The sequence below is a fragment of the Chondromyces apiculatus DSM 436 genome (assembly GCF_000601485.1).
GTDB classification, from domain to species: Bacteria; Myxococcota_A; Polyangia; order Polyangiales; family Polyangiaceae; genus Chondromyces; species Chondromyces apiculatus.
Genome location: NZ_ASRX01000001.1, coordinates 1 through 57,671, shown reverse-complemented (window position 1 = coordinate 57,671; position 57,671 = coordinate 1). Strand labels below are relative to the sequence as shown.

At 68.9% G+C, this 57,671-nt stretch carries 46 protein-coding genes (1 of these 46 running past the window's edge); 18 read left to right on the top strand and 28 right to left on the bottom strand.

The features are described from left to right. The 4 genes in view from CAP_RS00225 to CAP_RS00210 are tightly spaced (at most 30 nt apart) and all read right to left on the bottom strand, a layout consistent with a single transcriptional unit that may run on beyond the window. Nucleotides 1-484, bottom strand: partial view of a beta-ketoacyl synthase N-terminal-like domain-containing protein gene (locus CAP_RS00225; RefSeq protein ID WP_044234632.1) — the 5' end (the start) only. The gene continues 1,493 nt to the left of window position 1, outside the view; 484 of the gene's 1,977 nt are visible here — the first part of the coding sequence; the start codon lies at nt 482-484; its stop codon lies beyond the left edge, outside the window. Next, on the bottom strand, nt 481-1,380 hold the full coding sequence (locus CAP_RS00220; RefSeq protein ID WP_052373868.1) for a hypothetical protein: 900 nt from the start codon (nt 1,378-1,380) through the stop codon (nt 481-483). The genes CAP_RS00225 and CAP_RS00220 overlap by 4 nt, the downstream gene beginning before the upstream one ends. Beyond that, nucleotides 1,377-3,611 carry a beta-ketoacyl-[acyl-carrier-protein] synthase family protein gene (locus tag CAP_RS00215; RefSeq protein WP_044234631.1) on the bottom strand — a complete coding sequence of 745 codons (2,235 nt, stop codon included), beginning with the start codon at nt 3,609-3,611 and terminating at the stop codon, nt 1,377-1,379. The genes CAP_RS00220 and CAP_RS00215 overlap by 4 nt, the downstream gene beginning before the upstream one ends. 30 nt (nt 3,612-3,641) lie before the next feature. Beyond that, nucleotides 3,642-3,908 carry a phosphopantetheine-binding protein gene (locus CAP_RS00210; protein ID WP_044234731.1) on the bottom strand — a complete coding sequence of 89 codons (267 nt, stop codon included), beginning with the start codon at nt 3,906-3,908 and terminating at the stop codon, nt 3,642-3,644. An 86-nt stretch (nt 3,909-3,994) separates the two neighbouring features. Between CAP_RS00210 and CAP_RS00205 the strand changes: the two genes are divergently transcribed. From CAP_RS00205 to CAP_RS00190, 4 genes are all read left to right on the top strand, one after another. Beyond that, nucleotides 3,995-4,786, top strand: a complete 792-nt coding sequence (locus CAP_RS00205; RefSeq protein ID WP_044234630.1) for an enoyl-CoA hydratase/isomerase family protein — start codon at nt 3,995-3,997, stop codon at nt 4,784-4,786. A 49-nt stretch (nt 4,787-4,835) separates the two neighbouring features. Next, on the top strand, nt 4,836-5,210 hold the full coding sequence (locus CAP_RS00200; protein WP_044234628.1) for an Mpo1-like protein: 375 nt from the start codon (nt 4,836-4,838) through the stop codon (nt 5,208-5,210). A gap of 172 nt (nt 5,211-5,382) precedes the next feature. Beyond that, a complete protein-coding gene (locus CAP_RS00195; protein ID WP_044234627.1) occupies nt 5,383-6,231 on the top strand; it encodes an RNA polymerase sigma factor in 849 nt (282 codons plus the stop codon). Between the two features lie 131 nt (nt 6,232-6,362). Then, nucleotides 6,363-7,400: an AAA family ATPase gene (locus CAP_RS00190; RefSeq protein WP_081864403.1), complete on the top strand. Its 1,038-nt coding sequence runs from the start codon at nt 6,363-6,365 to the stop codon at nt 7,398-7,400. A gap of 5 nt (nt 7,401-7,405) precedes the next feature. On the opposite strand, the gene sixA is transcribed toward CAP_RS00190, so the two are convergent. Further along, the gene (gene sixA, locus CAP_RS00185; protein WP_081864402.1) at nt 7,406-8,029 is read right to left on the bottom strand and encodes a phosphohistidine phosphatase SixA; all 624 of its coding nucleotides are present in this window, start codon (nt 8,027-8,029) and stop codon (nt 7,406-7,408) included. A gap of 56 nt (nt 8,030-8,085) precedes the next feature. Beyond that, a complete protein-coding gene (locus CAP_RS00180) occupies nt 8,086-10,008 on the bottom strand; it encodes a MopE-related protein (RefSeq protein ID WP_197040924.1) in 1,923 nt (640 codons plus the stop codon). A 253-nt stretch (nt 10,009-10,261) separates the two neighbouring features. On the opposite strand from CAP_RS00180, the gene CAP_RS53205 reads away from it, so the two are divergent. The 4 genes from CAP_RS53205 to CAP_RS00165 all read left to right on the top strand — a co-directional run bounded on the left by CAP_RS53205 (nt 10,262) and on the right by CAP_RS00165 (nt 13,339). After that, on the top strand, nt 10,262-10,459 hold the full coding sequence (locus CAP_RS53205; RefSeq protein WP_231511002.1) for a hypothetical protein: 198 nt from the start codon (nt 10,262-10,264) through the stop codon (nt 10,457-10,459). Between the two features lie 25 nt (nt 10,460-10,484). Continuing rightward, nucleotides 10,485-11,483: a lysylphosphatidylglycerol synthase transmembrane domain-containing protein gene (locus CAP_RS00175; RefSeq protein ID WP_156040350.1), complete on the top strand. Its 999-nt coding sequence runs from the start codon at nt 10,485-10,487 to the stop codon at nt 11,481-11,483. Nucleotides 11,484-11,701: 218 nt separating this feature from the next. Beyond that, nucleotides 11,702-12,262: an SMI1/KNR4 family protein gene (locus tag CAP_RS00170; protein ID WP_044234727.1), complete on the top strand. Its 561-nt coding sequence runs from the start codon at nt 11,702-11,704 to the stop codon at nt 12,260-12,262. Between the two features lie 48 nt (nt 12,263-12,310). Beyond that, nucleotides 12,311-13,339 (top strand): RluA family pseudouridine synthase, encoded by a 1,029-nt coding sequence (locus tag CAP_RS00165; RefSeq protein WP_231511001.1) that lies wholly within the window; start codon nt 12,311-12,313, stop codon nt 13,337-13,339. Here the strand turns inward: CAP_RS00165 and CAP_RS00160 are convergent. From CAP_RS00160 to CAP_RS00150, 3 genes are all read right to left on the bottom strand, one after another. Next, nucleotides 13,302-13,565, bottom strand: a complete 264-nt coding sequence (locus CAP_RS00160; RefSeq protein WP_044234622.1) for a hypothetical protein — start codon at nt 13,563-13,565, stop codon at nt 13,302-13,304. The two genes, CAP_RS00165 and CAP_RS00160, sit on opposite strands and share 38 nt — an antisense overlap. Before the next feature lie 88 nt (nt 13,566-13,653). After that, complete coding sequence (locus CAP_RS00155; RefSeq protein WP_063748613.1) at nt 13,654-15,099, bottom strand: ArnT family glycosyltransferase; 1,446 nt, start codon at nt 15,097-15,099, stop codon at nt 13,654-13,656. After that, a complete protein-coding gene (locus CAP_RS00150; RefSeq protein ID WP_044234621.1) occupies nt 15,096-15,758 on the bottom strand; it encodes a Maf family protein in 663 nt (220 codons plus the stop codon). Before CAP_RS00150 ends, CAP_RS00155 begins: the two co-directional genes overlap by 4 nt. Before the next feature lie 149 nt (nt 15,759-15,907). Between CAP_RS00150 and CAP_RS00145 the strand changes: the two genes are divergently transcribed. After that, the gene (locus tag CAP_RS00145; RefSeq protein ID WP_081864401.1) at nt 15,908-17,974 is read left to right on the top strand and encodes an OmpA family protein; all 2,067 of its coding nucleotides are present in this window, start codon (nt 15,908-15,910) and stop codon (nt 17,972-17,974) included. Then, entirely contained in the window at nt 17,971-18,954 is a 984-nt protein-coding gene (locus CAP_RS00140; RefSeq protein WP_081864400.1) for a PPC domain-containing DNA-binding protein, read from the top strand. The genes CAP_RS00145 and CAP_RS00140 overlap by 4 nt, the downstream gene beginning before the upstream one ends. Before the next feature lie 66 nt (nt 18,955-19,020). Here CAP_RS00140 and CAP_RS00135 read toward each other — a convergent pair whose 3' ends face one another. From CAP_RS00135 to CAP_RS00090, 10 genes are all read right to left on the bottom strand, one after another. Continuing rightward, a complete protein-coding gene (locus tag CAP_RS00135) occupies nt 19,021-19,617 on the bottom strand; it encodes a polysaccharide biosynthesis/export family protein (protein WP_231510998.1) in 597 nt (198 codons plus the stop codon). Further along, entirely contained in the window at nt 19,614-20,966 is a 1,353-nt protein-coding gene (locus tag CAP_RS00130) for a hypothetical protein (protein ID WP_044234618.1), read from the bottom strand. Before CAP_RS00130 ends, CAP_RS00135 begins: the two co-directional genes overlap by 4 nt. Nucleotides 20,967-21,005: 39 nt before the next feature. Beyond that, nucleotides 21,006-21,590: a hypothetical protein gene (locus CAP_RS00125; protein ID WP_044234616.1), complete on the bottom strand. Its 585-nt coding sequence runs from the start codon at nt 21,588-21,590 to the stop codon at nt 21,006-21,008. Nucleotides 21,591-21,744: 154 nt separating this feature from the next. After that, nucleotides 21,745-23,214, bottom strand: coding sequence for an AgmX/PglI C-terminal domain-containing protein (locus tag CAP_RS00120; protein ID WP_231510997.1), 1,470 nt, complete (start codon nt 23,212-23,214; stop codon nt 21,745-21,747). Nucleotides 23,215-23,324: 110 nt separating this feature from the next. Next, nucleotides 23,325-23,924, bottom strand: coding sequence for a hypothetical protein (locus tag CAP_RS00115; protein WP_044234612.1), 600 nt, complete (start codon nt 23,922-23,924; stop codon nt 23,325-23,327). Continuing rightward, complete coding sequence (locus CAP_RS00110; protein ID WP_231510996.1) at nt 23,911-24,096, bottom strand: hypothetical protein; 186 nt, start codon at nt 24,094-24,096, stop codon at nt 23,911-23,913. Before CAP_RS00110 ends, CAP_RS00115 begins: the two co-directional genes overlap by 14 nt. Before the next feature lie 80 nt (nt 24,097-24,176). Then, a complete protein-coding gene (locus CAP_RS00105) occupies nt 24,177-25,442 on the bottom strand; it encodes a tetratricopeptide repeat protein (protein WP_231510995.1) in 1,266 nt (421 codons plus the stop codon). Nucleotides 25,443-25,651: 209 nt separating this feature from the next. After that, nucleotides 25,652-29,941, bottom strand: a complete 4,290-nt coding sequence (locus CAP_RS00100; protein ID WP_156040349.1) for a tetratricopeptide repeat protein — start codon at nt 29,939-29,941, stop codon at nt 25,652-25,654. Next, nucleotides 29,938-32,448: a tetratricopeptide repeat protein gene (locus CAP_RS00095; RefSeq protein WP_044234606.1), complete on the bottom strand. Its 2,511-nt coding sequence runs from the start codon at nt 32,446-32,448 to the stop codon at nt 29,938-29,940. Before CAP_RS00095 ends, CAP_RS00100 begins: the two co-directional genes overlap by 4 nt. 10 nt (nt 32,449-32,458) lie before the next feature. After that, complete coding sequence (locus CAP_RS00090; RefSeq protein ID WP_231510994.1) at nt 32,459-33,067, bottom strand: hypothetical protein; 609 nt, start codon at nt 33,065-33,067, stop codon at nt 32,459-32,461. A 772-nt stretch (nt 33,068-33,839) separates the two neighbouring features. Between CAP_RS00090 and CAP_RS00085 the strand changes: the two genes are divergently transcribed. Further along, nucleotides 33,840-34,460: an RNA polymerase sigma factor gene (locus CAP_RS00085; RefSeq protein WP_044234603.1), complete on the top strand. Its 621-nt coding sequence runs from the start codon at nt 33,840-33,842 to the stop codon at nt 34,458-34,460. A 20-nt stretch (nt 34,461-34,480) separates the two neighbouring features. Continuing rightward, nucleotides 34,481-35,578, top strand: coding sequence for an anti-sigma factor family protein (locus CAP_RS00080; RefSeq protein WP_044234601.1), 1,098 nt, complete (start codon nt 34,481-34,483; stop codon nt 35,576-35,578). Between the two features lie 172 nt (nt 35,579-35,750). Here the strand turns inward: CAP_RS00080 and CAP_RS43350 are convergent, their stop codons facing one another. Continuing rightward, a complete protein-coding gene (locus tag CAP_RS43350; protein ID WP_052373867.1) occupies nt 35,751-36,137 on the bottom strand; it encodes a TIGR02266 family protein in 387 nt (128 codons plus the stop codon). A gap of 124 nt (nt 36,138-36,261) precedes the next feature. Next, the gene (locus CAP_RS00070) at nt 36,262-38,988 is read right to left on the bottom strand and encodes a glycosyltransferase family 39 protein (protein WP_231510993.1); all 2,727 of its coding nucleotides are present in this window, start codon (nt 38,986-38,988) and stop codon (nt 36,262-36,264) included. A gap of 35 nt (nt 38,989-39,023) precedes the next feature. Between CAP_RS00070 and era the strand changes: the two genes are divergently transcribed. Together era and der are read left to right on the top strand one after the other, a co-directional pair. Then, a complete protein-coding gene (gene era / locus CAP_RS54795; protein WP_081864398.1) occupies nt 39,024-40,964 on the top strand; it encodes a GTPase Era in 1,941 nt (646 codons plus the stop codon). Continuing rightward, on the top strand, nt 40,961-42,412 hold the full coding sequence (gene der / locus CAP_RS00060) for a ribosome biogenesis GTPase Der (protein ID WP_081864397.1): 1,452 nt from the start codon (nt 40,961-40,963) through the stop codon (nt 42,410-42,412). Before era ends, der begins: the two co-directional genes overlap by 4 nt. Before the next feature lie 51 nt (nt 42,413-42,463). On the opposite strand, the gene CAP_RS00055 is transcribed toward der, so the two are convergent. From CAP_RS00055 to CAP_RS00045, 3 genes are all read right to left on the bottom strand, one after another. Beyond that, nucleotides 42,464-44,413, bottom strand: a complete 1,950-nt coding sequence (locus tag CAP_RS00055) for a hypothetical protein (RefSeq protein ID WP_156040348.1) — start codon at nt 44,411-44,413, stop codon at nt 42,464-42,466. Nucleotides 44,414-44,542: 129 nt separating this feature from the next. Next, nucleotides 44,543-45,691 (bottom strand): ArsA family ATPase, encoded by a 1,149-nt coding sequence (locus CAP_RS00050; protein WP_044234596.1) that lies wholly within the window; start codon nt 45,689-45,691, stop codon nt 44,543-44,545. A gap of 220 nt (nt 45,692-45,911) precedes the next feature. After that, complete coding sequence (locus tag CAP_RS00045; RefSeq protein WP_231510991.1) at nt 45,912-46,370, bottom strand: hypothetical protein; 459 nt, start codon at nt 46,368-46,370, stop codon at nt 45,912-45,914. 56 nt (nt 46,371-46,426) lie between these two features. Here CAP_RS00045 and CAP_RS00040 point away from each other — a divergent pair, with 56 nt between their 5' ends. Continuing rightward, nucleotides 46,427-47,152 carry a tyrosine-protein phosphatase gene (locus CAP_RS00040; protein WP_044234594.1) on the top strand — a complete coding sequence of 242 codons (726 nt, stop codon included), beginning with the start codon at nt 46,427-46,429 and terminating at the stop codon, nt 47,150-47,152. Nucleotide 47,153: 1 nt separating this feature from the next. Here the strand turns inward: CAP_RS00040 and CAP_RS43345 are convergent, their stop codons facing one another. Next, entirely contained in the window at nt 47,154-48,815 is a 1,662-nt protein-coding gene (locus CAP_RS43345) for a serine/threonine-protein kinase (protein ID WP_269324125.1), read from the bottom strand. Nucleotides 48,816-49,036: 221 nt separating this feature from the next. Here CAP_RS43345 and CAP_RS43340 point away from each other — a divergent pair, with 221 nt between their 5' ends. Then, on the top strand, nt 49,037-50,833 hold the full coding sequence (locus tag CAP_RS43340) for a serine/threonine-protein kinase (RefSeq protein WP_052373864.1): 1,797 nt from the start codon (nt 49,037-49,039) through the stop codon (nt 50,831-50,833). Nucleotides 50,834-50,850: 17 nt separating this feature from the next. On the opposite strand, the gene CAP_RS00025 is transcribed toward CAP_RS43340, so the two are convergent. The 3 genes from CAP_RS00025 to CAP_RS00015 all read right to left on the bottom strand — a co-directional run bounded on the left by CAP_RS00025 (nt 50,851) and on the right by CAP_RS00015 (nt 54,884). After that, a complete protein-coding gene (locus tag CAP_RS00025) occupies nt 50,851-51,429 on the bottom strand; it encodes a DUF420 domain-containing protein (RefSeq protein WP_044234592.1) in 579 nt (192 codons plus the stop codon). 7 nt (nt 51,430-51,436) lie between these two features. Beyond that, on the bottom strand, nt 51,437-52,810 hold the full coding sequence (gene gorA / locus CAP_RS00020) for a glutathione-disulfide reductase (protein ID WP_044234590.1): 1,374 nt from the start codon (nt 52,808-52,810) through the stop codon (nt 51,437-51,439). 70 nt (nt 52,811-52,880) lie between these two features. Then, a complete protein-coding gene (locus tag CAP_RS00015) occupies nt 52,881-54,884 on the bottom strand; it encodes a hypothetical protein (protein ID WP_044234588.1) in 2,004 nt (667 codons plus the stop codon). A 151-nt stretch (nt 54,885-55,035) separates the two neighbouring features. Between CAP_RS00015 and CAP_RS00010 the strand changes: the two genes are divergently transcribed. Beyond that, nucleotides 55,036-56,052, top strand: a complete 1,017-nt coding sequence (locus CAP_RS00010) for a zinc-binding alcohol dehydrogenase family protein (RefSeq protein ID WP_044234586.1) — start codon at nt 55,036-55,038, stop codon at nt 56,050-56,052. Between the two features lie 358 nt (nt 56,053-56,410). After that, nucleotides 56,411-57,667, top strand: coding sequence for a DapH/DapD/GlmU-related protein (locus CAP_RS43335; RefSeq protein ID WP_052373863.1), 1,257 nt, complete (start codon nt 56,411-56,413; stop codon nt 57,665-57,667). Nucleotides 57,668-57,671 lie beyond the last annotated feature (4 nt).

Genomic DNA, 57,671 nt, shown 5'->3' with positions numbered 1-57,671 from the left:
ACGAGGCGCAGGCGGCGAGGATCTGTGTCTTGCGGGGGACGTGGTCGAGGCCGAGCGCGGCGAGGGCGGCGTTGAAGGGGGCGAAGTAGGGGGCGCCCCGGGCGAGGGGGGCGAGTTCGTCGTCAGGGGCGCCACGTTCGAGCGCGGCGAAGTAGCGCTCGGAGGTGAGCATGCCGCCGCTGGAGGTACCGAGGACGATGCCGAGGCGCTCGGCGCGGAAGCCGGGCCGGACAAGGTCGAGGGAGGCGAGGGTCTGAGCGAGGGCGGCGAGGAGGAGGTCCGTGGCGCGGTCGGAGCTCGGGGGGGTGCCGAGGTCGGCAGGGGCGCGGCCGGAGGAGGGGCGTTGCAAGCCCGCGGCGGCGAGCGCTGGGTCCTCGGCAAGGGCGACGCGGGGGGGTTCGCCGGCGAGGGGGCCAGCGTAGGCGTCGCGCCCGAGGCCGAGCGCGGAGATGGCTCCGACAGCGATGGCGCAGGCGTCGCTCATGGGGCGGTGGGCTGTGCGTCGGGGTCCTCGAAGGCCCGCGGGTTGGGCGCGGTGCGCGCTTCGTCCTCGCAGTGGATGGTGGCGAGCAGGCCGGTGGAGGACTGGCCGTAGCGCACAGTGCCGCAGCCCATGCGGTCGGCGATCACGATCTCCTCGTCGCGGAGGTGCTGCGCTCCCACCTTCCGGAAGGTGCTTCGCCGCGCGGCGATGGCGCCGCCCTGGCGGGCGAGGAGTTCGATCGTGGCGTCGCCGTCACGGAGGACGTAGACGTCGGTCGCTCCGGCGCGCTCGTACCAGACCAGATCGCCCGAGGCAGGGCGGAGGAGCCACCAGCGGAGGAAGTCCACGGGGAGGCCGCGCGGTCGTTCGGTCTCCGCGGTGGCGTCGCCGCGGAGGAGGAGGTCGAGCGCAGGGAGCGCGAAGCGGTAGGCGTTGCCGCGCGTCCAGAGATCGAGCGCCGTGGTGCCGCCAGGTCCGAGCAGGATCATGCGCAGGGCGCCGGGCGTTTGGCCCGCGCTGTCGGGGTCGAGCATGGGATTGATGGCGACGGCGCCGCGGGCTTCGAGCACACGCCCGGAGCGCGGCTCGCGGAGCATGAAGCGCACGCGGAGGGTGCGCGCGGAGAGACCCTGTGCCTCGGCGCGGAGAGCGTGGAGGCGTTCCCGGGCGGAGCGCCATGCGTCCGCCGACGGAGGGGTGGTGACGTCGGCGCGGCCGAGGTGAGCGCCTTCTGGCAGGAGCGCGGAGAACTCGTCTTCGAGGGCCGTGCGCGGAGGAAGGTTCGTGGAGCAGGCCGTGAGGCCGCCGAGAGACACGAGGGCGGCGAGGAGGAGGGGCGGGAGCGCCGCCCGGGAGCGGGAGCGCCACGCAGCCGACGGGGATCGCGTGGAGTTCACGCGCGACCAGGTGCGACGAGCAGGATGGCGTACCCGCGATCCGGAGCGCCACCCAGGACGAGCGCGCTGGAGAGGTCTCCGCGCATGATCGCTGCAACGGCCGCGGCTGCCGCGAAGCCGCCAGCGCCCTCATGATCGCCCACACGCGGCGCCATGACGCGGCGGGGGATGTCCGCCCAGCGGGAGCCTGCGAGGCAGAGAGCATTCCTGGGCTCTTCGCGGCCGAGGAACACGCAGGACGACGCGCCGTCAGGCGGCGGGGCGTCGCTCAGGGCGTGGACGCCGTCACCGCGCCACGCGCTCCACCACGCGACGCGCGCGAGAGGCCGGGCGCCACGCTCGTGGGCGCGCTCTTCATTTTCGAAGACGAGCACGGAGGCGCCCTCACCGCGTACACCGCGGTCGACGATGCCCGAGCACACCGGCCCCAGGCAGCGTTCGATCATGGGGCTCGCCTCCTCGACGCTGCCAGCGGCCATGATGGTGGCGTCACCCGCGACGATGAGCTCGATGGCGGTGCTCATGGCCGACTCGGCGGTGGCGCCGAGATCGGTGGTGGCGAACACGGGGCCGCGCAGCCCCAGGTAGATCGAGGCGTGCCCCACGGGGGACGAGGGCACGAGGTTCGGGAAGTCGGCAGGGCTCGCGTACTTGGCGCCCTTGTCGTAGATGCGGCGCATGTACGCCGTGGAGGCGTCCACGCTGCCGAACGAGGCGCCGACGATGGCGCCGATCTCCGCGCCGCTTCTCAGGGCGGGCTCGGCGCGCGCGGCTTCGCCGAGGCCGGCGTCGTCGAGGGCAGTCTGGATGGCCACTGTCGTGAGGCGCCCTGCGCGGTCGAGCCGGCGGGCCCGCGCGAGATCGAGGTGGTCACCAGGTTTGAAGTCGATGCCTTGCTCAAGGGGCGCGCTCCCTGGGCCGAGGTAAGCGTCCGAGCCGTGCGATCCGAGGACGCCGAGAGGGCCGACCGTCGCCGCGGCGGTGACCACGACGGAGCGACGCACGGGAGCGGCACCGGGAGGCGGCGGGAACTGTTCGGGCTGGGCGACGATGAGAACGGTATCGGTCCCGCCGAAGCCAAAGGAGTTCGACATGGCCGCGCGGAGGTTTGCCTCACGCGCCCTGGTGACGTGCACGAGCTCGCAGGCAGGATCGACCTCTTCGAGGCCCACGGTGGGCGGGATGATGCCACGCGCCACCGCCATGCTGGTGATGGCAGCCTCGATCGCGCCAGCCGCGCCGAGGGTGTGCCCGATCTGGCCCTTCGAGGAGGAGACCGGCACCCGGTCGATGTCGGCGCCGAGGCAACGGCGCAGGGCCGCAGATTCCATGGCGTCGTTCAGGGGCGTCGCGGTGCCGTGCGCGTTGACGTAGTCGATGTCGGCCGGGGTGAGGCCAGCGCGGCGGAGGGCGTCGTGCATCACCCGCGAGGCGGCTGTGCCTTCCCGCTCCGGGTTGGTGATGTGGTGAGCCTCGGCGCCGATGGCGCCACCGCGCAGCTCCACGATCGGCTCGGCACCACGGGCGCGGGCCTCGTGCTCGGGCTCGAGGAGGAGGAATGCGGCACCCTCCCCGAGGTTCAGGCCGACGCGGCGTCGGTCGAAGGGACGACACGGGCCAGGATCGAGCGCGCCGAGGGCGCCGAAGCCGGTATAGGTCAGGCGGCAAAGGCCATCCGCGCCACCCGCGAGGACCCGCCGGGACAGGCCGGCGCGAATCCACGCGGCACCGAGAAGGATGGCGTTTGCCCCGCTCGAACAGGCGCTGCAGATGCTCCTGACCCGGCGGAACGGACCGAGGGCGGCGCGGACATGGTCCGCCGTCGACGAAAGGGGATGCGAGAGCATCCGCTTCAGGGGGGTGATCGCGGCCGGATCGCGCGAGAGCCAGGCGAGGAGCTCCTCGGTCTCGAACATGCCCGCGGTGGTGCCTCCAACCGCGAGGTCGATGTCGGCATGACGCGGTTCGAGACCTGCCTGCTCCAGCGCTTCACGCGCGGCGAGCACGGCCATGGCGTCCGTGCGTGACCACCCCTCGTCTTCGCCTGGAGGCGCCACGTCTGCCGCGCGCAGCCCCGCGACCTCCGCGGCGATGCGAGCCCGAGCTTCGGGGATCTCGAACGAGGAGAGTTGCGCGAAGGCGCGGTCACCCGCGACGAGGCGCTCCATGGTGGCCGCTGCGCCGCGCGCGAGGGGCGAGACCACCCCGATGCCCGTCACCCAGATACGCACCGCCGCCTGGCTCTCCTCGGGCTCCCCGGCTCAGGCCGATGCCTTCGATTTCACGATGTGCTCCACCAGGGTATTCACCGAGGCGAAGATGGGGCGCGCCTCGTCACCTTCCGGAATGCGAACCCCGAAGCGCTCTTCGATGGACATCGCGAGCTGCAGTGCGTCGAGAGAGTCGAGCCCGAGGCCCTCACCGAACAGCGGCGAAGCATCCTCGATGTCTTCCGGCTTCTTCCCTTCCAGGTTCAGCTCCGAGACCATGAGCTCCTTGAGCTGCTGCCGCACTTCCTGGTCACTCATGAGCACTTGCCCCGCGAGGTATCACAGTTTCCCGCCACCTCGCCAGGGGGCAGCACTTTTTCCTTCACTTTGGTAAAGAGTCGGTCATGGCCCTCGTCGACTACGCTGCCTCAGAGGGTGTCGCGCTGCTCACGCTGAGCGATCCACCGGCCAACACTTACACGCACGAGATGATGAAGGAGCTCGATGCGGCCATCCTCAAGGCGCGCTTCGACGCCGATGTGCACGTGCTCGTCATCACGGGGCAGGGGGAGAAATTCTTCTGCGCTGGCGCGAACATCGGCATGCTGCGGGAGGCCGATCCGACCTTCAAATATTACTTCTGCCTGCATGCCAACGAGACGCTCAGCCGGCTCGAGCACACACCCAAGCTCTGCATCGCTGCCCTGAACGGTCACACGGTCGGCGGAGGACTGGAGATCGCGCTGGCCTGTGACCTCCGCATCGGGCGGCGCGGGGCCGGCAAAATCGGGCTTCCGGAGGTGGCGCTGGGGGTCCTTCCGGGAACTGGAGGCACCCAGAGGCTCGCGCGTGCGGTGGGCGGTTCGCGCGCCATCCAGATGATGTGCGAAGGGAAGACGTTCGACTTCGACGCAGCGCAGGGCTACGGCCTCCTCAACGAGGTATGGGACACGCCTTCACACCAGGATTTCATGAAGCGCGTCCTCGAGTACGCTCGCGGGTTCGCGCCGCCTGGTCGCGCCGCGCTCGCAGTGGGACGGATCAAGCGCGCTGTCCAGACCGGTCTGGAAGTGGGCCTGGAGCAGGGGCTGGCCCTCGAGCGCGAGCTGCAGGCCGAACTCTTCGCCTCGGAGGATGCGCGCGAAGGACTTGCTGCGTACGTGGAGAAACGAAAGCCGAGCTTTCAGGGGAAATGATTGAATCTTGTGGTTCGCCACGGGGGCGCGCCGAAGGAAAACCTCGACGATGATTACTGACCAACCGATCCACTCTTTCAAGGAATTCTGGCCCGTGTACGTCCGGGAGCACGCCAAGAAAGAAACACGGCTGATGCACTTCGTCGGGACGACCGCGGCGGTAGGATGCCTCGCAGCCGGATTGCTGCTCAGGAAGCGGAGCCTTCTGGCGCTCGTGCCCCTCGTCGGTTACGGGCCCGCCTGGGTCTCGCATTTCTTCGTGGAAGGGAATCGGCCGGCGTCGTTCAAGTATCCCGGATGGTCGCTCCAGGCCGATTTCGTGATGTGGTCGAAGATCGTGCAGGGAAAGATGGACGAAGAGGTGGACAACATCCTCTCCACGACCACCTACGAAGAGGTAGGCACGGGCGCCTCCCCGGGCTGACGCATCACGCCGCTCGCAAACGCTTGCCGCTGGTCAGTCTCCCATGACGTGTGGGACACCATGACTCACGAACGACGAACGGGGCGAACGGAGCGGCGGATGGAAATGAGGAGAGGGGTGGGTAGGGGAAGACAGAGGGGGAGCGACGTGGTAACTGAACGTTCGTTCAACCATGGCTTGCCGACCTCTCGAACAACAGCGGCAACTGCTCATCCCGGAGTTCGATACCGTCTACAGCGCCAGTGTCGCATTCGTCAGACAGAGCCTCCGGTGGCTGGGCGTCGCAGAGCAAGACCTGGATGACGTCCTCCAGGAGGTCATGCTCGCTGCCTATCGCGCGCTCCCTCGGTTCGATCCGGAGCGCGCTCCCTCGCGAGAACAGCTACGCCCCGAAGGCACTCCAGCAACAGCGGGCAGTGGTCCTCGCACGTCCATCTCGCGGGGGCAGCACGACCCCTTGAAGTGCTGGCTCTTCGGAATTGCTCGGCGCCAGGCCAGCCATTACCGCGAACGTGCCCATCGACGTCGTGAGGTCACTGCAGGCGCGGGCGCCAGCTGGCCCCTCGTACAGCCAGACGCAGGTCCGAACTCGGAGCAGATCGTCGCGCTGGAGCAACGGACCCGGCTCGTCTCGGCCCTCCTGGAGCGGCTGAGCGCAGAGCGGCGGGTCATCCTGGTCATGGCTGATCTGCTGGAGATTCCTCCTTCCGAGATCGCGCTTGAGCTGCAGATCAATGAGGCGACGGTACGCTCTCGGCTTCGCCTCGCCCGTCAGGATTTTCGCATGGCCGTGAAGCGGTTGAACGCGGAGCAGCGCCGTGCCCTCTCTCCCGCGGACCTCCTCACAGCGTCGGAGCGGCGCGTCGGGCTGTCGCCCGATACCCTGCTGCGGGAAGCGCGCGTCATCCCCGATGTACCCGAGGGGCTGCGCGTTGCGCTCTGGAGCGCACTCCGGCGACAGATCGTAGACGGGCAGGCGCTCTTGAAAGCTCAAGAGCGGGAGATGGTAGCTCTCGCGTGAGTGCCCCCCGGGAGCCCGCTCGAAGTTTCAGGGCGGGGGGGTGGGGGGGCACGGCGGACGCGAGGGCCAGGGACCATGGGTGATTGCTGCGCTTGTCGTGAGGTCGCTCGCGAGGTACGAGCCCTGCAAGCATGAGCGATCAGGCATCCCAGAGTTCCGGCGCAGGTGTTCCTGGCGAGATGGGCGACCTGTCAGACGCCGAGCTTCTCGAGCGCACGGCTGACGCAGCAAAGCGTCTCCGGCAAGCTGTGGCAGAAGCCGTGGTGGGGCAAGACGACGTGGTCGACTCGATGCTCACCACGCTGGCTGCGCGGGGTCATGCCCTCCTCGTCGGCGTCCCGGGGCTGGCGAAGACGTTGCTGGTCGCTTCCCTCGCGAAAGCTCTGGATCTGAGCTTCGGGCGCGTTCAGTTCACGCCGGATCTCCTACCCGCCGACATCACGGGGACCGATGTGCTGCACGAGCAGCATGGAACACGGAGCCTCCGATTTCAGCCGGGCCCGATCTTCCACAACCTCGTCCTCGCCGACGAGGTGAACAGGACACCGCCGAAGACCCAGGCGGCGCTGCTCGAAGCGATGCAGGAGCGCAAGGTGACCGTGGGGACGACGACGCACCCGCTCCCTGACCCTTTTCAGGTCTTCGCCACACGAAACCCGATCGAGCAGGAAGGCACATATCCCCTCCCCGAAGCGCAGCTCGATCGCTTTCTGCTCGAGATCCACGTGGGCTACCCGAGTGAGAACGACGAGCGCGAAGTGGCGAGGCGCACGACGTCGGGTAAGTCGCCGGAGATCAAGCCCGTGCTCCACGCCTGGGAGGTAAGGGCCATCGGTCAGTTCGTGCCCCGGATCCCTGTGACAGACGAGGCGGTCGATCTGGCTGTACGCACGGTGCGGGCGACCAGGCCTGGTGCAGAGAAGGTCGCTCCCGAGGTGCGCGATTACGTGCGATACGGGGCAGGTCCACGCGGGAGCCAGGCTCTGGTGCTCGCTGCGAAGGCGCGTGCGGCGCTGCGCGGCGAAGCGGCCGCCGACGTCGACGATGTGCGAGCGCTGATCGTGCCAGCGCTTCGCCACCGGATCGTGCTGTCTTATCGGGCGGAAGCCGATGGGGTGCGTGACGTGGACGTGCTCAGGGCCGTCGAGCGCGCCTCGGCGCAAAGGTAGATCGTTCAGTCTTGTGCCTCGGTCGTGCGCGCCTCGGAGGGCGCGCTGGCTTTCGTCTCCCCTTTCTTGCGCTTGGGCTTTCGGGGAGCCGACGGAGAGGGCTCGCTGACCCGGCCCACCAGCGACATCTCCTTGGGGTCGAAGACGAAGCGAAGGGTCGCTGACCCTCGGCCATCCCAGCTCAGCGCGGCGACCCCGCTCTTCCGCAGCTTGGGCTGGGGTTCGCCATCCGTGCTTTGAGCACTGCCCGACCACGTGGCTTCGCCGACGAGAGAGGTGACCAGCGCAGAAAGCATGGGCTCGTGACCGACGAGGACCAGAGGGTCCGGGTCGCGGTAGCCCGACAGAAGGCGCAGAAGGTCCGCCGGGTCGCGCCCAGGGGAGAGTTCGGATGCCACCGAGACATCGCCAGTGAGCGCTGCTGCCTCGGCGAGGATCTCTGCCGTTTGCACGGCGCGAACCAGTGGACTCGTCCAGATGACGGCAGGGCGGCGACTCTTGCGCTTGGCGAGCCAGCGGGCGACTTGTCTCGTGGTCTTCCGCCCTTTGGCCGTCAGCCAGCGCCCGCTGTCGCCAAGGCCCGGAGCGTCATCCGCAGCTTGCCCATGGCGCACGATCAAGATTTCCATGGAGGCACAACGTAGCCCAGGCAGCGCTCAGAGGGGAGGCCGGAAGGGGCGTGCCGTCAGAACTCGCACTGGCCGGTCACCCCGCTGCAGAACGATCCGGCTGCGACGAAGGGGCAGACTTCACCGAAATAAGAACCGCAGGGGATCCCGCACGCGTGTGCGGTGTGCGTGTAGCAGATCTGCCCTCCAGGGCAGTCTGCATTGGACACGCAACGACAGTTGAAGTCGTCGGGGATGCCGTTGCCGTTCTCGTCCGCGCCGTTGCAGCACTCGGTCACGTAGTAGTCGCTCGCGCTGCAGTCGTCGTCGCCGCAATCCGTGGTCCCGTCACAGTCGTTGTCGATGCCATCCGTGCATGCGGCGACCCCGAACTCCGGCCCAGGTGCAGCGCCGTTGGCGCAGTTGAGGCAAGCCCCCGTGGTGACGCAGTCCGGATCGGCGCAGTCGACGTAGACATCGCCATCGTTGTCAATGCCGTCATCACAGATCTCGGGAGGGTTCGGCGTGATCTGGACGTTGAGCGCGAAGGGCCCTTCGTTCGCGCCGCCGCTCTGGTCGATGGTGTAGCCGTCCAGGAAGACGTAGTAAGTGCCCGGGTAGAGGATGTTGAACAGGAGCCTCGCGGCCCAGTTGCTCCCGGCGCTGTCGTCGTCGCAGCCGATCTCCGCGCCGGAGTTGCACGCGCCGGTGCGCACGTAGAGCGTCGAGTCGAAGCTCGTGCCGATGGAGTCGAGTTCGACACGGGAGGGCGTGGTGAGGATGAAGTAGAACACCGCCTCTCCCGCGTCGCCGCCGCACACACCCTTCGTCTCGCTGATGTGGCCCGTGGTGTCGCCCGTGTACGTCCCGCTCCCCGGAATCAGCTTGGGAGAGAGGCAGTTCGCTTGCTGGAGGACGCAGAACGGGTTGTTGGCGCAGTCCGGGTCCTGGCAGTCGATCAGCGTGTCGTTGTCGTCGTCGAGGCCGTTGTTGCACTGCTCCGGGAGCGGCGCGCAGTTTGGCGCGAAGAAGCAGGCGGTGTCGGCGCAGTCGATCCTGCCATCACAGTTGTTGTCGATGCCGTCGTTGCAGATCTCGGGCACGCAGTTCTGGCAGGAGAGAGACGAGAAGCACTGCGCATCGGCGCAATCCACGAGGCCGTCGCAGTCGTTGTCCACACCGTCCGCGCAGACCTCGGGGACGCCAGGAGGGACGCATGTACAGGGGAAGAAGCCAGCGCAGTCTGGATCGGCGCAGTCGATGCGCAGGTCGCAGTCGTCGTCGGTCTGGTTTCCGCAGTTCTCGGTCTGAGCCTGGCACTGGCACGACGGGTCCGAGAAGCAGTCCGAGTCCGAGCAGTCGAACGCCTGGTCGCAGTCGTCGTCGAAGCCGTTCCCGCACTTGCCCGCTTCGCTTGCGGAGCAACCGCACGTCTGGGTCCCCGCGCAATCGCTGTCGAAGCAATCGACGATGGTGTCGCAGTCATCATCCACGCCGTTGCCGCAGTTCTCGCCCATCGGGGAAGGTGTGCATCCACAGAGGGGCGCGCTGTCGCAGGCAGGGTCGAAGCAGTCCGCCACGCCGTCGCAGTTGTTGTCTGCGGCGTCCGTGCAGATCTCGGCTGCACCAGGGAAGACCGAAGGGTTGAAGTCGTTGCAGTCTCCGCCGCCGCACGTCAGGGGAGCGTGACCATCGCCGTCGTCATCCCGGGGGCGGTACTGGCAGGAGCCTTCAGCGCAGGTGTCCGTCGTGCATGCGTCACGGTCGTCGCAGTCCGTCGGTCCGCCACAAGGGGCGCCGCCGCCCTCCCCGCCTGCGCCCCCGCCTCCGTCCCCGCCTCCGCTCAAGGTGCTCGTCGTGTCCGTTGCAGTGGAACCACCACCGCCTGCGTTCAGGTCGAGCGCGTTCAGCCCGGTGCGACCGCATGCCCCCATGGCGAGGCTGAGGCCCATGATCGCCCCAAGGCCCAGCACCGCGATCCGCATCGAAGAGCCCAGCATGATCCCACCTTGTGCGTTCCGGAGCGTCATCTCACCCGACCCCTCGCCGGCTTCACTCGCGATGGTACGCCGACCCTGGCCAACCCGAGCAGGACCACTACGGGTCATGCTCGTCAGGAGATATTGCCGGGAAAAAAGCACTTCAGGGCAAATTCCGGACCGCCTCTCGCTCTTCCTGTGGAATCAGCGGAGCCCCTCACAGTGCGAGCGACAAGTTGCCCGGCGTTGCAGCACCGTGTAACCACCCGACGGCGTGAGATTGCTGCAGCTCCAGCAGGAACGGCCCCCTGAAGGGCTCCAGCGAGGCCGCTACCCCGCGCCTCCCTGGTCCATCGCCGCGCTGGGAGCTGCCGTGCTGCTCGGGGCACTGCTCTTTCTGGGCTTCCGAGCGCGTCGCGCGTTGAAGCGCTCCGAGGGCCGGGACGAGAGCGGCTCTCCGAAGCGGTCATGATGATGAGCGGAGCCGAAGGGACCCCGTGAGCAAGCTTGGACGCCGCCTTGTGGTGGTGATGTTGCTGGGGATCGCGGTCTACGGGGTGATCATCCTCTCGCGAGGGCTCACCCAGATCAGCGTGAGCCTCCAGACCTATGCGTGGTGGACCTTCGCTGCAGCGTGCGGGCTCGCCTTCACGAACTACCTGCTCCGATTCCTGAAGTGGGAGTACTACCTCGCGCACCTCGACGTGCGCGGGATTCCCAAGGGAGAGAGCTTGCTGACCTTCCTGTCCGGCTTCGTGCTGACAGTGACGCCAGGCAAGGTCGGTGAGGTCTTCAAGTCGGTCATCCTCCAGCAGACGAGGGGTATCCCCATCGCGCGTACGGCGCCGATTGTCGTTGCCGAGCGCGTCACCGATCTCATCGGGGTGATCGTGATCATCACCGTAGGAAGCATCAGCTTCCCTGGCGGCGCGCTCTGGGCGACCCTCGGCGCGATCGTGGTCGGAGTGCTCCTGATGGTCGTCGCGTCCACCAAGGTGTCGGACGGGCTACTCCGCGCCTTGACGCTTTTGCCCGGACCTCTGGGGCGGCTCGCGGCACGCATCGGACCCAAGATCGCCGTGGCGCTGCACGGGCTGCGGGGGCTCACCGCACCTTCGAAACTCATCTGGCCGACCATCCTGTCCATCGGCGCATGGGGGCTAGAGGGGCTCGGACTGTGGGTGATCCTCGGCGGATTCTCGGTTCGGCCCCCGCTGTCGCTGACGGCCTTCTTCTATGCCACGGCGACCCTTGCCGGCGCGCTGGTCCCCCTTCCTGGAGGTCTCGGCGTGACGGACAAGCTGCTCGAGGAGCAGATGGCGCACCTGGGCGGTGTACCGAGCGCAACTGCGACCGCGGCCATGCTGCTCATCCGGTTCGCGACGCTGTGGTTTGCGGTCGCGGTGGGCTTCGTGGCGCTCGGCGCGCTCAGGCTGCGGTATCCCCAGATGAATGCCGATGCCGCCCCCCCGAACGACGGGGGAGCCAAGCCTTGACGAGATCTTCGCTGATGAGGCTTCTTCGTGGAACAAAGGAGCACGCCAGAAAAGACGCTTTCCTCAGGGGTTGATATAGAGTGCCGCCGGAGCGGGATGGCCCCGCTCGATCAGGATGCGCGATCGCCGCGCGCCCGCAGCCACACCAACATCGCTGCAACACCACGGCCCGTTATCCCATGGCAACGATCGAACGAGGCGTCGAGCTAGTGCGGCGCGTGATCACGCACCTGAAGACGCGCCCCCAGAGCCACGGAGTCTCCGGGGCAAACCCGGCGGACCTCGACGCGCTCGAGTCACGGCTGATGGTCGAGTTGCCGCCGACGCTCAGGGCGTTCCTGGAGTTCGACTTCACGTTCGACAGCCTGGGCAAGCGGTTCAAAGGCAGGCATCGCTTCGGGATGACCCCGGCAGCGCCGGCGCCGAAGATGACCTCGGTCCGCAAGCTGGCGGAGGCGATGGTCGAACTCGGGTGGACCGACTCCAAGATCCGTCAGAAGGTCGTCCGACTGCCGAACCTCCCCGGACACCCCTGGAACGCGCTCTACCTGGGCGAGGCGCGGCGCGATGGCGAGCTGTTGATCCTCGGCCTCGACAACGAGGAAACGAGCGTCCGCGTCTTCCCTCGCTACACCGCTTTCGATCTTTACCTGGCGCACCAGGTCGGCCTCGTGAAGCTCACCGAGGGACAGCGCCTCGAAGATCTCGAATCGTACATCGCGATCAACCAAGATCTGCAGACCCGAGACGAAGATGACGAGGGAGACTCCGACTACTGAGCGTCGGCATCATGCGCGTCGATACGCCACGATGAGGGATCGAGGCACGTGACGAGCGAGAGACATGACCTCGGAGAGACGCTGGTCTTCGAGGTGACCACGGAAACGCCTCGAGAGCGCCTCGACAAGCTCCTCGTCCACCTGCTCGCAACCCTCGGACGCACAGCCTCGCGCGCCACGGTCCAGCGCTGGATCGACGAAGGGCGTGTGCTCGTGAATGGCTCGGTCTCACGCGGCTCCGCTGCAGTGCCCGCCGGGGCTCGCGTGGAGGTCCATCCGCCTGCCCCCGCCCGGAGCCCTGCCGCCGCTGACAAGAGCGTGGTCGTCCCGGTCGTCTTCGAAGACGAGCACCTTCTCGTGATCGACAAGCCGGCCGGGATGGTGGTGCATCCGGCGAGAGGCCATGAAGCAGGGACGATGATCAACGGCCTGCTCGCGCGGCCCAGCTCCTCTCTGGCGGCAGCAGATCCACGGGATCCGGTAGGGCACCTGCGCCCCGGCATCGTGCACCGCCTCGACAAGGGGACGAGTGGCGTGCTCGTCGTCGCGAAGGATGCGCCCACGCGCGAGGCGCTGAAGGAACTCTTCGCCAGCCACGCCGTAGACCGAGAGTATCTGGCCATCGTGGTCGGGGAGGCTCGTGACGCGACCTACGACACGCTGCACGGCAGGCACCCGACTGACCGCCTCCGGTTCTCGTCACACGTGCACACCGGGCGTCGCGCCGTCACCCACGCGCGGGTGCTGGAGCGGTTCGGGGCTCTGGCCACGCTGGTCGCGTGTACCCTGGAGACCGGAAGAACCCACCAGATCCGCATCCACCTCGCAGAGCGCGGCGGCACGCCCGTCCTCGCGGACCCGCTCTATGGAAAGCGCCCCCGTCACCCGCAGGTTCGTACGGCGGCAGAAGAGCTGGGGCGCCAGGCCCTTCATGCCAGGATGCTCGGGTTCGTTCACCCTCGCACAGGCGTGACGATGCGCTGGGAAAGCCCGCTGCCGGCAGACATGGAGCGCGCGCTCAACCGGCTGCGGGCGCTCGCTACCACATCTTCGATTTCACGTGGCTCTTCGACTTGATGAGGATGTCCACGATCGCACGGTCGTAGAAGTTCTTCTGGTAGAGATCGGGGAGCACGCGGCTCTTGTAGAGCGCTCGCCCTTCCTCGATCTCCTCCGAGAGAACGTTGAAGAGATCGTCCTGCTGGACTCCCTGAACGATCTTCTCCTCGTTGTAGAGCGAGAGGTCGCTCGCGATGGCACGCGCCAGGCGGCGCGCCGCCTCTTCGGTATCGATCAGGGGCATTCGTCTGCTCCAGAGTGGGTCTCGTCAGCCCGGGAACCGCTCGTTCGGTGCTCGGGAACCCTAGGATGCAGCACTCCGCGGCGGGCTGTCAAAGTTGCTCCTCTTTGCTCGGCCCCGGCGTGGCTGTTCCAGCCACTTCGGCGCCCGGCTTCGAGGGTGAATCCGGCCAAAAACGGTGTACCCCGAGGGCCGCCAGGCCAGAGAGGAGGGGAAAGGTGACGAGCGCATAACGGCCGGCACCGAAGAAGGCGGCGTGCGTGAGGAGGGTGGTGCCCAGGACCGAGAGCGCGCAGAGGGTGAGCACCGGGGCTCCGAGCAAGGCACGTCCGTGGAGCAGGAAGAGCCCCAGCAGCACGACGTAACCAATCCAGGCGTGCACGTGGAAGGCCGCGAGGAGCCCGACGATGAAGAGCACGAGCCGGGCAGCGGAGAGCACGCGGCGTCCCGTCAGCGCTGGCGCTGCGCGCCATGCTCCGACCAGACACAGGATGAGCACGAGCCGCTCGTAGATGGTCTCGACGGCTCCGAGCGCGACCTTCTGGCGGTGATCGAAGGCCGCAGGGTTCGCGTCGTGCAGGTACCAGCCTGCGGCGCCGCAGTAATCGAAGGTGGCGGCGAGCTTGCGCGGGATCAGGGCGAGCCAGGCTGCAGGTCGTGATGCGATCTGCTGGCGTGCTGCGCGGCCAAAGCAGGCGTCCTTGCCAGCCTCGTCGAAGACGTGGCGGCAGCCGTCCGGCACCTCCAGGGGAGCCCACGCGCCGTTTCCTTCATGGTTGGCGCCGATGAGCAGGTTCCAACCGCCGTTCACGCTGACCAGGGCGCAGCTACCCATGCGTACGCAGTTGCGGGCCGTCCAGGGTGCGCAGACGGCCAGCGCCACGGAGGTGACGGCGACCGCGGCGAGCCTTGAGCGCCGACCACGCGCGGCAATCCAGCCGAACACCGGTGCGAGCAGAAGCGACTGGGGTCGCACGAGCGTGGCTGCCCCCAGGATCAGACCCAAGACCACGAGCGACGTCAGTGAACGCGATGTGGTTTTGCGCTCCGCGGCCCGAGCCGTTGCCCAGCCCCCGCAGGCGAGCAGAGCCCCCGTCACAGCCTCCGTCATCAGGGCAGGCGTGTATGCAACGAGCCCCGGATGAAGCGCGACCAGCCCACCCGCGAGCGCGGCGAGCCGGCGGCTGGTCGCGCGTACAGCCAGGCGGTGCACGGCGAGCGCGGCGAGCGCTCCCATGAAGGCGTTGAGCACCATCGCACCGGCGGGGTGAGGCCCGAAGAGCGCATACACCGCCGCGAGCGCTCCTGGATAGCCGACGGGGTAGTGCGCTGCGTAGGTCACCACTCCATCTGGCCAGCTCCAGGTGTAACCGAGCCCCGTGGCCAGGCGGGTCGCCAGGCGGTGATAGTAGGCGCCGTCTGCAGCGGGCGCGAAGCGACCCGCGGCCCATGCGACCACCATGAGCCGCGCCACCAGCGCGAGCGCGAAGATGGCGGCGGCATCACGTCGCCACCTCGTCGCGGAGGCAGGGTTCATACGCCAGGCAGGGGCGAAGACGCGCCGTCATCCATCGCCGGGAGGAGCGGGAACGCGGACAGCAGCCCGGTGCGACGCAGCGCGGCGATCACCTCGCATGCTGGGAGGCCGACCACGTTCGTGTAGGAGCCCTCGATCCGGGCGACAGCAAACGCACCGAGGCCCTGGATCGCGTAGGCGCCCGCCTTGTCCAGCCCCTCACCCGTGGCCGCGTAGCGCACGATCTCGTCATCCTCAAGCCTGCGGAAGAACACCTGGGTCTTCACCGTCTCCGCGTGCACTGCGCGCTCGTCGCTGCCGCTGCCGCCAGCCGTCACCGCGAACCTCGTCCACACCTCGTGGTCGCGACCTGACAGGGCTCGGAGCATGGCTTGCGCCCCGACCAGGTCGCGTGGTTTGCCGAGGACGCGCCCGTCGAGGACCACTTCGGTGTCCGCCACCAGGAGCGCGCCCGCATCGGCGGCTTCCTGCCGCTCCTGAGCGGCCTTGAGCTTCGCCAGGACGATCCGGGCCTGGTAGTCCTCCGCACGTTCTTCTTCGGCCTTGATCTCCGAGACTTCGGCAGCCGCCACCCGGAACGGGAGACCCAGGCTTGCCAGGATGTCGCGCCTGCGCGGAGACGACGATCCGAGGAGAAGAGGGTGCGCGTGGTCAATCATGGCGCGATGTCGCTCCTGCGCTCGCGGGAGCCCGGCGCGTCCGAGCCAGCGCGGCGGCCCCTAGCTACCACGGCCTGGGCGAGGCCGAGCGGTGATCCTCGCAATTGCTCTGTTGACCCTGTGTGGGGCAGTAGTAAGGGTCCTGCTGGATGCGCTCGAATCCGCCGAGGCAGCCGGTAGGACCGCGAGTGCGGTCGCTCCTCGCCTCCGGGCTCCTCGCCGTGTGCGCCACCGAGACGCCTGCGCAGGCGGCCGATTGCGCGCCTGCGGGTGACCTCTCCCCCTGCATCGATGCCGACAACCTGTGGCTCCGCCCAGGTGGCGGTCCGTTCTTCTCGATCGCCAGCACCGGCACGGCACCTCCCGGCAAGGCATCCTTCGGGCTCGCGCTCAGCTACCAGTCTCGCCCTCTCGGGCTCGTCGTCCCTGGGCCGAGCGCAGAGGGCACCACCGTCAACGTGCTCGACAACGTGCTCAACGCGACTTTTCTGTGGTCGCTCGGCCTCACGGATCGACTGGAGCTGACGCTCGCCGCCCCGCTCACACTCTACCAGGATGGCTCGGGCCTCGCCGGCGTGCTCAACACGGAGGAGGAGTTGCAGCGCAGCGCCATCCGCGATGCGCGCGTGGGTCTGGCCTTCGCCATCCTCCCCCGAGCGCGGGTCGGGGCGTCAGGGGCCTTCGCGCTCGCAGCCCGCCTCGACCTCGGCTTGCCGAGCGGTGACGAGACGGTCTTCGCGGGTTCCTCCATGGCCACAGCAACGCCCAGCGTCGTCGCGGATCTCCAGCTAGGTCGCTTTGCAGTTGCAGCCGAGGCAGGCGCTCGTCTCCGCGAGGCCACCAACCTGGCCGGCAGCGTGGTGGGATCGCAGCTCCTCGGGGCGCTCGGCGTGTCCTACGAAGTGATCCCAGAGCGCTGGCTCACCGTGAGCACGGAGGCATTCGCGCTGTATACCCTCGCAGAGCAGCCCTCCTCTCCTCTCGTTCCTGCAGAGTGGATCCTCTCCGCGCGGACTGCGCCGTTCCTCGCGGGCGACGTCTCCTTGTCGTTGGGTGGCGGAGGCGCCATCCCACTCGCCGAGGAGTCTGCCGTGACGGCGCCGCGCTTCCGGTTCACGCTCGCCGCCCGGTATGCCCCCTCTGGACGCGACACTGACGGGGATGGCGTGCTCGATCGTGATGACGCCTGCGTCACCCTGCCGGAGGATCGCGATGGCTTCCAGGACAAGGATGGCTGTCCCGATCCCGACAACGACGGCGATGGCATTCCCGATGCTCAGGATCGCTGCCGTGACGCCGCGGAGACCGTCGATGGGTACCGCGACGAAGATGGCTGCCCCGATCCAGATGACGATGGTGACGGCGTCCCGGATGCCGAGGATCGCTGCCGCAACGAGCCCGAGGACAAGGACGGCTATCAGGACAAGGACGGCTGCCCCGATCCCGACAACGACGGCGATGGCATCCCGGATGAGCGGGACGTTTGCCCCAACGGCGCCGAGGACATCGACGGGTTCAAGGACGAGGACGGGTGCCCCGATCCGGACAATGATCTCGACCAGGTCCTCGACGAGAGCGATCTCTGCCCGGACGCGAAGGAAGACCGTGACGGCTTCCAGGACGACGATGGATGTCCGGAACCGGACAATGACGAGGACGGCATCCTCGATCAGGATGACGCTTGTCCCTCCACGCCGGAGACGATCGATGGCAAGGCCGACGACGATGGCTGCCCGGAGCCTGGTGGGAAACCCGCCGTGCGCTGGCAAAACGAGCAGCCCATCGTGGATGGTCTCGCGCGCTTCACGCCGGGTGGTGCAAAGATGCCGGCCACGCTCGAGGCACAGTTCCGCATGGCCGCTCAGCTCATGCGGGGTCGCATGCCGCTCGCGTCAGTCATCGTCGAAGCCTATCCGGATCGCTCCGGTGACGGCTCGACGCGCGGCATGGAGGTCGCCGCCGCCCGCGCGGATGCCGTGAAACGAATCCTCACGGCAGCAGGGATCCCGGCGGAGGTGATCACCCCTGCTGCCGGTGATCCAACACTGAAGCGCCCTGCTGGCGCTCCGCAGATCGAGATCACGGTGACCCGCTCCCCCCGCTCCAGCGCGCGCCGAACCAGGACCGCGCCAGCGAAGGAGGCGCCCACACCTGGGCAACAGCCTCCTACTCCCAACTCACCCCTTCCCAAGCCTGCCGAGGTACCGCATCGATGAACGTCATCGAGGCCCGTCGCCCCCGTCATCTGATCATCCGAGTCGACCGAGGAGATGAACTCCCCACTGTGCTGGCCCAGGCCCTCGACGAGATCGAGGCGAAAGCTGGCTGGATAGAAGGCACTGGAACGCTCGAAGCGGCCGAGATCGCACCGGCGGATCCATCTGCACGCGGCCGGCTCTCCCCCCGCCGCATCGAGGGTCCCAGTGAGGTTGTATCGCTCACGGGCAGCATCGCCTCCCAGGGAGGGGTGAGCAACGTCCGCCTCTGGGTGACGCTCGCACGCGAAACCGAGTTCGGGCTGCAGCTCGCCGCGGGGGAGCTGCTCTGGGGCCGCGCCCTGGCTCTCGAACTCCTGGTCACGGCGTTCGACGACGTGATCCTGGCGCGCATCCCCGACGAGCGCTCTGGCCAGACTGTCCTGGCGGCGCAGGCTGGTGCGCTCTCCGCACCAGGCGCCCCAGCGATGCCGGTGCACGCAGCTCAGAGCCCCGCTTCATCGGGCGCCACGACCCCGAATCCGCTCCCCACCGCGAGCATGTCTCCCGCGACGTCCTCCACCACATTTGCCCAGCCGGCCCCAGCTCAGGCCGCGACAGGTCAGACGTTCCAAGGCGGTTCGCCCGTCCCGGCCGACGCACCGCGCACCATGACGCTGGAGTCGCCACGCCCTTCAGCCGCGGAGCCCTCGCGCGCGCCAGCAACGGACCTGGCAGCAGCGCCTGGTCATACGGCGCCACAGCGACCCGCGCGGCAAGCCACGCAGCACGAAGAGGCTTACCCGGAGATCGGGGACCTGGTCACCCATTTCCACTTTGGTGAGTGCGAGGTCATCGGGTCCGACGGAGAGCGGATCCGGCTCCGACAGGAGCGGGACGGCCGTGTTCGCGAGGTGGCGTTGACCATGCTCAAGATCGAAGCCCCCGTGCTCGATCCCGTCACCGGCAAGCATCGCTTCAAGCTCGCCCGCAAGCACTGATGTCGCCTTCGCCTCCCCCGCACTGCGGAAGGAGGCGAATGGGGACGCGAGTCTCCTCGTGGAGGCTCAGAACACCCGCTGCTTCACATCGATCGAGTCGCCTGCCTGCAGCAGCACGTCCGGGATCCGGTTGGCGGAGATGTCGTCGGCGGACACCGTGTCAGCCACCGTTCGCCCGTCTTTCACCTTCCTCCGGATGATGATCTTGTCGCGGTTGGCGATGCTACTGAACCCTCCAGCCAGTGAGATCGCCCGGAGCAAGGTCATCCTGGGCTCCAGGGGGAAGGAGCCAGGCTTCTGCACCTGGCCGAGCACCTCGATCCGCTTCGAGTTGTACGCTTTCACGCTCACAGACACGCTCGGATCGGTGAAGTACTGCTCCTCCATCAGCCGTGCGCGGACCAGCGCCGCGACATCCTGAGGTTCGAGGCCCGCCACCTTGATCCGCTTGATGTACGGCACGTCCACGGTCCCGTCGGGCGCGACCGTGAACTCCGTCGGCAGCTTGTCCTCCCCGACCACGCGGAGCTCGAACACGTCTCCCGAATCGATGGTGGTCGCCTCGATCGGCGCTGGCAAGTTGGCGGCGTGTGGAGGCGAAGCGCTGCACGCCCCTACCGCGATCGCGAGGACGAGCATCACGCAGTGGACGAGCACCGTCACATGAACCAGCGTACGCCCAGGTATGCCTCGAACTGTTGCCACTGCAGCGAGTTCTCCCCTTCAGGCACGGTCAGCGTGGTCTGGCTGAGGTTGGCGTTGTAGCGCAAGGTGGCGTTGAACCCGATGGAGTCCCTGAGTCGGTACTCGCCGAACGCGGTCGCATCCACCCGGACATCGGTCCACGCCGACTCTGCTGCGTACGAGCCGTTGGAAGGGATGTTCGGGTAGATGATGGCCCCCACCCCTCCTTCGACATCCAGAAGGAAGCGCCCACCGAAGAAGTAGGTCAGCTTCGCGTACACACGATCCCGCTCGAAGTAGGTTCCGATCAGGCTGTCCTGATAATCGCGAATGAACCCGGCTGAGATCGAGGGGATCACAAGGCTCGACGCAGCGGGGTCGGAAGACGGGCTCGGCGTCAGGTAGTACTTCACCTCAAGTTGCCCGATCACACTGTCGAAGTCGCTCCCATCGACGGGCGCGGTGTAGAAGCTCGCGCCCCAGCCGACGAGAGCCAGCACTTTCAGGGATGGCGTGAGCAGACCGCTCAACCCGGCCTGAACGCGCAGCGGGTGTCCAGACTTGCCGCCATCGGGATAGCTCAGAAATCCGAACGAGGCGTCGTAGATGGCTGCCGTGCGCGGGAGGAACCGCCAGCGCCCCCTGGTCCCGAACATGTGGGTCAGGTTGGTCAGATCCTGGTAGCCGCCAGATTCGAAGATCGTCCCGTCGAAGTGATAACCAAGCCGCCAGTCGAGGAGACCACCACCCGGAGTCCAGATGAGCTCACCGCCTGCAGCGGCATTGATCCTGTTGAAGCTGTCCTGCGTGAGGCCTTGATCGGTGGGAGCGATGGTTCGGCCGAGCGACGCCTCCAGGTTCCCGGACCAGGGCCTTTGCGGCAGAATCGCCAGGCGCAAGTCCAGTAGACCACCGACGTTGCGCTGCTCGCTCATCAGGTCTTTGCCCTCATCTGGGCCGGAGACCGGAATGAATTCGTTGTAGGTCGCCGCAATTCCTGCGTGAAAGGCGAAATCGGGCGGCGGGGCATCCGGGGAGGCCTGAAGGCGCTGCGGTCCGAGTGTCGACAGCGAGAATGACGGCGTGACCCGCAATCGAAGCGAACCGACGGGATCCTCGACGTCAGCACGGCGGAAGAAGTTGCTGTCGAAGCCGAATTCGGCGGCTGCACCAGGGTGCAACTCGAAGTCGCCGACCCGGATCCCGATCCCCTCGGTGTACTGGCGGTCGGCGAGCCAGGGCTGGTCCTGCGCTCCTGCGGTCGATGAAACCACTGACAGGGAGAAGAGCGCAGAGATCGACGCAGCGATTGATGCGCTAAATTTCATCACCTGTTCAGTCGCCGTCTCGTGCCTGAACGTGGATGCCTATTTGAAGCAACTGCTGCAGGAAGGCGGTTCGACGATGATTTCGGTGGCTGGTTTCTCGGTGGGATCTTCCTGAGGGAGGTTCGGATCGACAGAGGAGGAGACGGCACTATCTCCGATGTAGCCAGCTTCTTTGCCGATGCACTGGTTGGCTTCTGCCGAGAGTTGCTCCGTACGCTGGCGAAGCACCGTCAGGATGGTGAACTCGTGGGTCGCCAGATCGGCATCGCTACGGTTGACCGCAAGCTCGAGACCTTGCCTGCGCTCTCGGGCCGAGCGCAGGGCGACGTCGACCTGGTTCAGCTTGTCGTTCAGGCACAGCGTCTTCACCACATCGCGCTCGTTGCGAGCGGTCTCGAGCTGCCGACGCACCGTGAGGCGCGAGCTTTCCATGCGGATCAGGAAGGTTTCACTCTCGGCGAGCTGAGCTCCAGGCGGCAGTGCAGCCTGACGCGCTGCCCCTTCCGCCAGTTCGGGCGGAGGCGGCGGCGCGATGTTCTGTGCCTGGGCAACAGCGATTCCGTGCCCGATGACCAGCGCGATCACCGCCGCTGCGGAGAAGCTGAGAAGTTGATCTCGCCTCATCCCATCCTCCGAGAACCCCGGACCACGTGCGGAGTATAGAATCCGCCTTCCAGGGTTGTCAAAATGCAACCAGCGCGCCAGCCTGAGCAGAAACCGGTCCTGCCACGCAGAGGACGCCCATTGATTGGTTGCGTGAAGAGGCCGCGACGTTCGACTACTGGCTCACGAAGGTGACGGGAATGACGATCGTCGCGCCGCCCCCTTCTGGAGGCGAGAACTGTGCGCTCATGACGCGTGCAACGACGCAGGAGATGACCGTTCCCGAGAGCCCGCCCCCGGAAGGCGTCGCCGAGAGCACCTCGCCGTTGGGTCCGATCTTCGCGGTGACGCGCACCGACCCCTTCATGGTCGGATCTTCCTGAAGCCCGCGGTTGTAGCAGCGCCTGAATCCTGCGCTCATCCCGGCCACGACGGAGGAGGCGTTCGCCACGTTGCCGCCGGACACTGCCGCGCCACCCACGTTGGCGCTGCCCACGGGCCCTTTCACTTTCTGCGTCGAGCCCGCCGTCGCCGGACCTCCGCTCGACGTGTCCCCGATCCCCGCGAGCCCGCTGCCGCCGATCGCTCCGGGGCGCACGGTCCCGCTCCCTCCCCCACCCAGGTTCAAGCCGGCGATCCCACCCCGGCCCACGCCGGAGCTGCTCGAAGCAGCTCCATCGAGGAGGCCGAGCGAGACGTCGCCGGAAGCGAGCACACCAGCAGTGGCATTGCCGCTCGCGTTCAGCGCGCCGAGCATCTGCATCTCGAGCTGCTGGAGCTCGTTCACGATCGCCGTGGCGCGCGCATCGCTCACCTTACCGGGAGCAGCCCCCTTCGACGGACCTGCTGCCTTGGGCGCTTCTGCTGCTGCCTGGGCCGTCTGCGCAGTGTCGGTCTCGGTCTCCTTCGGCTGCTCGACAGGGGGAGGCGGCAGTTGCTTCACGGACTCGATGAGCGCGGCGACGCTGTTCTCGTCGTCGATGACCGGGTCCATCCAGTCCGAGTAGATGGATCCCACCGCTCCGAAGTGCAGCAGGAACGAGAAGGCGGCGATGATGGTGGTCGTCCAGTCAATCTGGTCGCCCAGCCCCGCCTTGACCGAAGACGGGAGCTGAGGGCGCGCTTGTACTGGAGGCGGGGTGACGAACTGAAACAGAAAGGTGGTGTCACCAACGACGATCTTGCCGCGCGCCTCCTCGGTGAGGGGGACCTGGTAGGCCTGGGTATTTCCGCTCTGAACGCGCTTCGCTGCTCCCTTGAGGCCCTCCAGGTCCGCGACGCCGCTCTTCAACGCGACACGGCCGCTCATCCCTTCGAGGAACGTCAGGTGGTACTCGCTCCCCACGATCTCGAAGAGCTTGAAGCTCGGCGGGATGGCACGGCTCGGGACCACGAACATGCTCTTCTCGCTGGGCCCGATGGTGACGTGGGTGCGCTCCTTGATGATCCGCTCCTCGATCATCTTGCCGCCCAGCACGAGGCCGATGCGGAGCACCTTCGGTCCCGGAGCAGGCGGCGTGGCGGCCCGCATCGTCGCGGTCATCTGCCCAGGGCTGCGAGAGGACGGTGGCGAGAGCTGCTGCTGGGTCATGCCGCGGGTCTCCAGAATGCCGGGCGCGGGCGCCCGCCGAGCGAGAGGGTACACGGACGGCGTAGGAGGGTCCAGGCAACCGCCCCATGCTCCAGGGACCAGAACCGAGGCATGGCTCGTCCCGTGGCGATGATGCCCGGGGTGTGCGCTGGGCCCCTGCTCGGCTAGCTGCGGCGCGTGCGCTGCCGACGACCCGGAGAAGCTGCTCTCTCGGGTGCCTCCCCCGAGTCGCCCATCACGACGGCGACCAGGTCATCGAGTGAGCGTCGCTGCCGCTCCGCTTCGGCGCGCGCAGAAGCTCCGAGGGTGGCCGCGAGGATTGCGCCTGTCGCGGCGAGCCCGAGCACGGCAGCGATCATGGCAGGTGGCCCACCGACCAGGTACATCAACGTGGCCAGGAGCAGCCCCCCCAGAGCGCCGAGCCGCGTGCCCACTGCGGACCACGCAGCCCCCACATCGAGGACCCGTGCTGCCTCCGCCAGGAGCTCGTTCACTGCGGCAATTCGCGCATCGTCACCACGCACCTCCATGACCGTGAGCGCGAAGCGATGCGCGAAGCTACCTCGTGGCGCACACTGTGACAGCGCGACCAGCCGCTCTTCACGAGGCAACTTCCGGAGCGATCGCGCTGTCGCCTCCACGTCGCCCCCGCTGAGCCTCCGGACCTTGTCGCGGTAGCGCCACGCTCCGGCCGCACAGGCCAGCGCCAGCGCCAGCGCCAGCGCGACGAGCAGCGTCGCGATCGACCCGCTAGAAGGGCTCACGGTAGATCGCTTGCTCGATGCGATCGAGGAACGGCTGCCGCAGCTCGGCCAGCGTGAGCTTCGGCTGGATCCGGCTCACGTCGACGGCCGCAATGGGCTTCTGGATACGCCCCGTGATCGTCACCTCGGTCAGGGTGATCACCCCCCGCGGCTTGCCTCGCTCTTGCGCCATGGCGTCACTGCTGCTGCAGACCGCTGCAACGATGGTCACCAGCAGCAGACCGTGACGAACCCTTTGCGTCTTGCGCGGCGTCATTGTCCCTCGACTCCTTGGCTCTGTTCCGGAGGTGTCTCTGCAGGGGGTGTCTGGGCAGGGGGTGCCATCCCGGCTGCTCCTCCGCCTGCTGCACCAGGAGCTGGGTCCGGTGGGCCCGCCGCTCCTGGTGCTGGCGAAGCAGAGGGTGCCGAAGGAGCCGCAGACACGGGTGGCGCTACCGCTGGCGGCGCGGCAGGTGGGGCAGCCGCTCCGGCGTCGATCTCACCCTCCTTGAGCTTCGCGCGGTTGAGCAGCTCCTCCGAGTCATCGCTCGTCCCCTTGCGACGTATCTCCTGGAAGCGCTTCAGCGCGTTCTGCGCCTCGGTCACCTGCTGCTTCGGTGTCATCCCGGGAATCGCAGGTGCAAACAGGTACAGGAGCCCCAGGTTGTAGTGCACCTCGGGGGTGTTCTGGTTGCGCGAGAGGACCCACTCGAGCTCGCGCTTGGCATCCGCGTAGCGATCCAGCAGCCTGTAAGCGTCGCCGAGCGCGAGGTGCGCCGACAGGTTGTCGGCATCGAAGCGCACCGCCCCCTCCAGGAGCGGCATGGCCTCCTGGGAATTGCCCGCCTCGAGCAGCATGGTCGCGAGCTGCACCCGCGCCTCCACCATGTCCGGGCGGCGCGCCAGAGCCCGCTGGAACTGTTCCATCGCCTCTCGGCGCTGCCCCTGCTCCCGGTAGATCAATCCGCGCACCAGCAGCGCTTCGGGGTTGTCCTTGTCGCGCGGGGGGTTCTCCGCCACGGGCTCGAAACCGTCGAGGATCGCCTGCAGCGCGTACAGCGCCAGATCGAGCCGGCGGCTGCGGTAGTGGTCGCGCGCGATGACCACCATCGCCGGTCGGTAATCCGGGTTCAACTTGAGCGCTTCCTGCGCGATCCGCTGCGCGGATCCGGTGTCCTTTTGCAGGGACTTGATCTCCGCGAGCGTTGCCGCGACCGCCGCCGATTTCGGCAACTGTCCCCGTTTCTCGTTGAGGATTCGCTCTGCTTCACCGAGCTGCTCCTTCTTCGCCAGGAGCATCGCATATCCGACGATGGCTGCCTCGTAGTCGGGGACGATGGTGAACGCCTGGCGGTAGCTCGCACCCGCGGCCGCATCGTGCAGCCGCTCCTGCACCACACCGAGCGCATAGAAGGCCTGGTGAGCGCGCGGATCAATCTGCGTGGCCTGCTGGAACAGCGTGCGCGCGGTGTTGAGATCACCGTTCGTGAAGGCCGCCATCCCTTGCTGGCAGGCCATGGCAGCCTGAGGGCTCATCATGGGCGCCTGCATCTGCGGCGGCTGCGGGAGAGGCTGCCCTGCGTTCGGCATGCCGGGCGTCCCCTGAGCGCTCCAGGGCTGCCCCGCCGGTGGGCGGACGACCGGCTGCTCAGCGGTCTTCGGCGGAGGCTTCGGATCCTCGGCGCAAGAAACGAGGAGGAGGGCCCCGATCACGAACACGGGGGACGCCGAGCAACGTGCGCCGCGCCTCATGGTCCCCCCGGCGAGGGAGCTGGGAGACCGTCAGGTGCGAGCGACGGCTGCATGCCAGGGCGGCTCCGGAGGAACACGCCATCCTTGTACTCGAAGGGCGCCTGGGTCTCGGGATCCATCACGCCAGCCGTCCACTCGCGCATCTTCGCGTCGCCGAGGATGTCCGTGAAGAAGGCGAGCCGCTGGATGGCCTGATCCACCGCTGCGTTGCGGATGTTCCACGCCTTTGCCCAGACCACGGCCTCTGCGTAGAACTTCACCATCGCCTTGTCGGCATCGTTCAGCGACCGCTCACGTGCGGCGCGCCACTCCTCGCGCCGACGCTGCCGGAGAGCATCGGCGACCTCCTGGAGATCTTCGCGATCGCTCGTTTCAGCCAGCTTCAGAAGCTTATCCTCGCGGTCGTTGTAGAGCTTCAACCCTGGTGGGCGGGCGTTGTAGAGCCCCGTCCGGCACGAGTCGTACAGCGACCCTTGTCGTGCGCGGGCCGCCACCGACCAGGTGCGCGACTGGAAGGTGGTGATCACGTCCTGCAGCTCCTTGAAGTGCACGTCGTTCGCCCTGGCGAGGTCCGAGTCGAACGCCTTCTTCACCTTGTCGATCACCCCCTCGTACCGGTGATGACCGGTCTCGTAGTCGAAGCTCTGCCGTAGCTTCTCGTCGATGGTGGAGTAGGCGCACTCGCCCGCCATGTCCGACTGGATCGTCCCCTTCACCTTGCCGTCGACCGAGGTGCGAAACGCCGAGAACGCCGTGATGGTGTTCCGGCACCAGTCGCGGGCTGCCGGGTCAGCCCCAGCCTTCCGCAGCTTGGCCGTATGGTACGCGGCCTGCACCAGGTAGGGCGCCGCGGCAGCGTTGGTGCGGTTCGTGTTGAAGTAGCTCTCCATGGCCACCAGCGCTTGCTGGCGCGCTGCACGGTTCGCCCCTTCATTCGGCCCTCGCTCGTCCCAGCTCTTGAGATCGGTCGACGCCACGAGGAAATCGATGTCGGCTTTCTGCTCCAGGTCGGGTTTCAACCCCATGAACGTGGCCCGCGCAGCTTCGACGCGGTCTCGATCTCCCGCGTTGGCATAGAGCAGGACCGAGTTCCGGGCTGCAGCCCGTCGGTCGGCTTCCTGGAAGCGGCCGTTCTTCGCGATGGTCTCGAACGTCTCCGCCGCCGATCGGTAGTTGAAGAAGAGCACGTAAGCCGCCGACAGCGCGTCGTATGCTTGCTTCAGGTACTTCACCCGCTCCTCGTAACGCTTTGGATCCGGGGCTCTCGGCGGATTCGCCTCAGGCTCACCCTTGTCGAGGAGGGTCAGGTTCTTCTCACTGCCGTACTCACGGATGAACAGCGAGTACATGGCGATCGCCTGATCGTAGTCGCCCACCTGCTTGTACGAGTAGGCGCCGTTCATCGCGGCCTCGGGGGCCTCATCGCGCGCTGGCGCCTTCTCCAGCGCCACTTGGTAGAGCGCCGCCGCCTCGCGCCACGCTTTGGCCCGCTCCGGACCGTCCGGCGTCTTCTCGGCCTTGTCGAACGCCCTGGAGGCATCGATGTAGTAACCGCGCGCGATGGTCGGTCGCGCGATCTGCTCTTGCTTGAGCTTCTGCTCCTCGGTGACCGCGCAGCTCTTCGCGAGGGCTGCTTCGGCGAGCTTGCGGCTCAACTCCACGTTGTTCTCGAGGTTCGACATCGTGGTGAGCCGCTCCCACGCCTTGTAACCCCACTCCGTCTTGCCGCACTGCTCGTTGTACATCGGCTCGAAGCGTCGGCGCGCCTCGTCGAACTGGCCGTACAGGAAGAAGAAATCCCCTGCCTGGAACGCGTAGAGATCGTTGTTCTTCGTCACGTCGAGGGCCGGTGGTACGCGCAGGATGTACTCTTCACGCGCCGCGATCGCGTTGAGCACGGGCTTCGGCACCGTCTCCTTCACCACCTGGACCGCCTCGCCTTCACCCGTCGTCTTCACCTTGTCGCGCTCTTCCAGCCCCTCCTGCCCACCCGTGCGCTTGTGCCGCTTGTACTGGTCCTGAAGCTCCAGGTGCGCGGTGTCGACGACCAGGTAAGCGGCCTGCTGCAGGTACTTGTCGTCCTCGTTGGAGTCCCGCACCGCGATGCCCGCGCGCCGCGACGCGTCGACCTCGGCGCTCGTGGGAGATCGGTCGAGGTCCACCTGGAGCACCACCACCATGTGGGCGGCGTCCGCGAGCCAGTAGCGGCTCTCGTAGGCGTCGGGCGCGTTCTCGTCCTGGCTCAGGTACCCGCCCCATCCCTGCGCGGCCATCCGGTACTCACCGAGAGCCCGCTCCAGGAGCTTGTCGCGCTCCTCCTTGTCACCGATGCTCGTCGCGCGCTGCGCGAGCGCGCTCCCGGCGTTGGTGTGGTCTGCGGCTGCCCGACGCAACCCCCCGCGGACAAGGCGCTCCGCCGTCTGCAGCGCCTCCGGATCTTCCTTGTTCGCGTCGGTCCACGTCGTCGTGCCCACGTACTGCGCGAGCCGCGTCCGCGCTTCGAGCGCCTTCGCCGCGTTCTGGGTGCGCTCCGCCGTCCCCTCGCGCGACTGCGCCGCAAGCATCTCGTAGACGTCCGCGATCTGGTTCTGCACCACGGGTGCGTCGCGGTGCAGGGGCCACTTCACGAGGATCAGCTCCCCCACCTCGATCATGTTCCGGAACTGAGCGAGTTCCTTGAACTCCTGCATCAGCGCCCGGTAGATATCGACCGACCACTTCTCCGTCTGCGGAATCAGCCCAGGATCCTGCACCCGCTGGATGGCTACCCGCATCTTCTGCTCGGCGATCCGCGGGTCCTCTTCGAGATCGAGCACGTCGTTGCGGGGGACGTACGGCTCCTCCGGCCCCGGTCCCACGAAGTCGAGGTAGGTCAGCGCCCCAGCGATGTACGTGTACGCCTCGGCGCGGAAGTCGGTGCCGGGATCTCCCGTGAGCTTCTCCTGCTCGTCGCTGTAGCGGAGCAGATCGATGAAGTGCCGCGCCGACGTCTCGTAGCGCTGCTGCTTGAAGTACGTCCAGGCCAGCTTGTACATCGCCACCCCGTGCACGGGGGGCTTCTTGTATTTGACCGACCGCCTGTAGGCGGTTTCTGCGCGGTTGTAGTTGAAAGGACCTCCCGCGCGATCGAGCTCGTTGAAGTGGTAGTCGCCGATCTGCCACCAGACCTCGGCCACGTAGCGAGGCTCGTCCCCGGCCACCACCTTCTGCGGGATCGGCTGGCACGTCTCGGGGTACGGGTTCTTGAACGCGACCTCGTCCTCGACAGCGGGCGCCTCCGCTTCCTCTCCAGCAGCCTGACCGCCGGTTTTTCCCGCCGGGGGCGCTTTCCCTTGCGGCTGCGGCGCCTGCTTCACGGCGCCGATCGGGGTCGGATGACGCGCCTCCCAGCCCACCCAGTAATCGTCGTCGTGGTCCTGCGGCAGTCGCGTCACGGAGTCCCGCTTGGGATCCTTCGGGTCAGGCGCGACCGGGTAGGGGAACCTGTTGTGGCACACCATCGAACGCCACACCTGCTGCGCCTCCGCGAGGCGCTCGGAGTCGTTCAGGGCGTGGCCCAGGTAGTAGTAAACGCCAGCGAGTTCTCGATACGCGGGGAAGTCCTGGATGATCCGCTTGTACAGGGCGATCGCAGGGAGCAGCCCCACGTCGAGATCCTCGTTCACGTCGGCATCCGTACGCGCGCGCTCCTCGTAGAGCGCGGCGAGGCGGAACATCGCATCGGGCGTCGCTTCGGGCTGCGCGTTGGGCCCGTTGTAGTGCTGCACGAATGCTTCCAGCCGCCGGATGGCCTCCTCACGCGCCTCGCGGAGCGCCTTCCGCTCGATCGCGATCTCTCCGTCGAGCGCAGACAGGATCCTGCGGCGTCTCTCCTCGTAGTGACGCTGGACGATGCGCGAGATGCTGTCGCGGTAGGCGCGCGCCGCCTTCTCGTAGGCCTGCACCTCTTTCTCGAACTTGGCCAGGGCGGCGAGCTGCGCGGGCGTCGGCGGCGGCAACGGCGGCGCCACCTTGCGGACTGGGCGCGGCGCCGCTCCTGGCACGGGCGGTTGACCCGCGGGCCGTGCTGCCGTCGGGGCGCCACCTGCGCCACCTCCTGGCGCGGCGGATGGCTGGCCCGCCGCGAGCGTACCGGCTCCTGGTGGCGCAGAAGCTTGCGCTGGCGCCGCGCTCCCGCCGGGTTGCTGACCCTCTGCCACCGGCGCGACGACGACGGTGAACGTCAGTCCCAGCAGCGCGAGCAGCCCCCGAGGCCGAACGCTCCTCGATCGATGCCCTTCGCTCACCGCGCCTCCTCCTTCTTGCCCTCGCTCCCGCCCTCGCGCCTCTCCCCCTCCTCCGCTTCCCCGGTGTCCCCGCCGTCGTCGAGCACCTCGTTCAGCTCGTCACGCAGCAGCTTGTCCTCTCGGGTGCGCTCCACCTGCAGGCTCCGGACCCGGGTCATCTGCTCCTCGCGCACCTCCCAGGCCTGCTCGGTGATGCCCACGTCTGCGCGCAGCACGATGTTCTTCAGCCGGTCGCGCACCACCCCGAAGTTGCGCATCGCCACCTGCCCCACCACGAGGCGCGCCTCCCTGTCGAGCGCCTCGAGCTGGACCGAGTAGTTCACGACGTTCGCCGTCTCCTGCGCCACCGAGCGCTGGAGGTCCGACGAGCGACGCCCCACCTCCCGCTCGATGTCCTGCAATGCCCCCTCGAGCGACGCCTCGGTCCCGTCGGCGGCCCGCAGCAGCGGCTGGAGCCGCCTTGCGTAGGCAGCAAGGTCGGCGCCCCCCGCTCCTTGCAATGCCAGGCTCACTTCCTGGTTCAGGGCCTCGCGGTGAGCGCGACGCACCTGCGCGTCCTCCACGAAGCGCTGATCACCGAAGCCCACCTGGACGCGCCCGGCGCTCACCATCCTCCGGAGCGTGTCCATCTGCTGCCGGTAGCTCGACAGCTCCTGCTCCCGCGCCCAGAGCTCCCTCTCGTAGACCCCTGTCGTCGACGGGTCCCGCACCATCCCCGCCGACGGCCCCTCGCGCAGCATGCGCCGGAGCCCATTGACGGTCGCCTGCAGCGTATCCACCTGCAGGTTGAGCCGCTGCAGCGCCTGGGACGCGCCATTCCACTGCTTCAGCGCCTCTTGCTCGCGCTGCTGGAAGTCTCCCTCCGTGACCGGCACGCGCCGGAGCCGGGCTTGCATGGAGCGGCGGCGAGCACGCACCTCCCCGATCGCGCCAGGGAGCGTCTCACTCCCGGCGTCATCCATCCCCTCGCCGAGCGTGAGGCGCGCCATCGCGAGCTGGTTGAGCAGCGCAAGCGCCCGCTCCTCTCCAGCCTTCAGCTCGGTGAACGCGCGTACCCGGTTGGGTGAACTGAGCAGCGCGTTCAGCTTGTCCACCATGTCGTTCGACTGCTTGAGCAGCTCACGGCAACGCGTCGTGTCGTCGATGATCGCGAACGCCGCCGCGCCGTCCTCGGCCTCCCGCGCCCACTGCAGCGCGATGGGTGGCAGCCCCGAGGCCGTATCGAGCACCTCGATCTGCCCCTGGCTCAGCTTGTCATAGTAGACAGCCGGATCGCTGGTCGACCCGAGGAACGCTTCGACCCGTGCCCGCATCGGATCGTAGCTCGCCCGCGTCCCCTCGTAGATCTTCAGCGCCCTGTCGAAGCGCCCCGCGCGCAGGTTCAGATCGCCCCGCAGCAGCGATCCATCGGCGATGTTCTGGCTGTCGGGCTCCGCCACCGCGAGCACCTCCAGCGCCCGCTGCGCACGGGCCACGTCGCCGAGGCGCACGTAGACCCACGCCAGCTCGTACAGCATCGTGCCGAACTCCGCCGAGGTGCGCTCCACCCGCGAGTAGGCCTGCGCCGCCTTGAGGAACTCGTCAGCCCCGTAGAACAGGCGCCCGATGGCCATCCACGCGAGGTCGATCACCCGGCGGTGCTCCGGAGTGTCCGGCGGAAGCTGCGTGACTTGCTGGAACATCCCGATGGCCGCTGCGTAACGGCTCGCGGGGATCCGCTCCGGCGGCGCCTCACCGGCACCTTGCTGTGCCGGCGCTCCCGCTGCACCCGTTGCATCCGCTGTGCGCGCTGCGCCCGCTGCGGGAGAGGGTGCAGCCGGGGGCGTCGCTTCCTTGGCGGCCACCAGCGCGAGCAGGTACCCCGCCTGGTGCAGGAGGTTGCTCTTCGCATCCACGGCGCTGAGCGCAGCCCTCGCCGCCGCATAGTCCCGCTTCACGAACAGCCCCTTGCCGCGTGCGTACGAGAGCGCCCCGGTCACCGCCTCGGGTGGCACCCGGCTCATTTCAGCGAAGATTCCGTCGAGCGCCCCGTGATCCTCGAGCCTGAGCGCGATGTCCACGAGCCTCCCCAGCGCCCTCACCTGGTACGTCGCGAAGCGAGGCTCGGCGCTGCGCGCCACGATCTGCTGGAACGAGCGGCGCGCCGACAGGAATTGCTTCGACCGAAAGTAAGTCTCGCCGAGCAGCGCGAGGGCATCTGGATGCGCCGTGGGGTGGCGTGGGTACTTCTCGACGACCTCGTTCAGGACGGTGGCCGCCCGCTCGTAGTCCTTCGAGCCCATGAGCAGCACCGCGTCGGCGATTCGCGCCGCAGGGCCCCGCTCCTCCCCCCGGGATCTGCGGACGGCATCCTGGATGGCGCCGACGTTGGTGTTCACGGCCGAGATCTGCTGCGACGCACCCTGCAGCGCGCGGGTTGCGTCGATGGCTTGCGCCGCCCCAGGGGAGAGCGCGCACATCAGCCCGAGCAGTCCCCCCACGGCCTGCATTCGCGACAGGAGACGCATGAGGCAGCGCCTACTTCCCGCCGGCGACCCGGGCAGCCGTCGGATCGGCGAGGCCGCTCGTGACCTTCTCGACGTACCGGATGGCGGGGCGCTCCTCCAGCGGCGTGGTCACGCCACCTTTCTCGTAGGAGACGGCCTGGAGGTTGATCGTCTTTCCCTCCACCGCCGTGAACGAGTGGCTGGAGCGGACCTCGAAGCGGTAACCACGCAGGTACGAGAACACCCCGAACCCGTTGCCCTGAAGGTTGACCAGCACCTGGATGGTGTGATCCCCCGGCGGCAGCGTCCCGTTGAAGATCGGGATCTCCGACTGCTCCGAGAGCGACCCGGACTGATCCGTCTTGTTGTACTGGACCGCGCCATCCAGCACGACCAGCACCCGCGTCAGGCGGAAGGCGCTCGACAGCTCGTTGTCGAAGCGGATCACGGCGCGAGACCCGGTGCCGCTGCTGGAGAGGATGGTCTCGCTCAGAAGCGACAGCCGCGTGTGGCTACGCCGGATCTGCTCCTTCAGCTCGTCGATGCGCTGCTGCAGATCGCGCATGCGCACCGCATAGGTCCCTCCATCCATGGGCGGCGCTGCCATGACGGCAGGCGCCGTGGGCTGCCCCGTACCCATCGGCCCTGGCGCTGCTGGAGGCGCTCCGGACGGGCCTGTCGTCGGTTGCGCGGCAGCAGCGCCAGGCGCGGCAGGCTGCCCAGCGGAGGACCTCCCGAGGGGTGACGGTTGCGCAGGTCCTGTGGACTGCAGGGGCCCGGGCTGCCCCGGTGCAGGTTGCGACGGCTGCGCGGGCTGCGGAGCCGCAGCGGGTGGTGGTGACGCAGGGATTCCCGTGCTCTGCGCGGCTGCCGGCACGACCGTCAAGAAGGTCCCGACTCCTACCGCGAGCACCTCGATCAGCCGCATGGGGAACACCTCGCCATCGAATCCTCGCGTCGGCCGAGGCGAACGCTCCTCCGACCGGCGGACGGGAGTGTAATTGCCCGGGCGTCGCTGGTGCAACGACCTGAACCTCACGCCACCGCGCGTGCTCCGGGGTGAGCGCGTTTGCCCCTCGACTCCGAGCAGTCGAAACCGTGCTCGGGCGCACCCGGAAGATCCCAGGGTCCGGCTTTCCCGGCAAGGTGATCGTGGCGCGCTCAGGGCCTCCCGCTCGGGCGAACTGGGCTCGCTCAGGGCCTTCGGAATCCGCTAAGGTGCCCCCTGTGTCACCTACCGGAGGGAGCAGTAGATCTTCGCGACGCCTCGTGCGTCCGAGTCAGCACATGCTCTCTCCCTCCCCGGTCCTCCGGGGCGCGGCGGGACGACCTTGCCCCTGGCCGCCCGAACGCGGAACCGACCACGGGGAAACGGCCCGCCGCGCGCCCGGACGATCTCCCGGGGGCTGAGCATGAGTTCCATCGCTCGCGCAGAACTCACGGACGAGGTGCTGATGATGCGGTTCCAGGGAGGGGACCGCGCAGCTTTCGCGGGCCTCGTCCGAAGGCACAAGACCCCTATCTTCAACTTCATCTTGCGTCAGGTCAGGACACGACAAGCCGCGGAGGACCTGGCGCAGGACGTGTTCGTCAAAATCGTGCAGAACGCCGCTGAATTCAAACACGAGGCCAGGTTCTCGACCTGGGCCTACACCATCGCGCGCAACGTGTGCATCGACCACCAGCGCAAGATGTCGCTGCGGCGGCATCCCTCGCTGGACCAGGCGAGCGGCGATCACGGGGACGGTCCCACCCTCGGCGAACGCACCGCTGACACCACGCCCGGGGCATCGGTGGAGCGCGTGGCCATCGGCGCCGAAATGGGCCAGCACATCACCCGGGCCGTCGAGTTGCTCCCCGCGGAGCAACGGGAGGTGTTCCTCCTGCGCGAGCTCGGAAACGTCCCGTTCAAGGACATCGCCCAGATGATCGGAGTACCAGAGAACACGGTGAAGAGCCGGATGCGCTACGCGCTGGAGCGCTTGCAAGAGGCGCTGGCCGAGTACGAAGACTACGCCCGGGCGCTGCACTAGGGCGCAGGGAGCGAGCTGCCATGGACTGCGAGAAGTTCGATCAGCACGTGATGGACGCGCTCTACGACGAGCTCGACGAGCTCACCCACGCGGCGCTCAAGCGCCACGTGGAGAGCTGCGCCCGCTGCGCCTCGACGCTCGCCAGCCTGCGCGCCACGCGCGAAGCTGCAGTGCTGCCGCTGGAGCAACCGCCGGACGGCCTGGAAGACCGCATCCTGGCCGCCGTGGAGGTCGCGCAACGCAAGACGCCCTGGCAGCGCAAAGCGCTCCGGGGGCTGGCCTGGGCGGGTAGCCATGCGATGCGGCCACAGCTCGCCATGGCCGCGCTGTTCGTGCTGGTCATCGGGTCGAGCCTCCTCCTGCTCCGGGCCCGCCCCGGCACGACGGGCACCGTCCCGCTGCGGGTGACGGAGCGGGGCATTCCCACACCAGATCAGCCCGACGAGCCGGCCGCGCCTGCAGCGACGGCGCTCCCTCCCGCCGCCGCGGCACCGATGGTGGCGCAGGCAGAGACCAAGCGCGCAGAAGAACTGCGAACCGCCGACAGCAAGACCTACGATACCGGCCGCGCGGCTGCCGACGAACGGCAGAACAACGCTGGAGATAAGCAGGAGGCCGATTCCGAGGGCGCGGCAGGAGGAGCAGCAGCCGCGCTCGCGAAGGCGCAAGCCACACGCGCCTCGTCAGGGTGCGCGGCAGCGCTCCCCCTCTACGACGACGTCGGCACCAGCTATCCCGGCACCGCGGCTGCCCACACGGCCATGCTCGAAGCGGCGCGTTGCTACAAGTCGTCTGGCGACCCGAACCGCGCCCGCGAGCTGTTCCTCGCGCTGAAGGCCGTCGATGGCTACCGCGCCGAGGCCGAATCCGAGCTGAGCGCTGCCGAAACAGCGACGCAGAACGCTGCTCCCGCCGCCAAGGCAGCCGCTCCAGGCGCAGGCGCCGGGGCGGGCGCCGGGCGTGGCTCGTACGCCGCCCCTGCCCCCGCTCGTGCAGCGGCGCCGCCCAGCGAGGACCGTGCCCAGAAGCGTCTTGCCCCCCCCGCGCCCGTGCAGGCCGATCCTTCTCCCGACCAGAAGCGCGCAGCACCGCCCGATCCTGCCAGCAACGGCTACTGAGGACCGGCCCTCCAGCGACGGCCCCTGGTCGCGCGACTCCAAGGGAACCCAGGGCGCGACGCTTTGCCAAGGGGCACTGCGTGACGGCTGGCGAGAGCGGTTCGAGGGGAGTGGGGCCCCGTCGGGATTCACTCCCGATGGGGCGAGGGGACGCGAGTCCTCTCGTGGAGACTCAGTTCGCCAGCGCGGGCGCCACGGGTGCCTCGCGCAGGTAGGCGAAGGTCCGGATCGCCGCCACGAGCTGCTCTCGATCCTCCGCCGTCAGATCGAGGAAGCGGATCCCCATCCCCGGGTTCGGCGTGTACCGCAGCGGAGAGAGCTCGTTCAGCCACTGCACCATCCCCTGCAGCGTGAACGACGCGGCCGCACCTGGGGGTGAGAAGCGCAGCGTGATACGCGCGCCGACCAGCAGGGGCTTCGTGGTGCGCACGAAGATCCCGAGCTCCGAGATGTTCGTGATCGACGCGTACAGGAAGGTGTCCTCGGCCTCGCAGTCAACCAGCCAGGTCACCTCCAGGCGCTCTGCCGAGCGGCGGTCGTTGTGCTGCCCCCCATCCATGGCTTTCTCGCTAGCCCCGTTCGGCACCCGTGTCGAGGGAGCGCCACGCGAACGGACGCGAGATCCGGGACGTCCGTACGCTGACGCATCGGGTCGAACCTCGACGGTGCGAACACATCCTGCGTCAGCGAACCCGCACGGAACCAGCGATCACCCGGTTCTCGTGGTTCGGCCCTTCTGTCACCCGGAACCGGTTGTCCCCGCTGAAGAACCCCAGGTACAGCGTGTACTCCCCGGTCGTGAAGTTCGGCTCCAGCACCACCTCGTGGTCATCCACCACGATGTCCCCGACCTGCCACAGATTCATCGGATAGCGCCCCCCGAGCACCGGGTGATCGCCGTTGTAGCGCCGCTGCGCCCCGTCGATGTGGACGAACATCTTCCAGGTCCCTCCCACCGGCTTCAGGACGCGGAAATACGTGCGCAGGTGATGAGGGCGCTGGGGCACCACACCATCCACCACCCGGCCCTCGTCATCCGTCACTTCCCAGCCGATCAGCTCGAGCTGATCCTCGAACCGCGCGCGCACGGGGTGGGTGATCGCCGCGGGCTCCGCGTCGAGCACCATCTCGCCGATCCAGTTCTCGTTCGGCTGATCCCCCAGCAGGTTCGATACCAGCAGGATCTGACTCGAATGCCCATCGAGCACCGGCACGTTCTTGCCCGCCTCTTTGCGGTAGAGGCTGTTCAGCTTCGGCAGATCGTCGGCGCGCACCACGAGCCATCTCCGTGACGACGGAGGAGGAGGAATCGGCGCCCCCTGGACGGCGGTGAGCCACATGAAAGCACGCGCCACGTCCGGCAGCGTCTGCACCTCGCCCCCCTGGTAGTACGTCGCTGCCCGCCCGCGCACTCCGAGCACCGCGAGCGGCTCACCCTCCTTGTGCTGCCGGAGGTAGGACTCGAACACTTCCTTTGGCGAGAGCTGCGCGGCGAGCGCCGGGTAGTAACCGAACCCGAGCACGCCCCCTGCCAGGAGCCCCGCCACCAGCATGAACGCTGCGCGCGGCAACCTGGAGCGCGCGACGAGCAGCCTGAACCCATCCCGCACCGTGAGGAGCACGACCGGCGCGAGCGCGAACGCCAGCGGCAATGCCCACCAGGCGTTGACGCCCACGTCGGAGAACTGCTTGCTCATCCGGGTGACGGCCGCCCAGCCGGCGCGCCTCCCCACGAAGATCATCCCCCCGAGGCCGACCAGCGCGGCCTCGATGACCACCAGCAAGAACAGGAGGTTGCCTCCCCAGATCCGCGCGAACGCCTCTACGCCTTCCTGGTAGGTGCGGATCATCCCTCGCGCCCACGCCTCGAACGAGGAAGGCGTGCGCGACGGCTGCACCTCGAACCAGGTCAACCCTGCCATGGCGACGAAGGCCGCCACCGCGATCAGGAGGCCCTGCGCTGCACCCTCCTCGAAGCTCCGCGGAAAGGCCGCCTTGTCCACCGAGAACACCGCGAGCCCTTTTTCCGGCTGCCGGATGAAATCGGCGAACAGCACCAGCGCGAGGAGAGCGCTCCCGAGCGACAGCGCCCGGGAAGGAGGCGCCCCGCGTTCCAGATCGAGGATGGCGATCGCGGCCCCCGCTGCGAGCACCGCCGGGCCGCTGAACGGCAGCGCCCCAGCGTAAGGCGCGAGCAGCGCGACAGCACCGTAAGCGAACGCCGCCGTGACCAGCACCGAGACCCGCAGCGCCACCTCACGCTCTCTGCTCGCCCTCGCCTCCTCTGCTCCTGCCACCTCACCCGCGCTGCTGGCGGCTGGACCGACGGACCCCTCACCGACGCCGCCGTCCACCCGAGGCTCCCCTGCAAGCGGTGGCGCCCGGAAGAGCCGCCCGAACGCAAAAGGCAGAAATGCGCTCCAGGGAAACAGCGCATGTCCGAGCTGCCGGAAGGTGAGATCGAACGTCGACTCCACCGGCGGCTTGCGAAGCAACGCCACCCCCAGGTCGCGCACCAGCGGCGCATCGAAGGTCGCCTTCGAGAGCACCCACACCCCCCGCGCGACGGCTGCAGCCCCCACGACCAGCACAGCAGCACCGACCAGGTCCCCGGCCCTCAAGCCCCCGAGCTGCCGAACTCCGAGCGTGCCTGTGCCGCCCCCGTTGACCCGCAAGAGTGCCCACGAGCACCCCACGCCGAGCCCTGGCGCGGCCACCCCGAGGATCAACCCGCGGCTGAGATACCCCGAGAGCAGCCCCGCGAGCCCCAGCACGATCCACCCCGCGCGCGCGGCCCCTCGATCCAGCAGCGCTCCCGTGAGGCCAGCCCACGCCATGGCCATCGCCGACATCGGCACGATGTCCCCCAGCATCGTCCGCGCTTGCATCACGTAGAGCGGCATCGTGCACAGGACGAGCACCGCGTAGAGACCGGCGCGCCTGTCCAGGAGACGCCCCAGCACCCCGTAGAGCGAGGCCGCCCCCGCGAACGCCCACAGCGCCAGCGGGAGCCTGCCTGCCCAGTCATGCAGGCCGAGCACCTTGAACCCCAGCGCCATCGACGTGAAGCTCAGCTCTCCCATCCTGAGATCCGTGAGCGTCGGCAGGCTGTTCACCGCATCGGGCAGCGTGAGTTCGTGCGCCCCGAACACGTTCACGGCAATGCGCCTCGCCAGGTCGGCGCTGTCGAGTTCGTACGGGTCCCAGATCCCGCTTTTCCCGAGCAGCGGGAACAGCATCAGCCCCGCCACCACAAACGCCAGCGCAGGCACCACGAAGCCCCGCTTTCCGGGCTGCTCCACCGCACCTCTCGGCGTCTCCCCCGGTTGGCCCTCGGCTCTCGGGGCCTCGCTCTCCTTGCTCTCCTCGCTCGGCGCGCCAGGGCGCGTCTCGTCACCGGCGCTTTCCACAGCGGTCCCCTTACCGTTTCCTGCCCCGGGGGGCCATGGATCGCCGGGAAGCGTTTGTAGCCCCTGCTTCCGTCTGCTATCCGCGCCACGTGACGAAAGGACGCAACGACAACGGGCAAGCCGGGCGCGGCCCGAAGAAGACGGCCGGAACCGGTGGAGCCAGGCCGAGGCCTGGCGGCCCTCCCGGGGGAAAGTCGGCGCCGCCCCGTGGCCCTCGGCCGGCGACGTCCAGGCCCTCCGGCCCCCGTCCAGGGGCGCCCGCGCGCGGGCGCGAGCCGCTGGACGAGGAGAGGCTGCGCGACGACGCCGGGCGCGGCCCCAGCCCCAGGACCCCACGGGGCTTCGAGCCCCGCACGCCCGATGCTCGCCGTGGAGGAGACCCGAGGCGAGGCCCCGGCACCCGCGACGCCGACCACCCTCGTGGTCCTACCGGCAGAAAGGGTCCTGGCACCCGCGACGCCGACCACCCTCGTGGTCCTGCCGGCAGAAAGGGTCCTGGCACCCGCGACGCCGACCACCCTCGTGGTCCTACCGGCAGAAAGGGTCCTGGCACCCGTGACGCCGACCACCCTCGTGGTCCTGGCAGGAACGCCCCTGGCACCCGCGACGACGGCCGCCCTCGTGGAGCCTCCACCAGGACGAGCGCGGGGCCGCGCGAGCCGCGTGAGCCGCGCGAGCCGCGTGAGCCCCGTGAGCCCCGTGAGCCGCTGCGTGAACCCCGCGAGCCCCGCGAACTCCCGTCAGGTCCGCCTCGCTCCGGACGTGTCGCGCTGCTGGGCCGCCCCAACGTGGGGAAGTCCACGCTGCTCAACGCTGCGCTGGGCCACCCCCTCGCGATCGTCTCCCCCACGCCCCAGACCACCCGGGACGCGATCCTCGGCGTGGCGCACCACGGCACTGCGGAGCTGATCCTCCTCGACACGCCAGGCCTCCACCGCCCGATGACCGAGCTTGGCCGGGCGATGAACGAGGCAGCACGCGAGGCGGCGCGGAGCGCAGACCTCGTGCTGTTCATGGTCGAGATGCCGTTCACCCAGGGTGACAAGGCCCGCATACCGCAGCCTCACCCCGGCGACGTCACCCTCCTCTCCGACCTCGGCACCGAGGCGCCCGTGATCCTGATCCTCAACAAGATCGATCGCATCCACGACAAGCGCCTCCTCCTGCCCTTGATGGCCGCCTTCGGAAAGCTCCGCGACTTCGCGGCCATCATCCCGCTCTCCGCGCTCCGGAAAGACGGCGTGCACGAGGTGCTCGACGAGGCGGCAAAGCACCTGCCCGAAACCCCCTGGCAGTATGGCGCCGAGGAGATGACCGACCGACCCACCCGGTTCTTCGCCTCGGAGTATGTGCGCGAGCAGATCCTGCGCGCCACCAAGGCCGAGGTCCCCCACGCCTGTGCGGTGCAGATCGACCGCTTCTTCGAGCCTGCCGGTGGCGGCGTCGTGCACATCGACGCCACCATCCACGTGGAGCGGCCTGGCCAGAAGGCGATCATCATCGGTGCAGGCGCCGAGATGCTGAAGCGCATCGGCACTCAAGCGCGAGGGCGCATCGAGGAGCTGGTCGGGCGCCAGGTCAACCTGAAGCTCTGGGTGCGCGTCTCCCCCGACTGGCGCAAATCGTCCCGCGATCTCGAGCAGCTCGGCTACCGCGGCGCGACCGGAGCGTCTTCCGAGGCCAGCACGCTCCTCTACGCGCAGCTCCCTGACGACACCGAGGCGCCCGCCGGTGAGATCGTCGAACTCGGCACCGACGACGAGGACGATGGTCTGGAGCCGGAGGGGATCGACATCGGCGACGACGACATCGACGAGGGCCAAGACGAGGCCGGCGTGGATGATCACGGCGACGCTGCCAGCGACGACGATGAGGCCGGCGACGACGACGAGGCCGACGAGGCCGACGAGGCCGACGAGGCCGATGATGACGACGACAGCACGGAAGGCGATGAGCCTGCGGAGGACACTCAGTGAGCACATCGCGACGAAAGAGGACTGAGGAAGACGAGTTCATCGACGCGGAGATTCCCGACGATGACGCCCCGATCCCCGAGGCCCCCAGGGAGCCGCTCCACGGCCTCGTGGCGCTGGTCGGCAGGCCCAACACGGGCAAAAGCACCCTCTTCAACCGGCTGGTCGGCAGGCGCGTCGCCATCGTGCACGACGAGCCGGGCGTGACCCGCGACCGGCACTACGCCGACGCCACCGCGGGCACCAAGCGCTACATGCTCGTCGACACCGGCGGCCTCGATCCCGAGAGCGACGACCCCATGCGCCAGGGCATCGCCCGCCAGGTCGAGCTGGCCATCGGCGAGGCGGACGTGGTGGTCTGTGTCCTCGACGCCCGCGCGCCGGTCACCCCCGCCGAGCACGCGGAGCTCGGCCTCCTGCGCCGCTCACAGAAGCCCGTGATCTACGTCGCCAACAAGGCCGACAACCCCCGCCTCGAGACAGAGGCCACCGATCTGTACCGGCTCGGCATGGACAAGCTCCTCTCGGTGAGCGCGCTCCATGGCCGCGGCATCGGCGATCTCGAAGACGCCATCGAGGCAGCCCTGCCCAGGGAGCCGCGCATCGAGCCTCGGGAGGACGAGGACGCCATCCGCGTGGCGCTGATCGGGCGCCCCAACGCCGGCAAATCCTCGCTCGTGAACCGCATCTTCGGCGAGGAACGCATGCTCGTCGACGGGCGCCCCGGCACCACCCGCGACGCGATCGACATCCTGGTCGAGCGGCGCGGCCGCAAATTCCTCCTCATCGACACCGCGGGCATCCGGCGCAAGTCCAAGGTCCACAAGGAGGGCAGCCCCATCGAGGCCGTGAGCGTGCTCAAGGCCATCCGCGCCATGGAGCGCGCCGAGGTGGTCGTCCTGCTCTGCGACGCCGCCGAGCCGATCGCCGAGCAGGACGCGAAGGTGCTGGGCCTCGCCGTGGACCGCGGCACCGGCGTCGTCATCGCCCTGAACAAGATGGACCTCCTCGACCGCAAGACGATGGACAAGGCCGAAGAGGACACCCGCGACAAGCTGAGCTTCGTACCCTGGGCCGAGGTCTCTCCCGTGAGCGCCAAGACGGGCCGCGGCGTCGACCGGCTGCTCGACCAGATCGCCAGCGTGTCCGACGTCTACCGCCGGCGCGTCCCCACCGGGGAGCTGAACCGCTTCTTCGAGCAGGTCCTCGCCACCCACCCCCCGCCGACCCACGGCGGGCGGGCGCCGCGCCTGTTCTACATCACCCAGGCCGAGACCTCTCCGCCCCTCTTCGTGGTGCTCGCGAGCGACCCGGAGAAGATCCACTTCAGCTACCGCCGCTACGTGGCCAACCAGCTCCGCAAAACCTTCAAGCTCGACGGCGTGCCGGTGCGGGTCAAGTACAAGGCCCGCCGCCGCCGCGAACTCAAAGCGTCGACCGAGAAACGCTGACGCGGAGCGCGCCGACCGGCGCCACCCCGCGCTCTTGGAGCGGGGGGCGCGTCAGGACGCCATCATGCCAGCCACGGCCGCGACCTCGAGGAGGGCTTGCTGGCGCGCGGCGGCGTCCAGCTCCAGCGCCAGGTGGTCGACGTCGAGAAGCTGACGCGCGTCACGCACCGGCAGCGCACTCCGGAGCTGCGCAGCCGCCGCGACCTCATCGGGGCCCTCGAGCCAGAGCGCAGGCGTGATCCCGAGGCGCAGCGTCGCCAAGCACCCCTGCCGGTTCTTCCAGGTGATGCTCGCGTACTCGTCCTCCTCGTCGCGCTCCGCGCTCGACCAGATCCAGCCCAGATGCGCGAGACGACGGCTCACGTCATGGATCGTCAGGCTCCCCGGGAGCGCCAGCCTGAGCGCGCCAGAGGGCACCGACTCCGACTCGTCCTGCCCGAGCGACGCCGTGGGGACGAGCGCGAACGCCTCCTGGAGCTTCCGGGTGAGATCTCCCTCCTCGTCACCGCGAATCACGAAGAGCTGCGCCTTCCGGATCTCGTCTTCCAGGTAGTGGAACACGCTCTGCCCATCGGACGTGAGCCAGGTGAGCGTCAGCGCGCGGCCCTTGCAGGCAGGCTGCACCTCGTCGAGCCACAGGCCTGCTTCCCAGGCGAGGCGCATCACCTCGCGCCTCGAAATGGGGTGCACCGCGGTCAGCCGGGCGGTGACCGCGAAATTGTGGGGAGGCCTCGGCGTGAATGCCGTCTGGCCCAGGCACCGCGCCGCCGCCGCGCGCACGCGGCGTGAAGGGTCGACGAGCGCGATCCCCTGGACGGCCTCCTCCAGCCCGTCGATGGCGTCTGGAGGAGCGAAGAGCAGCGCCGTGTGGCGCACCTCGGGCTCGGCGTGCTCCAGGGCTGCGCGGAGCGCCTCGCCCACCGGTGCGTTGGGGCGCAGCTCGGCGATGAGCGCCACACGTGACAGCCCCAGCATCCAGGTCTCGCGGTCACGCGTCGCTCCGAGGCGCGCCAGCACCTCGGCCTCCGTCTCGCCCCCGAGCAGCGACGCCATGCGCGCCGCGAGCGGCATCCGGTCCTCCCCCTGCACGATCATGTAAATGACGTCGAGCCCCGAGTCGTAGGCAGTGGTGATCGTCGTCCGATCATCGGCCGTCGACCACTCGACGTGGACGTCGTGCTCTGGCGTCGCCGCGCGGAGCTCCTTCCACCACAGCCTCACCTCCGCGGCAGCGTGGCGGATGTCCACGCAGCGCGTCTCCGGCGGGAGGAGCAGCAACACCGCTTCATCGGTCAGCTCGAAAGAACCCAGGCCGTCGTCGTCCAGCGCGTCGTCGTCGTCGTCGTCGTACTCGTCCTCGAACCCCCCGCCGTCTTCCTCGCCGTCCTCCCCGTCGTGCCCGTCGTTGAACTCGAGCAGGTCCATGTCGAGGCTCGCCATGTCTGCGAGGTCGAGCGCCACCGCGCGCGGTGACGAGAGTGCGAGCAGCGCGCCCTCGCCGAGCTGCTCGCGAAACAACGGCATCGCGTCCACCAGCTCCGAGACCACCTGGCGCGCGATGACGTTGACGTGCGACTCCAGCGCCCCGCCGCGCAGCGCCGCGAGCGTCACGTCGACGGCAGCGGCGAGATCGTCACCGCTCCGCGCCTCGATGTCCGCGAGCTCCGCGGCGTCGTCGTCGCTGCCCGGGAGCAGCGCCACGATGGCCTGGGAGAGCAGCTCTTCGAGCGTGCACTCGCCGGCCTCCAGCAGGTCCACGGACGCCGGCACCAGCGCCAGCGATCGCGGCGTGATGCGCGCCGCTGCGACGTAGAAGAGCCACACCACGCGGAGCAGCGTGTCACGCGCTCCAGCAACCCCCGCCAGCGCCGCATGGAGGGCGCGACCATCACGCAACGCGAGGAGCGCTCGCGCCAGATTCGCGTCGCTGACGCGCGCCTCCCCCTTCAGAGTGACGAGCTGCTCGAGGGTCCCCGCCACACCCGACTGCCACAACGTCATGGCGGGAGACGCTATCAGATCACCGCGGTATGCGAGGTGAGATCGCCGCAAGAAATGCGGGGATCTCCGGGGCGAGCGGGCGGAGCGACAGTGTCCACGTTGCACGCGCCATGCGGAGAGCCAACCAGCTCAGCGAGGCGTCGCAGCGGACGACGCGAACGGCGCGAGTACGTCGGCGACGCGGGAGAGTCTCGCCACGTCGTAGATGTCGTATGGGAATGCAGGCACGTCCACGCGCAAGCTTCCGCTGCGCCGCTCGGACGCGAGCGCGACGTCGAGGTCCACGAGGTGACGCTGGTCGAGCGCGCCTACCCGGCTCTCGTCGTCGGCTGCCCGGAGCAGACGCGCTGCGGCGTCAGCGCCGAGCACGGGATCGTCTTCGAGCGCCGCCGCGAGCGCGCTCTCCTCCGGCAGCGCCCCGTAGATGGGGTGAACCCGATTCACCACGAACGCGTCACGCCGCATCTTCTGCTCCCGCAACCGCTCGGCGAAGAAGAGCACCTCGCGGACGCAGAGCGGATCTGGCGTGGTGACCAGCACATAGGCGACATCTGGCCCCCGGAGCGCGGCAGAGACCGTCTCGGCCCGGGCCTTCCACCCACCGAAGACGGTGTTGATCTCCGAGATGAACGAGGCGACCTGCTCCAGGAAGCCGGAGCCGGTCAGTTTGCCCATGCCCTTGAGCACGGCCGCGGTCGACCGGGCCAGGAGGTTGAGCGAGAGCTTCCCCGAGCTCTCGAACGCCTGAACGAACCAACGGGTCGCGGCGCTGTCGATCGCCCCCACGAGGCGCTCGGGTGCATCGAGGAAGTCGAGCGCGTTCGTGGTCGGCGGCGTATCGAGCAGGATGATGTCGTACGCAGGGTCGTCCTTCACCGCATAGAGCTTCTCCATCGCCATGTACTCCTGGGTGCCTGCCAGGGACGTGGAAATGTACTTGTAGAGGACGTTGCCCAGGATGCGGTCCCGCTGCTCCGCCGTCGGCGCGAGCTGGGTGACGAGGCTGTCGAACGTCGACTTCGTGTCGAGCATCATCACCGTCATCGACCCGGGCACCTCGACCCCGGCCTGCCTGAACACCGCCGGATCGATGGCCTGCGCTTCGGTGGTCATCTCCTCGATGCCGAGGCTCTGGGAGAGGCGCCGGGCAGGGTCGATGGTCAGGCAGAGGACCCGCTTGCCGCGCCGCGCTGCGGCGAGACCCAGCGCTGCCGAGGTGGTCGTCTTGCCGACACCACCACAGCCGACGCAGAGGATCACCCGGCGGCTGTCGAGCAACGCGCCGAGGCCGGAGGGAGTGCCCGCGTGGCCAGCGTGAGATCGCCGGACGGACGGCGATGATGGGGGCTGACCGGACCGTGCAGGGGGTGTCACGTGGCGCCTTTAGCACGAACCGAGGGTCGGCGGCGAAGCCCCCTTGCCCTGCGTCTTCATGCCCGAGGCATCACCCCGTGGCACGGCGAGGCGGTCGAGGCACAACGCCACACCTCGATCTCGCTCAGGCAGCCGCGCGCAGGATGCGCAGGCACCCCGCCGCCGCCCGGCTCATCGAGTCGCCCCGGGCAGCGGCCCCACCCCGTCCACAGAGCAGCACCTCCGCGCCATCGAAGTCGAGGCTGCGCACCTCGACCTCGGGGCTCAGCGCTGCCACCCGCGAACCGACCGAAGCGCTCGCAACGGCGCTGGGATTGGCGAGCAACGGAGCGTAGGCGGCCAGCTCCTCGCAGACGGGCCACGCCCCCGCCCCTGCGACCAGACAACCGCTGTCGTCGACCAGCACCACCGCCTCCAGGTGCCCGGCCGAACGCGCCGCAGCGAGCTGGTAGTGAAGCGCGGTGACCGGATCCTCGCTGCGCCGACGTCGCCGCTCGGAAGAAGGAGAGGAAGAGGGTGGGTGAGCGCCTTCGGCGGTCGCGGCGGCCGGGGCGTGGAAAGCGGGACGCTCGTTCGCTTGCATCGCGACAAAGCATGCGCGCTGCACGCAGTGGCGGCCAAATTTGGTAACGTGACCGCATGCGCGGCTTCATCGACCTGCATTCTCACTGGGTCGCTGGCGTCGATGATGGAGCGAAGAACTTTGCCGAGAGCGCCGCTTTGCTCGCTGCGCTGCGCGCAGTCGGCTTCGACACCGTGATCGCGACGCCCCACATGCGCCCTGGCATGTTCGACAACACCCGCGAGCACCTCTCCACCGCCTACGAGGCCACCTGCGCGGCTCTCCGGAGCGTCCCTGGCCTCCCCGCGCTCGGCCTCTCCTCCGAGCACTTCTTCGACGACGTGGTGTACCAGCGCCTCCTCGAAGGCCGCGCCCTCCCCTACCCTGGTGGACATGCCGCGCTCGTCGAGTTCCCGAGCCGCAGCTTCCCGGTCCGCGTGACCCACCGCTTCTTCGATCTCCGACGCCGCAGCATCCGCCCCGTGCTCGCCCATCCCGAGCGCTACGAGCCGGTCTTCCGCGACCGCACGCTCCTCGACCCCCTCATCGACGGAGGCGCCCTCCTGCTGCTCGACGTCGCCGCGCTCGCCGGCAAGTACGGCCGCGCGCCCCGACGCGCCGCCGAGGAGCTGCTCGAGGAGGGCTACTACTACGCCGCCTGCAGCGACGCCCACCAGGCGAAGGACGTCGTCGACGTCGAGAAGGGCATCGCCGCCCTGTTCGCGCGGGTCGGCCCCGAGGAAGCCACGTTCCTCCTGGCCGAGGGCCCCCGGAGCATCCTCGACGGCCAGATCGAGGAGTGAATCACGGCCCGAGCGGCCCCCCGGCTTCTCCCCCGGCATTCCCTCCCGCCGGCAGCTCCACCGAAGGCGCCGACACGTCGAGCACCGCGGGCCGGAACATCCCTTCCTCCTCGGCGCGCGCGCGCGCCTCCCCCTCGGCGCGTGACGCAGAGCGCGCGCTGGGCTGCGCCGTGGGTCGGGTCGCCGAACGCGCCGCCGCGTGCAACGACCGACCCACGGCGCGGTCGGCGCGGCCGGCGCGTGACGAGGGAGGATCCGGATCGAGCCCCGAACCAGGCACATTGCTGTCGCCTGTCGCGGCAGATCCGAAGAGCGCGCAGGTCACCGCGGCCACCACCACCGCAGCACTCGCGCGCGCCAGCGCCCCGTCCCGGCGGCTCTCGGGGCAGGGCTCACGGACGGCCTCTCCGCGCGCCTCGACCTCCACACTCCCGCCATCGCTCGGGAAGACCCCCGAGGCCGTGGGAAAGATGCCCGACGCATGCGACGGCGACCCCTCGCCCTCCCCTGTCAGCGCCGCCCCGACCGCCACCTCGAAGGGTCGCCGCAGCGCATGCCGCGCGCTCCCCTCACCACGCTCACTCCTGCGCCTCACCTGCTCCAGCGCCTCGTGCAGCCGAAGGGCCCGCACCTGCAGCGCGTCGCCCAGGACACCGTGGAGCCAGCTCGCGACCACCACATCGCTGCTCGGGAGAGCCGCGCCTGGCACCGCCTCCTCCAGCGCCCGCATCAGCGCCCCCGCGTCCTGGTAACGGTCACCGGGCGCCTTGGCGAGCGCAGCCGACACCACCCGCTCCAGCGCAGGCGTCACGGGCGGCGGTGGCAGCTCCGAGACCCTGACCCGCGGACGTGGACGCGACGAGATCGGCGCCGCGGGCGACTCGCTGGCGATGCGGGTCATGGTGATCTCGTCATCGTCGGCGAGGAAGGGATGGCACCCCGCCAGCATCTCGTAGAGCAGGATCCCCACCGCGAAGAGATCGGCCCGACGATCGCTCGGCGCCCCCAGGATGTGCTCGGGAGCCATGTACGGAGCCTTCCCGCGCAGCTCCCCGCGCTTGCTGGAAGGAGGCGGCGCGGCGGTCCACCCCTCCACCGAGGTCAGCCCGCTCCGCTCCGACAGGGGCGGCCCACCATAGACGGCCACACCGAAATCGACGAGCCGCACCAGCCCTTCCGACGTAATCAGCACATTCTCGGGTGAAACATCGCAATGAACCAGCCCGAGAGGCCTCCCTTCGTCATCACACAGCTCGTGCGCCGATGCGAGGCCTGCGCAGATCTGATAGGCAATCCGCGCCGCCACGAGCGGAGGCGCTGGCTGCCCTGCGGCGCCCCGGAGCGCCGCGGAGAGCGGCTCACCGGCCACCCATTCCATCACCAGATAAGGCGTTCCCAGGTATCGCCCTCGGTCCACACCGTGCACGACATTGGGATGCCGGATCCGCGCGGCGACTTCCGCCTCGTCGAGGAACATCCGCTGCAAGGCCGGATCTTCAGCAAGCTCCGGCCGCAGCACCTTGATCGCGACGAGCTGCTGGGCGCTCTGCTCTTTCCTGGATCGCGCCGCCCAGACCTCGCCCATGCCGCCCGAGGCGACCCTCAGAACGAGCTCATAACGCCCGAGGGACGTCCCCGAGCCGAGATGCAGTGCGCCCCCCACCCTCTATGTGTGGCGCATTGAACGAACATTGGCCAGTCTTCCTCGCCCTCGCTCGAAGCGATTGTACGTAGTCCATCACCCTCTGGTGCTGGTGAAGTCGGCCTCCCATTCGACCGAGGCATGAGGCAGAGGTGCGACGATCGATAGCTCCACAAGGCCCGAGCACGTCACGTCATCCCAGAGACAAGACGGCACTCGGGGCGTGGCGGAGGAGGCTTGTCATGAACGGAAACAGCACGGTCGACCATGTGCCCGGGGCGACGACCGGGCTCGTAACCGGCGACACGGTAGGCCCCTACGAACTCCTGTTCCAGGCGGCCGAAGGCGGGATGGCCACCATCTGGGCAGCGCGCCGTCGGGGAGTCACGGGTGCGGACGACATCGTGGCCGTGAAGGTCCTCTCGGACGTGCTCCGGGAAGATCCCGAGGGCCGCGCCATGTTCCTCGACGAGGCCCGGACCGCCGCGCGCATCGTCCACCCCAACATCTGCCGGGTCCTCGATTACGGCGAGGACCGCGGACAGCTCTACCTGGCCATGGAGTGGATCGAGGGCGAATCTCTCGCCCGGCTCGACGCCGCCCAGCGCGCCCGGGGCGGCCGGTTACCCACCCGCTGGGTCCTCCACGTCGCCGCGGCCGCCTGCATCGGCCTGCATGCGGCCCATGAGGCCCGCGACGCCGACGGCGAACTCCTCCAGCTCGTGCACCGCGACGTCTCCCCTCAGAACGTGATGGTCACCACCGACGGCAGGGTGAAGATCGTGGATTTCGGCGTCGCCAAATCGCGTCGCCGCGCCCAGATCACCCGCGTCGGCGTCATCAAGGGCAAGACCGGCTACTTCTCCCCGGAGCAGATCGCAGGCCACGAGATCGACAGGCGCAGCGACATCTTCTCCTTCGGGATCATGCTCTACGTCCTCTGCACCGATCACCACCCGTTCCGGGGCAGGAGCGCCATCGAGACCGTTCAGAACATCGCCTCGCGCGTCCCCTTCTCGCCGCGCGAACTCGTCCCCGACATGCCCCGCACCCTCGACGCCCTCATCATGCGCGCGCTCGCCAAGGATCCAGCCGACAGGTTCGACAGCACCCTCGAGCTGGGGCGCGTGCTGGAACTCATCAACCACACGCTAGGCGACCTGCGCGCCTCACATGCCCTGACCGGCACCTCCGAGGAGCGCACCCTCTTCTCGCACGCGCACGCTGCCGCCCTGGTCCACACCCTCCTGCCGGGCTCCTCCGAAGAGCGACGCGAGCGCATCGTCCGGACCGCCGCCCAGCTCGACGAGGCAAGACACAGCGCCCCGAGATCACGCACCGGAGCCCACCTCGACCCGTGCAGCGAAACACCCCCGCACGGCACCTGCGACGACGACGACGAGGCAGAGTCCACCCCGCCCTCCTTCCAGATCCGCCTCTCCATCGCCGAGGCCAAGCACCAGGAAGCCACGCGCGTCGAGGGACAGGGAACCGCGAGGATCTCCAGCGTGGGAGAACCTCCCCCGGAAGACGACGCCGACCCGATCTCCTCGGCGCCAGCGGACCTGATGACGCTCCCCGCGGCGCCCGACACCCGCGGGCGCGGCAGACCCCTCGGCCTCCTCTCCCTCCTCGCCCTCCTCGCGGCCTCGGCGCTCGTCACCCGCGCCGGAGAGGAAGCCGTCCTCGCGGCAGACCCCTGGGAAGACGAACCACCCGCCCACGAGCGTGCCCGGAGCGCCCCCGAGATCACCTACGCCGCGGTGACCACGCAGCCCTCCCCCGGCGCCCATGACGCGGCAGATGTCCCCGCCGAACCCCCGCTGCCCGACGCTCCCCAGCCCACGGGTGAGCCCTGCGATGGCGGCGTCCCTTTCACCGCCACCTCCCTTGTCACCTCCCCCCGCTCCCCGACCTCCCCCCCGACCTCCCCCCCGACCTGCCCCTCGTCCCGCACCTCTCCCACGTCTCTCCTCCCCGCGCCTTCACCTCGCCCCGTCCTCAGGGCCAAGCGACCCGCCGGAACGCGGGGGCCCTGACCCGGGGCGCGCGGCACCTACGGAACAGCCGTGGGGCTCCCCCGCAACATGAAGAAGATCACCACCCCGGTGACCGACACGTAGAGCCAGATCGGGAGCAGGACCCGCGCCACGGCGCGGTGCCGCGCGAAGGAGGCCTTGAAGGCGAAGTAGAACGACGCGAGCGCCATCGGCACGATCCCCATCGACAGCACGATGTGCGAGATGAGGATGAAGAAGTAGAGCGCGCGCACCGGCCCCGTCCCCTGGAACTTCGTGTCCCCGTGGACGAAGTGGTAGGCGAGGTAGCAGACCAGGAAGAGCGACGACGCCACGAACGCCGCCACCATCAGGTACTTGTGCGTCAGGATCGCGCGCCGCTTGATGGCCACCCACGCGGCCACCAGCAGCGCCGCCGCGGACGCGTTGAACGCCGCGTTCACGGGCGGCAAGAACCGCAGATCGGCCCCGCCTCCCCCTCTCCGCACCAGCAGGATGTAGGCGAGGAACGCGAGCGCCACCGTCGAGAGCACCGCGTTGAACACGTAGAAGCTCCGGTCGCTGGTGCGGGCGAGGAGCGGCACGGGCCGGAGAGGGTTCTGAGCTTCGGGTGACATGGGTGCTTCAGGAGCGGGGCGCGTCGGGCAGGGGCTCACGCATGGTCACCAGCTCCTCGGCCGAGGTCGGGTGGATGCCGACCGTGGCGTCGAACTGGGCCTTGGTCGCCCCGCATTTCAGGGCCACGGCGAAGCCCTGGATGATCTCGCCTGCGTCGGGGCCGACCATGTGCACGCCGAGCACCTTGTCGTTCGCCTTGTTCACCAGGATCTTCATCATCGTCTTCTCCTGGCGCCCGCTCAGCGTGTGCCGCAGCGGCCTGAACGTCGACACGTACACGTCCACCTTCTCGCACTGCTCCCGCGCCTGCGCCTCGGTCAGGCCCACGGTCCCGATGCTCGGCTGGCTGAACACCGCCGTCGGGATGTTGCTGTAGTCCATCTTCAGCGGCTCGTTCTTGAACAGCGCCCGCGACAGCGCCATCGCCTCCGCGATCGCCACCGGCGTCAGCGCCATCCGACCGATCACGTCGCCGATCGCGTAGATCGACTTCACCGAAGTCTGGAAGCCGTCGTCCACGATCACGGTCCCCTGCGGCCCGAGCTTCACCCCCACGTCTTCGAGGCCCAGCCCTTCCACGTTCGGCACCCGCCCGATCGCGAACATCGCCGTGTCGGCCTCGATCTCGCTCCCGTCCTGCAGCTCCACCCGCAGCGCCCCGTTCTCGCGCCGTTCCAGGCGGCTCACCTGGGTGTTCGACCGGATGTCGACCCCCTTCTTGCGCATCTCCTCGGAGAGGAAGGTGCGGATGTCGTCATCGAACCCGTTGAGCAGGTGCAGGCCGCGCACGGCCAGCGTCACCTCCGCCCCGAGCCCGTTGAAGATCCCCGCGAACTCCACGGAGATGTACCCGCCGCCGCTGATCACCACCCGCTTCGGCACCTTCGGCAGGTGGAACGCCTCGTCGGAGGTGATCCCCAGCGCCTTGCCGGGGATGTCCGGCAAGCGCGGCTTCCCCCCGGTGGCCACCAGGATCCGCGCGGCGCTCACCCGCCGACCGTCCACCTCCACCTCGTGCGGCCCGACAACCTTCGCGTGACCCCGGAACAGCTCCACGCCGGCGTTGGAGAGCAGCCGGCCGTAGATCCCGTTCAGCCGCTCGATCTCCTTGTCCTTGTTGCGGATCAGCGTCGGCCAGTCGAAGTCCGGCGCGCTCGCGCCCCACCCGTACCCCGCCGCATCCTCGAAGTCCTCGTGGAAGTGGCTGGCGTAGTAGAGCAGCTTCTTCGGAATGCACCCCGCGTTGACGCAGGTCCCCCCGAGGGCCTTGCCCTCCGCGATGGCAACACGCGCCCCGTAGCTGCCCGATATCCGGGCGGCGCGCACGCCCCCCGAACCAGCGCCGATGACGAACAGATCGTAGTCGTGGGAAGTGGTCATGGTGTCCTGCAGCGCCTGTCCCCCTGATCCAGGAGACACGCAGTACTACTAGATCAAGGCCGCGGCCCCGTCACCCCAGGCGCGAAAGCTCCCGGCGCGGCGCCTGCACCATCTCCTCGGCCTCGCGCTCGGCTTCACCCTCGGCCTCGCGCTCGGCTTCACCCTCGGCCTCGCGCTCAGCACCTTGCACATGGCCCCCTTCGAGCGCCCGCAACACCCCCGGCGCAGCCACCTCGATCCAGTGCCTGAGTTCCGGAGCCGTCCGCAGCTCGTCCCGGATCCGAAAGAGTTCACCCGCGCCCACCCGATCGGGCGCCGCTGCCGCGAGCGTCAGGTCTGCCAGCATCTCCTCCCGCACACTGAGCGGCAGATCTGTCTCCCCTTGCGCCACCCACGCCGCTGCCGCCGCGAGATCACCCTCGCGCACCCGCTGCATGAGCCGCACCCGGAACACCGACCGCGCGTGGTCCGGGTACCGCGCCCCGAGGGTCCCGATCTCCGCCTCCGCCTCCTGGCCCCGATCACAGGCCGCCAGCGCGAACGCCCGGAGCGACACCAGATCCGGGAAGACGACGTCCGATGCCGCCCGGGTCCTCGGATCGACGAGCCGGCCCATCCCCCGGGTCGCATGCGCCAGCGCCGCCTCGAAATCGGCGCGCCGCTCGGCCTCCAGGGCGAGGCGCAGGTGCGCCTGCGCTGCCTCCACGCCCGTCCCCTGCTCCGCGATCGTCCGCAGCGTCGCCTCGTCTGGCCCGACACGCACCCGGCGCCTCGGGCCCTCCTCTCCTCGCGCAACCGCTCCGCGCGCCTCACCCGCTCCGCGCGCCTCGTTCCCGCCCCGCGCCCTGCTCCCGCTGCGCTCCTCGTCTGTCGACCGCCATGCCCCCTTCGCCTGCGGCTTCCGGCGATGCGCGCCCCTGTAGAGCATCACCGCGAGGATGAGCAGCGGAGCCAGGTACAGCACCCACTCCGACGCGAGCCAGGAGGACGCGTCGTACCGATCACCCATGACGACCGACTTGACCACCTTCTCCAGGAACACGGCGCACATGAGGGTCACCCCGCCGACCCCGAGTGCCAGCGTCGTCATCGACTGGAGCCGCGCCCTTCGTCGCGCCGCCGCCGCCTCCTCCCGCGCCGCCATCACCGCCCGGCGCGCCGCCCCCGAAGCCCCCGGCGGACCGAGCGCCGCCTCCACCGCGGTCGTCGAGGCCTGCGTGTCACGCATCCCCGCGCGCACGAACGGCGCAGCCCCTGGCGCCACCCGGGCCACCCAATCCGCGAGCGTCGGCTCGTCGAGGGTCGCCTCACGCCGCACCTGCGCCGCCCCTTGCCGGTAGACCGAGCTGCGCGCCGAGCGCAGCATCCGCTGGTAGGCCCGCACGATCGCCCGCTCCCGCGGGTGAGTGTGCTCCAGCAAGAGATCCCGCTCCTCTTCCAGAAGCTTCCGCAGCGCCTCCCGCTCCCCGGCGCGCTCCAGGATCATCGCCTCCGCGAGCGCCACCTTCGCGAGCGCGGTCTCGCTCGGCGCGGCTCCACCCCGCACGTACGCGATGTCCTCCCGCGCCCCCTCCGGTCGCCCGAGCCCCGCGCGCACCAGGGCCCGCAGCGCCCGCGCGCCCTCGATCTGCTGCAGCGCGTTCTCGCGCGCGTGCCCGCCCACGGGCCGCGAGAGCGCCGACTCGATCCGCGCATGGGCGACCGCCAGATCCCCGCGGCGCAGCCCGATGATCGCCCGCTGGATGTCGACGAGCCGCTCGACCCACACGAAGCGCGGCTTCGCCTCGATCCAGTCGAGCAGCGCGTCCGCCTCCCCGAGGTGCCCGAGCGCGATCAGGTTGAACGACGTGTTCAGCACGTCGGTCGCCAGCGAGCGCATCCTCCGCAGCACCTCGCGCCCGCCGCGCATCATCACCAGGCCACCCGACAGCCCCCCGCCGATCAGCATCCCCCAGCGACCGAAGAGGGTGCCCACCGTCGCGAAAATGAAGCCGGTGATGAGCCCGGAGGCCACCGTGCTCACGACCTTGCGTTCGATCTGCCGCGAGCGCCTGGAGATGTCGTCCGGCGTCACCCGCGGCAGCGTACACCTCCCGACAGGTCGCCGCGAGACGGCGGGGGACGCGAGGTGCCTGGTCACCCGAGAGCCGAGACCCGAGACCCGAAGAGCATCCGCGCACGGAGCCCCAGCGGCCGCCGTGGCGCCATGATAACAGCGCACCCTCATGAAAGCCGTCGCCCTCACCCGCTACCTGCCCATCGACGACCCCGAGTCCCTCCTCGACGTCACGCTGCCCGACCCCACCCCGACCGGGCGTGATCTCCTGGTCCGAGTCCGCGCCGTCGCCGTCAATCCCGTGGACACCAAGGTCCGCTCCCCGAAGGACAAGATCGAGCCTTCCCCCCGCGTCCTCGGCTGGGATGCCGCGGGCGTCGTCGAGGCCGTGGGCCCCGACGTCACCCTCTTCAAGGCCGGCGACGAGGTCTACTACGCTGGCGACATCACCCGGCCCGGCTGCAACAGCGAGCTGCACCTCATCGACGAGCGCATCGTCGGCAAGAAGCCTCGCTCTCTCGGCTGGGCCGAGGCCGCGGCCTTCCCGCTCACCACCCTCACCGCCTGGGAGTGCTTCCACGACCGCCTCGGCATCGACCCCGCGGGCGCCCACGCCGGGCGCAGCTTGCTCATCATCGGCGGCGGCGGCGGCGTCGGTTCCATCGGCATCCAGATCGCCAAGCTCTGGGGCCTCCAGGTCATCGCCACCGCCTCCCGCCCCGAGAGCCAGGCCTGGTGCCGCGAGCTCGGCGCCGACCACGTCATCGATCACCGGAAGCCCCTCACCGAGGAGCTCTCCGCGCTCGGCATCAAGACCGTCGACTACATCGCGAACTTCGTCGACACCGCCGCCTACTGGGACACCATGGCCGATCTCATCCGCCCCCAGGGTCGCATCGTCAGCATCGTCGAGACCAAGACCCCGGTGAACGTCACCCGCCTCCAGGGCAAGAGCGCCGGCTTCATCTTCGAGATGATGTTCACCCGCGCCATGTTCAGGACCGACGACATGCAGGAGCAGCACGCGATCCTCGACGCCGTCGCCGACCACATCGACGCCGGCCGCATCCGCGGCACCCTCCGTGACAAGCTCGGCACCATCAACGCGGAGAACCTGCGCCGCGCCCACGCCCAGCTCGAAAGTGGCCACACGGCCGGCAAGATCGCCCTCGAAGGCTGGGGCTGAACAGAAGCGCCTCCGCGCTTCCGCCGCGCTTCCGCCGCGCTTCCGCCGCGCTCCCACCGCGCCTCCGTCTCGCCTCCGCCTCACCCACGCATCGCCCCACCACGTCATGTCACGTCATGCGCGGGATGCTCGCGCCGGAACGGAAGCCCACCTGCGAGCCGGGAGGACGCAGACATATGACGGGAACGGGGATTCGGGAGCGATCCACCTCGACCACGATTCGAAAGTTGCACCGCTTGCCGTGAGCGGGATCGCTCAACTATGTCCCCTGGTACCCGCCTTCGGGGTTCCCCAGCGCGCCGATCATTTGCAACACTGCGGCAGCTAGCGGGCTCAGAACGCCGCACATGGAAAGGCTATGACGAATCCCTACAGGTTCCTCGCCACCTCCGATCATCCACTCGCCCGCGCGGCTCGCGGGCTGCGCCAGGCGGTGAAGGGCTTCGCGGTCCCAGCGCCGCGTCCCGTCGTCCTGCCCCTGCGCATGGCCTTCGAGGCGGCGCGCGAGGCCTACTACTTCGGCGCCCGGGTGTTTGTCAGCGAGCCCCTGCTCAAGTCGTACGCCAAGGAGTACGGCGAGAACGTGCACAGCGGCACCTGGATTCACTGGATCCGCGGCAATGGCGACCTGATCCTCGGCGACAACGTCACGCTCGACGGGCAGGTGCTCATCATCTTCGCCTCCCGCTTCTCCGAGCGCCCCACCCTGCGCATCGGCAACGGCACCACCATCAGCCACGAGTGCCGCTTCACCGTGGGCAAGGCGATCACCGTCGGCCGCGACTGCCGCATCGCCGCCCGCGTGTTCATGTTCGACTCCAATGGCCACCCAGCCGATCCCGCCACCCGCCTCGCCGGCGCGCCCCCGCCCGAAGAAGAGGTCCGCCCCATCGTCATCGAGGACAACGTCTGGATCGGTACCGGCGCCATGATCTTCCCCGGCGTCACCGTCGGCGAAGGCAGCGTCGTCTCCGCGGGCTCCGCGGTCCTCTCGGACGTCCCGCCCTACACTGTCGTCGCCGGCAACCCCGCCCGCGTCGTGCGCTCCCTCCGCGACCAGCCCTCGTCCGACCCGGGGCGCGCCTCCACCAGCGCCCCGCGCAACGTCCGCGTCTCTCCCACGTCTTCTTCCACGTCTTCTTCCACGTCTTCTTCCGCGTCCTCCGCCGCCCCGAGCGCCGTACCGCTCGCCGCGGCCGCCTTCGAGGCGCGCCCCTCGGGTGACGCCACGGGCGCCCCGGTCACCGGCGGCGGCATCGACGTGGTGACCTCCATGATCCTCGAACTCGGCAAGCTCTCCCGCATCGGCCCCGACGACGACATCCAGGACGCCGGCTTCACCTCCATCAACATGATGAGCCTCCGCAACGAGCTGGAGGACCGCTTCACCATCGAGTTCCCCAACGACCAATGGGTCGCGGTGCGCACGCCCCGCGCCATCTGGTCGCTCATCCAGTCCCTCGGCTCTGCCCACGCCGCCGCGCTCGACATCGCCTCCCTCGCGACCCCGGTCCCGCTGGAGGCCGCGCCGCTCCCGTCCGCTGCGCGCCCACCCTCGCAGCCCGCGCCGCCCGCGCCGCCCGCGCCGCCCGCCGCCCCATCGGTGACCTCATGACCCA

Coding starts and splice junctions, on each gene's coding strand:
- CAP_RS00210 (WP_044234731.1), bottom strand. CDS start 3,908: ATGAGTGACCAGGAAGTGCGGCAGCAGCTCAAGGAGCTCATGGTCTCG.
- CAP_RS00205 (WP_044234630.1), top strand. CDS start 3,995: ATGGCCCTCGTCGACTACGCTGCCTCAGAGGGTGTCGCGCTGCTCACG.
- CAP_RS00200 (WP_044234628.1), top strand. CDS start 4,836: ATGATTACTGACCAACCGATCCACTCTTTCAAGGAATTCTGGCCCGTG.
- CAP_RS00195 (WP_044234627.1), top strand. CDS start 5,383: ATGGCTTGCCGACCTCTCGAACAACAGCGGCAACTGCTCATCCCGGAG.
- CAP_RS00190 (WP_081864403.1), top strand. CDS start 6,363: ATGAGCGATCAGGCATCCCAGAGTTCCGGCGCAGGTGTTCCTGGCGAG.
- sixA (WP_081864402.1), bottom strand. CDS start 8,029: ATGGAAATCTTGATCGTGCGCCATGGGCAAGCTGCGGATGACGCTCCG.
- CAP_RS00180 (WP_197040924.1), bottom strand. CDS start 10,008: ATGCTGGGCTCTTCGATGCGGATCGCGGTGCTGGGCCTTGGGGCGATC.
- CAP_RS00160 (WP_044234622.1), bottom strand. CDS start 13,565: ATGCCCCTGATCGATACCGAAGAGGCGGCGCGCCGCCTGGCGCGTGCC.
- CAP_RS00155 (WP_063748613.1), bottom strand. CDS start 15,099: ATGAACCCTGCCTCCGCGACGAGGTGGCGACGTGATGCCGCCGCCATC.
- CAP_RS00150 (WP_044234621.1), bottom strand. CDS start 15,758: ATGATTGACCACGCGCACCCTCTTCTCCTCGGATCGTCGTCTCCGCGC.
- CAP_RS00145 (WP_081864401.1), top strand. CDS start 15,908: ATGCGCTCGAATCCGCCGAGGCAGCCGGTAGGACCGCGAGTGCGGTCG.
- CAP_RS00140 (WP_081864400.1), top strand. CDS start 17,971: ATGAACGTCATCGAGGCCCGTCGCCCCCGTCATCTGATCATCCGAGTC.
- CAP_RS00130 (WP_044234618.1), bottom strand. CDS start 20,966: ATGAAATTTAGCGCATCAATCGCTGCGTCGATCTCTGCGCTCTTCTCC.
- CAP_RS00125 (WP_044234616.1), bottom strand. CDS start 21,590: ATGAGGCGAGATCAACTTCTCAGCTTCTCCGCAGCGGCGGTGATCGCG.
- CAP_RS00110 (WP_231510996.1), bottom strand. CDS start 24,096: ATGGCGCAAGAGCGAGGCAAGCCGCGGGGGGTGATCACCCTGACCGAG.
- CAP_RS00105 (WP_231510995.1), bottom strand. CDS start 25,442: ATGATGAGCCCTCAGGCTGCCATGGCCTGCCAGCAAGGGATGGCGGCC.
- CAP_RS00095 (WP_044234606.1), bottom strand. CDS start 32,448: ATGCGTCTCCTGTCGCGAATGCAGGCCGTGGGGGGACTGCTCGGGCTG.
- CAP_RS00090 (WP_231510994.1), bottom strand. CDS start 33,067: ATGGGTACGGGGCAGCCCACGGCGCCTGCCGTCATGGCAGCGCCGCCC.
- CAP_RS00085 (WP_044234603.1), top strand. CDS start 33,840: ATGAGTTCCATCGCTCGCGCAGAACTCACGGACGAGGTGCTGATGATG.
- CAP_RS00080 (WP_044234601.1), top strand. CDS start 34,481: ATGGACTGCGAGAAGTTCGATCAGCACGTGATGGACGCGCTCTACGAC.
- CAP_RS43350 (WP_052373867.1), bottom strand. CDS start 36,137: ATGGATGGGGGGCAGCACAACGACCGCCGCTCGGCAGAGCGCCTGGAG.
- era (WP_081864398.1), top strand. CDS start 39,024: ATGGATCGCCGGGAAGCGTTTGTAGCCCCTGCTTCCGTCTGCTATCCG.
- CAP_RS00055 (WP_156040348.1), bottom strand. CDS start 44,413: ATGACGTTGTGGCAGTCGGGTGTGGCGGGGACCCTCGAGCAGCTCGTC.
- CAP_RS00045 (WP_231510991.1), bottom strand. CDS start 46,370: ATGCAAGCGAACGAGCGTCCCGCTTTCCACGCCCCGGCCGCCGCGACC.
- CAP_RS00040 (WP_044234594.1), top strand. CDS start 46,427: ATGCGCGGCTTCATCGACCTGCATTCTCACTGGGTCGCTGGCGTCGAT.
- CAP_RS43340 (WP_052373864.1), top strand. CDS start 49,037: ATGAACGGAAACAGCACGGTCGACCATGTGCCCGGGGCGACGACCGGG.
- CAP_RS00025 (WP_044234592.1), bottom strand. CDS start 51,429: ATGTCACCCGAAGCTCAGAACCCTCTCCGGCCCGTGCCGCTCCTCGCC.
- gorA (WP_044234590.1), bottom strand. CDS start 52,810: ATGACCACTTCCCACGACTACGATCTGTTCGTCATCGGCGCTGGTTCG.
- CAP_RS00010 (WP_044234586.1), top strand. CDS start 55,036: ATGAAAGCCGTCGCCCTCACCCGCTACCTGCCCATCGACGACCCCGAG.
- CAP_RS43335 (WP_052373863.1), top strand. CDS start 56,411: ATGACGAATCCCTACAGGTTCCTCGCCACCTCCGATCATCCACTCGCC.